This window comes from Bradyrhizobium sp. 1(2017) (genome assembly GCF_011602485.2).
In the GTDB taxonomy this organism is placed as follows: domain Bacteria; phylum Pseudomonadota; class Alphaproteobacteria; order Rhizobiales; family Xanthobacteraceae; genus Bradyrhizobium.
In genome coordinates, this window is sequence record NZ_CP050022.2 from 5,612,882 (window position 1) to 5,670,552 (window position 57,671).

Below are 57,671 nucleotides of genomic sequence, written 5' to 3' on the forward strand. Positions count from 1 at the left end.
GCAGGTGCCGGCCGCCGAATACAATCCGATGGAGTGCATCAAGACCAACGTCCATGGAGCGGAAAACGTCATCCAGGCGGCGCTGGAGGCGAACGTCGAGAAGGTGATCGCCTTGTCGACGGACAAGGCCGCACAGCCGATCAATCTCTACGGCGCAACCAAGCTCGCCTCGGACAAGCTCTTCATAGCGGCCAACAACATGGCTGGTGGCCATCGCACGTCCTTCGCGGTGGTGCGCTATGGCAATGTCGTCGGCTCGCGAGGCTCGATCGTGCCTCTGTTCAACAAACTGATCGCTAACGGTGCCGACCACCTGCCGATCACCGATCCGCGGATGACCCGGTTCTGGATCTCGCTCCAGCAGGGCGTTGACTTCGTCATCAAGAGCTTCGATCGCATGGCGGGCGGCGAGCTGTTCGTTCCCATGATCCCCTCGGTGCGGATTACCGATCTGGCGGCGGCGATGGCCCCTGGCCTGCCGACGCGAGTCATTGGCATCCGTCCAGGCGAGAAGTTGCACGAGGTCATGTGCCCGACCGACGATTCGCACCTGACGTTGAAATTTCACGATCACTTCGTGATCAAGCCGACCATCAAATTCTTCCGTTCCGACGTCGACTACCTGACCAATCAGATTGGCGAACGCGGCGAAGCCGTGTCTGACGGGTTTGAATATAATTCCGGCAAAAACGATCACTTCCTCGACGTGAACGAGATCAAGGAATTCAACATGCTCGCACTTCAATGATCCCCTACGGTCGCCAAGACATCTCCGCCGAGGACATCGACGCAGTCGCGCAGGTACTGCGGTCAGACTGGCTCACCCAAGGGCAAGCCGGCCCTCGCTTCGAGCAAGCAATGGCGGACTATTGCGGCGCCCGCAGCGCAGCTGCCGTCTCGAACGCAACCGCTGCGCTTCATATCGCCTGTCTCGCGCTCGATCTCGGTCCGGGTGACACCTTGTGGACGGTGCCGAACACGTTCGTCGCCTCGGCAAACTGCGCGCTTTATTGCGGAGCAAGCGTCGACTTCGTCGACATTGATCCCCGCACCTATAATATGAGCGTCGCCGCGCTCTCTGAGAGGCTCGCGCAGGCGAGCGCCCGGGGCAAGTTGCCGAAAATCGTCGTTCCCGTCCATTTCGCCGGCCAATCCTGCGAGATGACGGAGATTCGTGCCCTTGGGGATCGCTACGGATTTCGCGTCATCGAAGATGCGTCCCATGCGGTTGGCGGAGACTATCTGGGTCGGAAGATCGGCTCAGGCCATCTCAGCGACGTCGTGGTGTTCAGCTTTCACCCCGTTAAGATCATCACGACCGGTGAGGGAGGCATGACGCTAGCGAACGATCCCAAGCTCGCCGAGCGTCTCGCTTACCTGCGCACCCACGGCATTGTCCGGCCCGTTTGGTCCGATCCGGCCGATGCGCGGTACTCCAACGAAGACCGCTATGGTCCCTGGATGTACGAACAGATCGAGCTCGGGTTGAACTATCGGATGACGGACATTCAGGCGGCGCTCGGCGCCAGCCAACTTGGCCGGCTCGATGCTTTTGTCGCGCGCCGGCGTGAGCTCGCTGCGCGCTATGACGCGCTTCTGGCGAAGCTGCCGGTGACCTGCCCGTGGCAGCACCCGGACACGAATTCGGCTTGGCATCTCTACGTGATCCGGCTGCGGCGGAACGAGATGACGCTCACCCGGCGTCAGGTCTTCGAGGCGCTGCGCGCGGCAGGCATCGGCGTCAACGTTCACTACATCCCGGTGCACACCCAGCCCTATTATCAACGCCTCGGCTTCAGCATCGGCATGTTCCCGGAGGCTGAAAGCTACTATCAGGATGCCATCACGCTACCGCTATTCTCAAAGATGACGGACTCCGAGCAGGACGCTGTCGTCGCCGCGCTCACGAAGATTCTCTCGTGAAGATAGCGGTCATCCCGGCACGCGGTGGCAGCAAGCGGATCCCACGCAAGAACGTCCGCCTGTTCTGTGGCAAGCCGATTATCTCCTATTCGATCGATGCAGCACGCCAAAGCGGCCTGTTCGACGAGGTCATCGTGTCCACCGACGACGAAGAGATCGCCGCCGTGGCGCGCCAATTCGGTGCAACGACTCCCTTTGTCCGGCCGGAGGAAATTTCAGACGATTTCACCGGCACAAATGCGGTGGTCAAGCACGCCGTCGCGTGGTTCATCGAACGTGGCGCCCAAGTCAGCCACGCCTGCTGCATCTACGCCACCGCACCGCTGGTCCAATCGCGCTATCTACGCGAGGGGCACGATGCACTCAGCGGTTCGGACGCGGCCTTCGCGTTTTCAGTCACGAGCTACGCATTTCCGATCCAGCGGGCCGTCCGCATCACGACGGCGGGACGAGTGGATGCCATCCACCCTGAACACCGCCTGACCCGCTCTCAGGACCTCGAGCCGGCCTACCACGATGCGGGTCAGTTCTACTGGGGAACCGCCGCTGCGTTTCTCGAGGACTTGCCGCTTTTCTCTGACCGGTCGATCGGTATCGTTCTGCCCCGGATGTACGTGCAGGACATCGATACGCTCGAGGACTGGGAGCAAGCCGAATACATGTTCCGCGCGATCAATCACGGCTAGAACACCTCGTCAATCTCGATCAACACCGGCAGTTAGCCGGTAGGCGGGACTGCTTCCTCCAGATGGACGATCACGAGACCCGTCACATCGCTGACCATCACACGGCCAATATTGTCCATGAAGTTGATATCGAGCGGAACGCCCAGGGTTTCAATGCGATCGACCCTCGGATGCCCCCGATACTCCCCGGCATAGTCGCGGATCCACCTGTCACTGACGAACGAACTTCGCCAGTTCCGCCAATTGTACAGGTCGGCAGGACTCCATGCATTGAACTCGAGATGCACGATCGCCTTTTTGGCTAGCGATAGCGCCGCGTCCTTGGCCGCAGCAAAAATGGTGTCGTCGCAGTGCATTGCTGCTGCCGAACTGAGAACAACGTCGACTTCGCGGATACCTTGTTGCTGCATGAGCAGCTTCGCGTCGGCCATGGACCCCTGGATCAGCTGAGCATTGTTTCCGACGACGTTGTCAACTCCGTACTTGATTGCCCGGTCATTCAGCTCAATTCCATACAGATTGGCAGAAGGAGCCAGCGCATTTATTTCACGAAGATTGGCGCCCACATTGCACCCGAGTTCCAGAATCGAAGCGGGCTGAAGAGCGATGACCTGCCTTGCAAACCACTTCTTTAACGCCGTGGATGCTGCGTATCCGCCGAACTCGTTCGTATGTTGCTTCTCTTTCCAGTGCCTCTGCCAATAGCTCGAATCTCGCGCCTTGGCGAATATCGGAAACGGCGTTGCCCGCATGGCAGCACGCCAAATGTGATGCTTGAGATTTGAAGACAATCGCATATGCGCCAGCCGTGACCGGTTGTTTCCTCATCTGACGTAGCATTACACTCATCAACCGTGCAACCTCTGCGCCAATTCATCTGTTTCGCCTGACTACACCGTTAGGACGCGGCCGGGGCGCGGAGAAGCGGACGAAGGAATGCTGCCAAATTGCCGTTTCCGAACAAGTGCCCCGGTATTCCGGCGGCATGGGCAGCTTCGATGTCCCGGGCGTTGTCGCCGACGAGAAGGCTTCCTTCCTTTCTCACCGGCCAGGCCTTTAGACAATCCAGGATCATGCCGGGCGCAGGCTTACGCCGCTCACTGGCGCCCTTATAGGCCTCGACCGTGCCGTCCTCGTGGTAGGGACAGAACTGGTAATCATCGATATGCGCGCCGATTTCGGCAAACTCACCGGTCATCCAGTCGTGCAGTCGGCCAACGTCGTCAATGCCGTAATAGCCCCGCGCCACGCCCGACTGGTTGGTAACGATGAAAGTATAGTAGCCAAGGTCATTGCAAAGCTTGATCGCCTCGCGCGCACCCTCCACCCATTCGAAATCCTCGATCCGATAGACGTACGCCTTATCGATGTTCAGCACGCCGTCCCGGTCGAAGAATACGGCAGGCCGCCGTAGCCTATCGGGGAGCTCGTGCTGGACCCGCTCAAAATCCGAGGGAATGCCGATGTCGATGAAGAACCCGTCGTAAACATCGGCAGTGAGACGCCCCTCGGCGACCAGCATTGGAAACACTCGCTGTTCAAGCGAACATGGCATCCCATCAATGTACTGGAGCACTGCCCGGTCGACACAATAAACGCCCGTGTTGATGGGCCCGAGAGGCTGGGCGCCGGCTGCCAGAAAATTTCTGACGCGATTGTTCTCGAGCAGCACACGGCCATAGCGATCACCGGCATGATCCCGCTTTAGCGCCATATGAACAATTGCGGATGAGCTTTGCGCGCGCAGAGCGAGATCCAGCAAGTTGAAATTGAACCAGGAGTCGCCGTTCAGAAGAAAGAAGCGATCTTGCAGCGCTCCGGCAGCATACTTCAACGCGCCGCCAGTGCCGCAGGGCGTCGGCTCGCAAACTACGGTCACCCGTGCGCCCCGCCAACGCTTGCCATGGTAAGATTCAACGACAACATCGGCACGATGACCGGCGAGCAGCACGATCTCCTCGATCGGGTATCGCGTCAACTCGTCGAGCAGGTAGTCGAGGAACGGCCGGCCGCCAACTTCGAGCAGCGGCTTGGGAACAAGCCGCGTTCGCTCGCCGAGTCGTGTCCCGAGACCTCCGACCAGAATTACGGCCTGCCTCAACATAATTCGCGCTGCGCCCCTCCGCGCGGGGCCGGGCCCGGCATGCGGATCATGGCGTACAGGAGCAGAGCCAACAATGCAATTGCTCCGGCAAAGATCGCATGTCGGATCGGCCGCGGCGAGATCTGTACGATAATTACGTCGTCACTCAACGACGCAGGATAGGTGTTCGCAGGCCCCAGCCTGCTCGCCAGCCTGCGCCGCAGTGCATTTGCGGCAGCCAAACTTTCTTCGTTTTTCGTCGTGAGATCCAGCAGCCACAAGCGCCGCCACGCTAGCGCCAACGGGTCGCCGGCCGCTGATGGCGAGATCGAATCGCTCGTCGCCAGGGATTCTCGAATACGCGTCAGGCTCGCGATGTTTGCATCTACCAAAGCAAGTCGGGCCTCGATATCTGAGACCAGAGGAGCGCGGAGCTTCTCCTGTTCGTTGTTCAGCTGGCTTACCGCCGCCTCCAATGCATCGCCAGCTTGCTTCTCGCCTGCCGCCGTCACGACAAGCGTCAAAGTACCGGCTGTGTTAGGACGTGCATTGAAGCTATCCAAGATGAGTTTCCGGTCCCGGTCGTCAGGCCCCGCGGCCAGGCCCGCAGCATGGAGCGCGCGAACCTGGAAGGTTCGGAGATTCATCTGGGTGGCCGTCGCCTGTGGCGTCGTCAGATCGTCATCATCAACACGAGCCAGGCGAACGCTGGCCGTCGCGGTATAGCGCACCGGCATCACCTGACTCACTAGGAATACGGTGAGCATCACGGCCAGCGTACCCAACGCAATCGTGCTCAGCCGCTTCTGGACCGAGCGCCCGAGAAATGCGGACAGTCCGCCGACATACTCGGCGATAGATATCGGCCGCTGTACCTCACTCATACCACGGTCACCTCTGGTCGCGCTCGACGGGTTCACCGCGGACCGACGCCGCACCCGTGATCAAGCTCCAGCGCCATCTATCCTCCAGAACGTACGCGAAAACGGCCGCGGCGAGCTTTATCATAAATGTGAGCTGAATAAAGGAATTGACCATCCCGGATACCAGGAAGATCGAAAAAGGATAGAAGATCGGGGTCAGGAAGAAGCACGTAATGTAACGCTCCTCCACAATGCAGCGCGTCAGTAAGAACAAGAATTCAGAAAATAGCATGGCCGAGATGGCCACGAGACAGAAACCCTCGACTGGCCCTCCGAGCTCGAAAGCGACTTCGGGCCAGCCGCCGGTGTAAGCCGCCCCCTGCTGAAGAATGAAATGGGCACGTTCAAGCGGCAATCCAGTTTCCATCAAGAACGGCAGGGTCGTGTTGCGGCTCGGATCAAACGGGGCGACGAACAACTTGAAGATTGCACGAGCGCTATCCCAGTCATTGCGCAGGAAGACGCGCTCATAAGTCATCCACCACAGCTCGCCTTGCTGGACCAGGATACGCTGGACGAGCTTGGTTTCGAGGACGCCCAGGTCGCGGCCTCGAACAACAACGTACGAATAGATCAGCGCAAGTGCAATCAAAAGGACAAAGCCGAGCGCCGGCAGCCAGATGTTGCGCAACAATTTCGGCAGGGAGATTGGGCTGATGGACTGCCTGGCGAGCAGCACAACTCCCGATGGGATCACGAAGAACGAGACATAGAGATAAAACGACGAAAAGCGATGCCCGACTAAAAACAAGTATAACAACAGAGCCACAAACAGCGCTCCAAACCGCTTGTCCAGGGGCTGGCCGTGCAACACAGGCAAAGCCAGGAAAATACCTAGCTGGAACGCCAGCATCGGTCCCCATTCCAACAGCCGCTGGTGCAGGGGACCGCCATGTAACCGCGTATAGTCGAACCGCTCGAGGCCCGCGAACAGGGGAACGTGCCCGCGGACGAGCAGCTCCAACCAGAGCGCAAGAACAAACAAACCGACAACGCGAAAGGCCAGGTCGGGCAAGTTCCAATTGCCTGCCTTCAGCAAGGCAGAGACCCGGATGACGGATTTGTCCGAAAAAGAAAGCAGACGTTGCGGGCGAAAAGAGAAGAGCAATGCCGCTATGACGAGGCCTTGGGACGCCGCGAGCGGCAGCACAGCGAGACCCGGACCGATGTCCCTCTCCAGTTGCTCGGAGTAGACTGGGCCGAACACGCCAATGTAGAGAACGGAGAAAAGCCGCCAGGCAAATGCAAAGAAGAAGAAAAACAGAACAAGGAGAAGTCCGGGCCGGCTCGTTACAACACGTCCCATGGCAGCGAGCACGAAGGCCGCGGCGGTGATGCACAACATCGCCGGAAACAAATCCTCCAAGCTCCACCAAGAGACCAGCATCTCTTCCCCATCGCCCCTGACGGCTGCCCCATAGCTGGGGTAGGTTCCGGATCAGTCCGACGCGCCCAAAGGCTCCCAAGCATAGAGCATTCCGTCATTGTGCAACGTGGGCGCGAAATTCATCCGCTCCCTCGCCTTCACGCGGATGCGGCCCTTGTGATCCAGTTCGTCGAGCAGCGTCCACAGCCGGGTTTGATAGTCCATGGACCGAATGTAGATCCGACTGGCGATATCCCGCGGGTCGGAAAGGTCCAACATATCGACCGCGGGCTCGATGTTGATGACGCGCGCGGGTCGCATCTTCAGGATATGATCCACCACGGCGTCGACCGCGTGAGGAATCTGCTCGATGCAGAAATAGGTCAGGATCGTCGCGCCTGTGAGCTCTCTGAAGGAGGGGTCGGCGGGATCGGTCAGGTCAATACGCCCGACGCTGATCCGATCATCAAACCCAAAATGGCCGGCGATCTGCCGGCCGGCCTCGATCCCGTTCGGAGCGATGTCAAGACCGCGCAGCCTAGTCCATCGCGGATCGATGCAAAGTGAGAAAAGATTGTAGCCGAAACCCGCACCAAGCTCGATGAGCGAGGTCGCTTCGCCGGCGTGCCGCACGATCAATTCCGAGAGCGCGCCCAGCCGATACCGATAATAGTCCTTCGTGGAAATCCGGACGATCCGGCCATCGACCTTGGCGAGGCGCGGCGCCTCGTTATGACCAACCAGAAAGTCTTCGAGCGAATGCTCGCGAAGCCAGGCGCGCTCTGAAAGTATCCGGCCCCATTCCCCGGCATTGTATTCGGCATCAACAACGTCGCGCGTTCGCCTGATATTCTTGAATGTGATCCGACGAAGACTGCGCGCGATATCGACGGCATAGGCCCTCGACAGCTCCAACCGCGAGGCAGGCTTCAAATCGCGCCCAAACGTCACTGAACGTTCTTTCGAAGATCGATCATGAGATTCAGTGCCTACCCATCACAGGCCCAGGAGAAGCCTCTCGAATGCCGTCGTGTTCGGCGTCGCGAAGAATGGCCTATTCTTGGCACCAGGAAACATCCGCGGAAAGGAGAAGAATGTCGCGGTGTAAAGCAGCCGCCCATGCCCCGGTCCCATCCGGCTTCCCATGTGCAGGCATCTGGTCGTATCCACCATGAAGGACGCAAGCCGCGGCGCTTTCATCACCTTGATATCGCTGCGTGGAACCTTCTTGAACACCTGCTCATCAGGGAAATGGCTCCCGAGCAAAGGGTAGCCGAACCTGTCCGTCGATTGCTTCGGCAGGAAAGTGAACGGACCATCGGCGTCATCTTCGACGTCAGTCAGATAGCTGAAGAACTTGATCACCCGGACATCGTCATGATCACGATGCCAAAGTTGCGACGAGGCCAGACTCTCGCCGGTGTAGCGGGAGTAAGACAATAGCACGTAGTCTAGCCAGGGAATCTCGCCTAGGGCGGTCGCGACGACGTTGATGACCGAACTCTGCATCGCATAGCGAACGAAGATGTTGTCCGCGCCCAGCTGGCCATTCTGCATCTCCGCATCGAGCAGACGCACCCAGAACTTTTTCCAGGTCGAACTCTGCTTGTCTTCGAGCCCCTCGATGTCCTTCAGCCTCAACATTCCCGCACCCGCGAAGGTCTGCTGGATCGCGGGGTCCATCAGCTCGGTGACGACCGCATAGCCGTCCCGGTTCAAGTCCTTGGCCTTGGCCTTCTCCAATGCAGACGGAGTCAGGAGCTCAGCCTGACGCCGCCGCTCCTGTTTCTCGCTCAGGTGCCAGGTGCTAACGCCCGTCTTAACCGCCCAACGGAGCGGCGACCGGTTCACGTGCCAAAGCGTCCTGGACATCAATCCCATTTTGCCGCCCCTCGCCCTGCCGGATACAAAAATTCGCGCCGTTCCCAATGGGATTCAGTCAGCAGTTTGGCCTTAGCAAATCCATCAAATACGAGCAACCGCAGAGTGTTGGCCCGGAACTTCACGACGCCATGGGGTCGGACCCATCAGCGCTGCATCATCGCGCGGGCGAACTTGCCCACCATGGCCCGGTCGCTGCGCGACAGTATCAGGGTGATGCTCAGGCCCCACGCTGCAATACACGCGATTAACCCCACAACGAACAATCCCGGCAGGGTCGTCGGTGTGGCGTACATCTTGTAGCCGGCGGCCATCGTCGCGAGGATCGCCGCCACAAGCACTTGCCTGCCGAGCTGCTGCCAGAAGAGCGAATTGGGCAGGCTCATGAAAGACAGCATGCGCCAGGCAATGAGAGGCCCAAACAAGACGTAAGACACCGCCCAGCCGAGGATGAAGGCACGTTCGCGCAACCAGGCCACCGTGAGCGCGGTAATGATGTATTGCGTCAGCACCTGTAGATAGAGGAAGCGCGTGTTGATCCGGAGAAAATCCGATCGGACCATCAGCGCGGTCTGCCCCGCCCCCAACATGACGCTTACAGCAGGGACAAACAGCGCCGCGGCAAGCCATGGCCATTGATCAGCATGCTGCGGGCCGACCCATATCTTCAGTATCTCCTCGGAGAACAGCCCAATGACGACGAGGATCGGGACGATGATCGCGGCCGGCAGAACCAAACCGTTCCGTCCGAGCAATTGCAGCCGCCGAATGTCGGTTTTCTCATCGAGATGGGCGGAGATGGGAAGGATCGCCGAGTAAAGCGGACTCATCGCCGTTTTGAGAAACCGAGGCAGCCGCGTGAGCAGGTCGAAGGCTCCGACCTCGGCGGGACCGTACAATGCGCCGATCATCAACGGGATGATGGATAGCTGCAGAGTGCCCGCGATCCTGTTGTTGAACATGAGCCAGCAGAGATAGGCAACGTCGCGCCGGCTTGCAGGAGTCCAGGAGCTGAAACGCAGCGGGGTATCACGCGCCGCGATGTAGATCACCAGGGCCAGCACAAGGTACTTTGCAACCATGGCGCCAAGGTATGCATAGGCGATCCATTCATAGGCGACATTTTGCCAAAAGGCGAGATAGATCGAACCTACATAGAGAGCGCTGCTCCCCACTTCCGTCAGCCGAAGCCAGCTATATTCCTCGAAGCCCTTGAGCGCGCCCTCAATCAACAAACCGACGAAGGCGATTGGCAGAACAAGCGCGGTGATCCGGAGGATCGACACGAATGCCTTCGCATGTTCGGGTGCCACCTTGAAAACGAGCGCAAGGCTGGATGCGGCAAACCAGAGCGCAATGCCCGAGGCGACGCCGGCAACAACCGCGATCAGTGACAGGAGCGAGATCTTTTCAGAGGCCGGCGCCCAATCCCCGAGCCGCCCGCGAGCAATCGCCTGGGTCGCGATCTCAGACGCACCGAAATCTATCAGAACGAGAAAGCCGCTTGGGAGAAAGCCGCGCACCAGGACGATCAAGCCGAGAATGGCAAGGCCGTAGGACTTCGCGATCAACCCGACGGCAAACAGTCCCAGCACGCCGGCAAGGCCGTAGGCAACGGCCGAGATCGCGGTGTTATGCAGGAAGCGGCGCAGCACGGCTCAGGTCGCTTCTGCAAGCTGGAGGCTCGCGCCGCTGGTTCTTCGCGTTGCTCGCTCGTCCACAGCGGGTTGCGCAACAAATCTCCGGTGGTCAACTGACGCCTTATCGAGACGCTGCAATATTGCGTTCACCGTCTCGACATCAAACGTCTTGCCGGCGCGGCGGCGTTCACTTTCGGCGGAACCGTAAGTACGACGCAGCAGTGAACTTGCCCCATGGCCGAGCGTTCGGCGAACCGCATTGGCCGCCAGCCCGCGCAAGGTCGGCCGTGGTACAGTTTGAGTCGCAGCTCCGCCCCGCCTCGGGGCGGCAATCGCCGCAAGGACCACCTCCGAAACGCGGACAGAACTCGAGCCGTCCACGGCGGTGTAGAGGTCGCTGATAATCTCTCGTCGGAAGGCCGCGGTTTCGGCAGGCAACGGGGGCAGATGGTCTTCGAGACCTTGTCTGACCAGTTCGAACATGTCGGCTTCCCCGGCTGCGCTCCGACTGACCCGCGTCGCGGCGTCAAGACGCAGAGCCGGCGTGTTGAACCACTCCATGCTCAATGGCTCCACATTCAGCATGGTTGCTTCAATTGCTGTGGAGCAATTCTGATGAACGAGCAAACGCGCGCCGCTGATCCACTCAAGGGAAGTTCCGCTCTGAATCACTTTTGCGTTCGGCAACGCAGCGAACGCGTCATATGAATTGCTGTTCTCGAATGGGTGCGGCCTCAGAACGAACTCGACAGATGGAAAGTACCCGGCGAGTTTGATGGCCATGTCCAATACGCTGCGGTAGGCCTGCGCGGCATCGGCGATGAATCGGCGGGCGAATTCGCGCGAGAACCCGGCGTTGACCATGGCCTCCTCTTCCTGCGACGAGCCGGTAGAGAAGCGCGGATTCACGGTCGGAAAATTCGTGTTGATGAGCACGTAACCCCGCCTCACCGAGGGTGTCGGCAATGCTCCGCGCCATGGCGGCGCGCAGAAATCATAGCGTGGACAACCCGTGGCGTGCAGGAGCTCCTCTGCGACCGTGCTCTGCCGCAGAAACGCCGCGTATTGCGACTGTCCCCAGACGCAGTAGAGGTCGACTAGCTCGGGGCATCCCGCGCTCTTCACCATGTTCGCGAACTGGTCGGCATTCTTGCCGCCAATTCCCTCCGTGTCGAGCACGCCAACGAGGATTCCGGCTCGCTTGTAGGACTTGATCAGGTCGGCGTTGTTGGGCCGGGTGTAGTTCACTAGCACAAGATCAGGTCGCAAGGCGGGGACATCGAACCCCTGCTGGTACATGGGAACGAGTGTGGCGCGCGCACCGCGGGTCGCCAATTGTCGCGCGAGCAGCACCAGCCCTTCTAGGTCGCGAAGCGGATTGTCGACGACCAGACAGACATGCGGCTTATCGGCCACGAGCCCCCCTCGCCATCTGTTGCGATGCCGACTCAGCACCATCCTCGGACGAGAGCAGATCCCAGCTCATCGGCGTGCCACGAGTGATCGACCGTCCGACACGCTTGCCTAGCAAGACCTCGAAATATTTCGGCGCCAGGCCGAGACCGGGGCGGATGATCCGCAAATTCTTCTCCGTCAGCACGTCGCCGGGAGCGAGGTCTTCCGCCACATAGAGCGAGCGGCGGAACACCATTGACTTGCTCTCCCTTTCGGTCAGGCCATAGAACACCTGACCAAGAGCAAGCCAGGCGCGCTTGGTCTCGACCACGAGAGCGGCCATCTCATCGGGCTCCATCGAAAACGTGGAATCGACGCCGCCGTCGGCGCGCGCAAGCGTGAAATGTTTCTCGATCACGGTCGCGCCGAGCGCGACGCTCGCGACCGACGCCCCGATCCCGTGAGTATGGTCTGATAGCCCGACCTCGCAACCGAACAGCGACCGCATGTGGGGGATCGTCAGCAGATTCGTGTCGGCGGGCGTCGCCGGGTACGTGCTCGTGCATTTCAACAGGACGAGTTGCTCGCAGCCCGCCGCCCTCGCCGCCCGCACCGTCTCGTCGATATCGGCCACCGTCGCCATACCCGTCGAGATGATCATCGGCTTGCCGGTCGCCGCGACTTTGCGAATGAGCGGCAAATCCGTGTTCTCAAACGAAGCGATCTTGTAACAGGCGACACCGAGGCTCTCGAGAAAGTCGACGGCGGTGGCGTCGAAAGGCGTCGAAAACGGAATCATGCCGAGTGAAAGCGCGCGCTGGAAGATCGGAGCATGCCACTCCCACGGTGTGTAGGCCTGCTGATAAAGCTCGTGCAGCGAATGGCCTTTCCAAAGGCTCGCGGGATCGTCGATGAAGAACTCGTCGCGCGCGAGTTGGAGCGTCATCGTATCGGCCGTATAGGTCTGCAGCTTGAGGGCATGAGCGCCAGCCTTGGCCGCTGCATCGACGATGGCCAACGCCCGATCAAGCGACTGATTGTGATTGCCCGACATCTCCGCAATGATGAACGGCTCGGAGGACCTGCCGATCGAACGCCCGGAGATCATTATCGTGTCAGTCATCGTTTGCTCCAGCCTTTTCGATGCGCACCGTGTAGCGGTGACCGCGAAAATCGAAGAACGCGGGAAAGCGCTCGGGATCAGCCACGCGAAGGAGATCGAATTGCTCGCCGAGCGATCTGTCGGGATCAAGTCTCGAATCATCCGGCGAACGGCGAGGATAGTAGGTCGGCGGCCGGTCATCCTGAGGCGCAGGCACCCTCAGCCCGATGCTCGCCAGCGCCTCACCCATGAGATCGAGCTCGATCGCAAACAGCTTCGCGTTGATTTCATCGTACAATTCGTGGCCTTCGAGGATCATGTGGCGCTGCGCCCAGATGGCCCCGGTATCGACCTGGTCCTCGGCCTCCAAAAGTGAAACGACGATATCGCTCTTACCCTCGAGGATCTGCCAGATGTGGGGAGACCAGCCGCGTCCGTGCGGAAGGTCGCTCGCATGAATGACGAGACTCGTGCCGTATGACGCACGATCCTTTGCCGAGATGATCTCGTGACATGAGATCAAGAATAGGATGTCGCCGCCCGAAAGCTCGGCCTTCGTCTGCACAAGTTCGATTGTGTGGGCAGCGCCGTTCACCTGCCCCCAATGCCGAAGATGTGGGTAGATTGGATGCGCCGGGCTGGAACAGAGTATTGAGATCTTCATCTTCAACCGACGGACAAGACCGCGGAATTTCCCAAGTTGAGTCCAGCGTTTAGCACAAAAGTCCGGCCGCGCAGCAACTAGCTGCACCCACGCAGGAACCTAGACCTCCTCCAGCCCTTTCGGAGTCGGATGGATTTTTCCTATAAAATCAAAGACCTAGCGCATCGCGACTAAGACCCGGCTTCGTCCCTCCCCGTCGACAAGCGCAAAGGCGGCTTCCCCGAGCGCTCTCACCCGATCCGGATCGTGCAGAAGCGCGCGAACAGCGCTGGCAAGAGCCTCGACGGTCAGGGATGCAGCTGTTCCGAGATAGATCGCCGCTGCCCTGTCAGCCAGCGCGGTCAACGCGCCCACCTGATTGGCAGCAATATCGGCCACAACAGCCGGCAAGCCCAGACAGCAGCGCTCCCAACTCATGACGCCGCCGGCGCCGATCGAAAGATCGGCCTGGCGCATCAGCTCAGCAATGTTGTTTGCACCCCTGTGCACCACCGCCCTCGGCAATCCGCGGCAAAGGCGCGCAACCGATTCGACATGCGGGTTGCTCATACCGATCACAACGTCCACCGCGATCCACGGCACAGCGAGGCTTGTGAGCGCCTGCACGGCCTTGGCCGTCTCGTTGGTCGGATCGGATCCTCCGTAACAAACCACAATGCGGTGGATGTTGCCGGATCGGCCTGACAAAAGGCGACGCTGTGCGGCGAAATCCGGACGAAGCAGCGCATATCGCGGCCCGAGGAGCTGCTTACAATCCTCAGACAACCTGCCGCGGTAACGCGTATCCATCTGCCGAACGAGGTTCTGATCGAGAAGGACGTCGCAGTCATGCGCCCGATCGGCGAGATCGTCGATTGAGAGAATTCGCAGGCCCTCGCGGCGGCATGCGCTCTCCCAACGAGCATCAAGGGCATAGTGATCGACGATCAGCCAATCGAAAGGACCGCGCTCATCCATGGCCTTGGACGTCTGCTCCGCGTCTTCTTGCCATGTCGTCGGGAGCCAGTCAGCATGTGGTCCACCATCCCCGTCTGCCCCGGAACTCCACACGTCAGGATCGGGTAGAAGCTGCAGGTCATGTCCGTCGCGCTCCACAAGCCCGGCCAATCCGGCCGCGTGACCGCGCATCAAGAAGCACGACCTCGTCTCGCTCTCGCCGAGCGCGCCGGCCAGCGTGAGACAGCGTGTCAGATGGCCCATTCCCATCTCGACCGATCCGTCGACGCGAAAGACTACCCGGCCATTCTTCATCAAATCGAGCCACCATGTCGTGCGCGGCAGGAGCTTTCACCCCGATAGGCCTTCAGCTACCACAATTTCGGCGTCGGAACTTGCCCTAATCCAACTTGAGCTCTCGTAACGGGTTCTATATTGCGAAAGCAGCAACCGAGCCACCCGCCCCGAGAATGAGCTTCCGCAAGACGATCCTGATCACGACACTCGCCGAATACCAGACCCGATTCTGGATTCCGGTGGCCCAACGGCTGCGCGCAGCAGGCGATGAGGTCGAACTGCTCGCCTTTGACGATCGTAGCGCCGAGATGTCGGAAGCCGCGGGCGTGCAGGTCACTAACATGTATCGCGAGGGCCAGCGGACCGGCGCCGCAGCCGACGACGTCCGGGCCTTCGAGGCACGCATTGCAGGTTATGGTCTGGACGGCTCCAATTTCCTGTTCAGCCATGAGCGTTTCACATTCGGTATCAACGACACCGCCTTGCTGCGCCGCCGCTTCATGATCTACGCCAATGCCATGGAAGCCCTGCTCGACCGACTTGAAGCAGAAGGCAAACTTGCGGTGCTGGTTCAGGAGTTGGGCGGCTTCCTGTCGGTGATCTCGAGCTTCTACGTCGCAAAGCGGCGCGGCATCCGCAACTGGTTCATCGAGCCGTCGTTTTTCCGCGGACGAATGTATTTCACGCCGGACAGCCTTGCCGCACCGCAGGTGATGGCCAAGCCCGCCGAATTGGTCTCGCCGGAGGTGCGGGCCTATCTCGTCGAGACGCTCAAACAACAGGCCATCGTCATTCCGAAGAAAGACCAGCATCACTATTCGGCGGCCTTCAAGAAGGTCCTCAACCTGCGCAACGCGCGCCGGCTCGCCGAGAAGCTGTGGGACCAGTTCGCGCTCGGCAAACATCAGGAGTTCGGACACAATCTGCGCCACGCCCGCGTTCACGCCGCGATGGCCGTCAATGCGGCGCGGCTGAAGAGGCTCTACCGTCCGATTCCCGAGACGCGCTTCGTCTACTATCCGTTTCACGTGCCGGCCGATATGGCGCTGACGCTGCGATCGCCGGACTATCTGGACCAGGTCGCGACGGTCGATTTCCTGCTGCGGACGATTCCGGATTCGCATGTGCTGGTGGCGAAGGAACATCCCGCCCAGATCGGCGCGATCTCGGCCGACCGATTGTTCGAGCTTGCGCGCCGCTTCGACAACTTCATCCTGCTGCCGCCGCAGACCAACAATTACACCGTGCTGACCCGCTCCGACGCGGTCGTGTCCGTCAACAGCAAGTCCGGTGCTGAAGCGCTGCTGCTCGGCAAGCCGGTCGTGGTGATGGGCGACGCCTTTTACAGCTCCTGCCCTCTGATCACCACCGCCGACCGCCTGCGCGACGTGCCGGCGCGCTTGCGCGAGGCGCTCAAGGCCGGCGCTTTCGACCCGGCTGCAACGGCACCCTATTTCGAGGCGGCCTGGCAACGGTCTTTTCCGGGCGAACTCTATGTCAGCGATCCCAAGCTGCTGGACATATTCGCAGCCTCGCTGCGCGCCGCGGTCGTCGAGACCGCGGCTGCGGATTGACGGATCACCTAATGCCTCTCGTCTCCATCATCATGCCGTCCTGGAATGTCGAGCGCTTCATCGAGGAGACCATCCATTCGGTGCAGGCCCAGACTTTTGGCGACTGGGAGCTCCTCATTGCCGATGACTGCTCGACGGATCGCACGCCGGCGATCATCGCAGAGATCGGCGCGCGCGATCCTAAGGTCAAGCTGATCCGGATGCCGAAGAATGGCGGACCCGCGCTGGCGCGTCAGGCATCGATCGACCAGGCGCAGGGCCGTTATCTCGCTTTTCTCGACAGCGACGATCTCTGGCTTCCGACCAAGCTCGAGCGCCAGCTCGCCTTTGCCCGCGACAAGCGGGCCGCACTGAGCTACACCGCGTTCCGCCGCATCGACGAGGCCAACATGATGTCCGGCCGGCTGATCGAGGTGCCGGCGTCACTCAGCTACAATCAGCTCCTGAAGAACACGTCGATCGCGACCCTGACGGCGTTGGTCGACCGTGAGATTTCGGGGCCCGTCGCCATGACGAACGAGGGCTACGACGATTTCTGCCTGTGGCTTTCCATCCTCAAGCGGGGCCACGTCGCCCACGGCCTCAACGAGGATCTGGCGCGCTATCGCGTCAGAGGGTCCTCGGTTTCCAGCCGCCCAATGCGGTCTGCCAAATGGGTCTGGAATATCTACCGAAACGTCGAGAAGCTGCCGCTCGTCAAATCAGCCTGGTGCTTCGGCCATTGGGGCGCGCGCGCTTGGCTGAAACGGCGACATTTCTAGCAGCCACGACCCCCCAAGGGCTGCCCGCAACTTTGCGAAAACAATCCACGCACGGTGGCGGTATTTTAATACCCCAACCAAGTCAATTGTTGTTGGCGAGGCCGGCCGTTGCCGGTACCACTCAGCACGCACCGCCAGGCACAATCTGGAACCGATCATGCCGTTTGACAGCTATAAGACCAGCCGCATCCTTGTGACCGGAGGCGCCGGTTTCATCGGTTCGCATCTCTGCGAGCGGCTGCTCGCGACCGGCGCCGAAGTCGTGTCAGCGGACAATTATTTCACCGGCAGCCGGCGCAACATCGCTCATCTGATCGCCAATCCGCTATTCGAGGCGGTCAGGCACGATGTCACCTTCCCGCTCTACATCGAGGTCGACGCGATCTTCAACCTGGCCTGTCCGGCCTCCCCGATCCACTACCAGCGCGATCCCGTGCAGACCACCAAGACCTCGGTGCACGGCGCCATCAACATGCTGGGCCTCGCCAAGCGGCTGAAGGCGCGCATCTTCCAGGCCTCCACCAGCGAGGTCTATGGCGATCCGCTGATCCATCCCCAGACCGAGGACTATTGGGGCAACGTCAATCCGATCGGCATCCGCTCCTGCTACGACGAGGGCAAGCGCTGCGCCGAGACGCTGTTCTTCGACTACTGGCGCCAGCACGGCCTGCCGATCAAGGTCGCCCGCATCTTCAACACCTACGGTCCGCGCATGCAGCCCAATGACGGCCGCGTGGTGTCGTCCTTCATCGTTCAGGCGCTCAAGGACGAGCCGATCACGGTGTTCGGCGACGGCGGACAGACGCGCTCGTTCTGCTATGTCGACGATCTCGTCGAGGCCATCATGCGGCTAATGGTGACCGCCGAAGACGTCACCGGTCCGATCAACCTCGGCAACAATTCCGAATTCACGATCCGCGAGCTCGCCGAGAAGGTCATCGAGCTCACGGGCTCGCGCTCCAAGCTCGTATTCAAGCCGCTGCCGCAGGACGACCCGCGGCAACGCCAGCCCGACCTCGCCAAGGCGAAGGCGGTGCTGAACTGGGAGCCGAAGGTCGCGCTCGAGGACGGCCTGAAGGAGACGATCGCCTATTTCAAACGCTCGCTTGAGATCGCCTGATCCGGCTCGCAATCACCTCCGCAGCGAGCCCGTCCGCCATGAATGAACCGTCCGGCATCATCAAGGACCTGCGCTTCTGGCTGGATTCGAAGGCTGCGCTGACGCTGCTGGTGCTGCTGCACAGCGCCCTCACATGCCTGTCGCTGATCAAGGTCTCGACCTTCCAGGGCTACATCCACTTCAGCAGCGAGCGCGTCTGGATCGCAGCCGCCGTCGCAATCGCCTTCTCGCTCGTCTCCCTGCTGTTCGCAGCCGTCCGCTTCAGTTTCGGCTATTATGTCGGCTTCTATTTCTACACGATGATCCTGGGATTTCTGTGGATCGACGTCTTCTCCGAATACAGCTACCCGCGATTGCTCGCCGGGATTTCGGCAGCATTGTCGCTCGTGCTCTTCCTGTTGCCGGTGCTGTTCGTCCGGGCGCCTCTGCGCCAGCCCGTCGCGCTGACGGCTGCCTGGTTCAAGCATCTGCTCACGCTGATCCTGGTGATCTCGATCGCCACCATTGCCGTGGCCTCGACCTATAATTTCCGCCTGGTCGCGATTGCCAACATCTACGACTACCGCGACGCGCTGCAGTTTCCCGGAGCCATCCGCTATCTGGCGGGCTGGGTGTCGAGCACATTGCTGCCGTTTGCGTTCGCCTGCTACTGGCTGCTCGGCCAGCGCCTGCGCGCCGGCCTGGTGCTGGTCCTGCTGTTGTTTTTCTATCCCATCACGCTGACGAAATTCGCGTTCTTCACGCCGGCCTGGCTGATCACGCTGGTCGTCCTGTCGCGGCTTCTGGAGACCAGAGCATCGGTCATCGCTTCGATCTTCATTCCGATGCTGCTCGGCCTCGCCATGGTCGTCGTCACCGGTACCAACCTCTCCATCAAATATTTCGACCTCGTCAACATCCGCATGATGGCGACGGCATCGAGCGCGCTCGACATCTACAACCATTTCTTCGCGAGCCATCCGCTGACCTGGTTCTGCCAGATCTCCGTTCTCAAGCCGCTGATGCATTGCCCTTACGGGGAGCCGATCGCGGTGGTGATGCAGAACACCTACGGATTCGGCAATCTGAATGCGTCGCTGTTTGCGACCGAAGGCGTTGCTTCCGTCGGTCCCTGGCTCGCGCCGTTGACCGCGCTGGCATCGGGTCTCGTGCTGGCGCTCGGCAACCGCGCCTCCGCGGGCCTGCCGCCGCGCTTCGTGCTGGTGTCCGCCGGCGTGCTGCCGCACGTCCTGCTCAACGTGCCGCTCACTGTCGCCATGGTCACGCACGGCACCGCCATCCTGTTTCTGCTCTGGTACGTGACGCCTCGCGACCTGTTCGAACAAAAGCCGTGACACCGTGCGCATCCTGATCCTCAACGCCGACTATCCGCGCTTCCTGTCCTGGCTCTACCGCCGCCGGCCGGGTCTCGAGAACGAGTCTTACGCCGCGCAGATGGCGGCGCGAAACGCCAGCCTGTTTGGCGTCGCCGACTTCTACTCGCGCAATTTCGCCGGTCTCGGGCACGTCGCCGCTGACATCCATGTCAACAATCCCTGGATGCGGACCGCCTGGGCGCGCGAGCGCGGCCTTGCCGTCACCGAACCGCCGCCGCCCGGTGCGTCCGCCACGCGCGATGCCGTTCCCGGCTGGCTGCAACGCGCCGTCGCGCCGTTCAAGCCGATGCTGCGGCCGCTCGCGCGCAAGGTCGGGCTCAGCCCGCGACTCGATGCGGAAGCGGAAAAGATCCTGCTGGCGCAAATCGAGGACTTCAAGCCGGATCTCGTCCTCAACCAGGATCTGTTCCATGTCGACACGCGTCTGGCGCGCAGGATCAAGCAGATTGGCCGGCCCATCCTGATCGGCCAGGTCGGCATCTCGCCCTCGCGCGGCGAGGATTGGTCGGTCTACGACCTCATGATCTCGCAGATGGCGGCGGTCGTCGATTACTTCCGCCAGCACGGCGTGCGCGGCGAAGTGGTCCATCTCGCTTTCGAGACAGGCATCCGCGACATCCTGCCTCCGCCGCCCCAGGACAATTTCGATGTCACTTTCGTCGGCGCGGTGTCGGCGGATCATCAGCTCCGCGTCGCGCAACTCGAGGCGGTGGCGCGGCGCTACGATCTCAAGCTGTTCGGCAGCGGCCTGCAATCCCTCCCCTCCTCCTCGCCGCTGCATCGCTGCTACCAGGGCGAGGTGTGGGGCGTGGAGATGTACCAGGCCCTGCGCGCCTCGCGCATCACGCTCAATTCGCACATCGACATGGCCGGGCGCGAGGCCGGCAACGCACGCCTGTTCGAGGCGACCGGCGTCGGTGCATTCCTGCTCACCGACTTCAAGGACAATCTGCACACGCTGTTCGCTCCCGACCGCGAAGTCGTTGCATGGCGCGACGTTGACGATTGCCTTGCCCTGATCGACCGGTATCTCGCCGACGATGCGGCGCGCCTGTCGATTGCGAAAGCGGGACAGGCCAGGACATTTGCCGCCCACACCTACCGCCGGCGTGTCGAGGAGATCCTCACGCACATTGGGTGAATTCCCGTTGGGGGGGCGCAACAAACGACATGATCCGTGCGCCCTTGACGGTCCCGGCCAAAATGGCCAAAGTGCGCAGCAGGATAGCTATCTCACTCTAATCACAGCGTTTTTGTCGAGGCCCCACGATGGAACACGTCGAACATGTTCGATTCGGCGACCAGCTCTACGCGATCATCGTGCGCGCCTCGTTCCGCGAGCCGGGCATCCACTTCTTTTCGACGCCGGAGCTGTCGCAGCAGCTCGCCTTCATGAGCCATCCAAAAGGCAAGACCATCGAGCCGCACCGTCACAACAAGGTGACGCGTGAGGTGCACTACACCCAGGAGGCCCTCCTGATCCAGAAGGGCAAGCTCCAGGTCGACTTCTACACCGTCGAGGAAGAGTATCTCGAAAGCCGGGTGCTCGGTGCGGGCGACATCATCCTGTTGTGCAGCGGCGCGCACGGCTTCCACGTGCTCGAACCGCTCGAGATGTTCGAGATCAAGCAGGGTCCGTATTCCGGCGAGAACGACAAGACCCGGTTCGACCAAGCCTCCCCGTCGCAAATCCGGATCAAAGGCCCAGGCCTGTGACCGCACCGTTCATTCCCGTCAACACGCCGCTGCTCGACGGCAACGAGGCCGGCTATCTCGCCGAATGCATTCGGACCGGATGGATCTCCTCGGAAGGACCGTTCATCAAACGCTTCGAGCAGGCGATGGCCGAAGCTGCGGGACGACGGCACGGCATCGCCGTCACCAACGGTTCGGTCGCGCTCGAGATCGCCGTCCATGCGCTCGGTCTCGCGGAAGGCTCCGAGGTCATCATCCCGACTTTCACGATCATCAGCTGCGCCGCCGCCGTGGTGCGCGCCGGCCTCGTGCCTGTTGGCGTCGACTGCGATCCCGCGACCTGGAATATGACCGTCGAGGGCGTGGAAGCCGCCATCACGCCGCGCACGCGCGCGATCATGCTGGTGCATATCTACGGGCTGCCGGTCGATCTCGATCCGATCCTGGCGCTCGCCCGCAAGCACGATCTGAAGGTGATCGAGGATGCCGCCGAGATGCACGGCCAGACCTATCGCGGCGCGCCCTGCGGCGGCTTCGGTGACGTCTCGACCTTCAGCTTCTACCCCAACAAGCACGTCACGACCGGCGAAGGCGGCATGATCCTCACCGACGACGACGCGCTCGCCGATCGCCTGCAAGGCTATCGCAATCTCTGCTTCCAGCCGCAGCAGCGCTTCGTCCACGAGGAGTTCGGCTGGAACGCGCGCATGACCAACCTCCAGGCCGCGCTCGGCATCGCTCAGGTGGAGCGCCTGCCGCGCACCGTCGAGACGAAGCGCCGGATCGGCCAGCTCTATGACGAACATCTCGGAGGGCTCAACCGCATCCGCCGCCCGGTCGCCCGCACCTCGTATGCCGACAACATCTACTGGGTCTATGGCATCGTGCTGAACGACGACGTCCCGTTCGACGCCAAGGAGGCGATGCGCCGCCTCGGTGAAAAGGGCATCGGAACGCGGCCGTTCTTCTGGTGCATGCACGAGCAGCCGGTGCTGCGCCGGATGGGCCTGATGCTCGACGAGAGCCATCCGAACGCGGAATACATCGCGCGGCGCGGTTTTTACCTGCCGAGCGGACTTGCCCTGACCGACGGCGAGATCGCCCGCTCGGCGGAGGCGCTGAAGGAGATTTTGGCGTGACGGTGTTCGCCGACTACGCGCCCTGGTATGATCTCCTCTATCAGGACAAGGATTACGCGGCGGAGACGGAATTCGTCGAGGCGCGCTTGCGCGACCACGGCGTCACCTCGGGTCGGCTGCTCGATCTCGGCTGCGGCACCGGGCTGCACGCGCTCGCCTTCGCCCGCCAGGGGTGGAAGGTTGCCGGCATCGATCTCAGCCATGAGATGATCGCCAGCGCCAAGGCGCGCGCCGAGCAGGCCGGACTGTCCATTCCGTTCCGGCAAGGCGATGCCCGCGAAGCGGGTCCCGAGCGCGGCTTCGACGCGGTCGTGTCGCTGTTTCACGTCGCCAGCTACCAGACCAGCCGCGATGCGCTGGCGGCGATGTTCCGCACCGCGCATGCCGCATTGAAGCCGGGCGGGGTGTTCTTCTTCGACTATTGGTATGGCGGGGCCGTGCTGGCGCAGGGCGTCGAGACCCGGGTCAAGGTGATCGAGCAGAAGCCGCTGCGCCTCACCCGCATCGCGCAATCCGACCATGACGAGCAGGCCGCGACCGTCACGGTGAACTACACGCTGTTCTGCGAGGATATGGATCGCGCCACGATCCAGCGCGTCGATGAAGCGCACCACTTGCGCTACTGGTTTCCGTTCGAAATCGACGCCGCGCTCATCGCGAACGGCTTTCAGCCCGCCGCTCACGCCGCGTGGCTGACTCAGGATCCGCCGCACTCCAAGAGCTGGGCGGCCTACGCGATCGCCAGAAAGAGCGTCACGCCGTGAGACCGCTGCGGCTCGCCGTCATGTTGGAACAGGCCCTCGAGGTCGGCGGCGGTTTTCAGCAGCCGCTGAGCGACCTGCTCTGGCTGCGCGACTGGGCGTCCAAATCGGGCAACGAGATCGTGGTGTACTCACCCTATCCGAAGACGCTCGAGATCCTGAAGGAGTTCGATGTCGCGGCCCGCCTCCTCAAATTCGGCCCGCTCGACCATGTCTTCCTGTTCCTGAAATATTGCGGGCCGTTCGATCTCGTCCAGATCGCATCGAAGCTGAAATCGCCGTTCGAGCGCACGCTGATCCGCGACGGCATCGACGTCGTGCATTTCACCTCCACATCGAAGCGGCATTTGCTGCTCTACGAGCTGCCCTTCATCATCACCATCTTCGACGGCTGCCATCGCGACGCGCCGGAGTTTCCCGAAGTGAGGACCTTCGGCGAATTCGAGCGCCGCGAGATCCTGTTCGGCCTCGCCAGCACCAAGGCGGCGGTCGTGATCGTCAACGCGCCCGAGCTGACCGACGATCTGTGCCGGCGCTACGCCATGGAAAGAGAGCGCGCGGTCTGCATCCCGTTCTCGCCCTCCACCTATGTCAGCCAATCCCTGCCCGATGCTGAGGCCGACGCGGCGGTGCTGACAAAATACCGGCTCGAACCCGGCTATCTGTTCTATCCGGCGCAGTTCTGGCCGCACAAGAACCACATGACGCTGCTCTCCGCACTCGCGCTCCTGCGCGAGCGGGGCATCACCGAACGGCTGGTGCTGTGCGGTTCGGATCGTGGCGGCCGTGACAAGATCGATGCGGCCATTCGCGCCTACGGATTGTCCGATCAGATCTCCATCATCGGATTCGTCGAGTCGGCCGAACTCGGCGCGCTCTATCGCGGCGCCGCCGCGCTGGTGATGCCGAGCTATTTCGGCCCGACCAATCTTCCCCCCTTGGAAGCCTGGGCGGTCGGCACGCCGGTGATCTATCCTGAAGCTTTCAAGGCGCAGGCCGGCGATGCCGCGATCCTGTTCGACTATGACGATCCGCGCTCGCTGGCGGACGCAATCATCGCCTTGCGCACCGACGGCACGCGCGATCGGTTGCGCGCGGCCGGCCGTCTCCGCCTCGCACAATTTGCGGCGGAGACCGAAGCGGGCCGTCTTCAATTCGCCCGCCACCTGGAACGGCTGAAGCACCGGCTGGCTTTGACCGCGCGTTGAACAGCAAAAGCTAAGCCGGAATCAGCGCCCGCAAGCGCTGGCGCAGCGCCGTGCTCAGCAGCGGACTTGCGAGCAGGCCGACCACGGCCAGCCAGATCGCGCATTCCACGACGAAGGGCACGAGTCCGCTCCCCGGCACCAGCGCCATGATCGCCTGCCCGATCAGCCAGCCCGACGCAATGATGCCACCGCCCATCAGCATCAGGACAGCGATGTGCCTGAACGGATGATGCAGGGTCTGCCGCATCACTATCAGTGCGAGCAATCCGAACTGCACCAGGATGTCGCTCGCGACCAATGCGAGCGCGGCGCCGAGCGGCCCGAGCCGCGGGATCAGGACGACCGACGCCGCCAGGAAGACGACGAGTTGAAGTCCCTTGGTCCGGATCAGGAGGTCGCCGCGATTGCTGTGATTGGCAAAGACGAACGCCAGCAGCGAGGGTGCAACGGCTGCCGAGCCGAGCAGCAGCGTCACCGTGAGCGGCGCGTCATAAGGGATGCTGCCGTGGGTCCAGAGCGCGAAGAAGTCGGGCCAGAACGGCAGCAAGCCCGCGACCGTCAGACAGGCAAGGCCCGTCACGAACACCGAGCCATGGGCGTAGAGGCGGCGTAGCCGCTCCCTGTCGCCGATCGCATGATCGTGGCCGAGTTCGGCGGCGAGCGGCAGCGTCACCTGCAGGCACAGGCTGCGCAGCAAGCTCGCGATTACGCGCGTCAGGCCCCATTGCGCTACCGCGACGCGATTCGTGACCAGCGCTGAGACCAGCAACACCGGAACGTTGACGAGCGCGAGTTCGGTGATATTGGCGACAGCGAAGGGCAAGGCGCGGCCGAACTGCCCGATGCTCCAACGCAGGGACGGCGACACGAATGGCGGTTTGCCGGCACGGCGCAGAAAGGGAAATAGTCGCGGGGCGTCGAACGCCGTGAGAAAGACCGCGAGCAGGACCTGCGTCGACACGAAGGCGATCGCGACTGCAAACAGGCTGCCGAACCTCGCGAGCGCAGCCAGCTGCGCGATTTGCCCGAGCAGCAAGGCGGCGTTCTGCAGCCAGACCGTCCGGCCATACTTGCCGCGCACGCGATAGAGGCCGGAGACGAGGTTGGAGGGCAAGGTCAGAAGCATGCCCAGGATCATCGCCAGCATCGCGGCATCGAAGGTCGGCGTCGCGTGAAAGCCGAGCACCTCCGACGGCCGCGCCAGGACGACGGCCGCGCACAAAAGGACACCGAGCCCCGCGACAATCGCAAGATAGATCCGAAGCAGAGCTGAATAGAAATTGGCCGTGCGCCCGTCGCAATCGGCGCAGGACTTGAAAGCGAGAAAGCGGTTGATCGCACGCAGCTGCAATCCCGCATCCGCCACCACGACGAGGCTGCCGGCCGCAAAAATCGTGAACCAGCCCGCGAGCATATCCCCGGTCCACACATGCAGGAAAGCTGGAACCAGCAGCAGCTGCTGGGTCAGCCCCAAGACGATCTGCACCAGGTTCGCCGACCAGCCGTCAATGAGCCGGCGGGCGCGCCCGGCAACGCCGATACCACTCGGACCATCGGCCTCGCCGGGCGCATCAGTCTGCGTATCGGTCAAGCCGCATCCTTCCCGGCGATTAGGACGTTAAAGCAGCGTCTTAAGGCGGTTGAACGGCTTAGGCAATGGCGTCCGAATTCGTCGCCGCCTCGCCAGCTGACGCGGCGCTCAAGGGCCGTCCGGTTCGCCCGTGCGGCCGCGTGGCACGAAGGACACCAACGAGATGCTGGCCGGCTTGGGCACCAGAGTCGGACGGCTACTTTGCCACAATTGCAAAAAGCTTGCTTCCGTGCGTCACGCGAGCAGCTCATGACCAACGAGGCCGACGAGATGATTGAAGTTGACCGAAAGAAGATCTGCAAAACTGTCGTCGGCGTGTGTCAGGGCCTCCAGGATCAGAGAGGCTTCGGATGAGGCACGATCCGACGAGACAAGCGTTTCAGGAAAGTGGTCATGGTGGTTGGATTCGGAAACGTCGGAATTGAATACGAAGGAGTCGTTTGTGGTCGTCACAATTGTCGAACCAGCAGCAGAGGCGCCAATTGCTGATGCCGAAACGACTCCATTGCTATTCAGATCCTGATGGAACGCGCTCTCATACGATTGTAGCGCCGTGCTCGTCCCGGAAACGAAACTGAGGACGTTCGTGATGTAATTGCCATTGGAGTCGGCGCTCCACATGTTGTATTGGCCCGTGCTTACATTCTTCCAGGCCACATTGTAGCCACTGCCGGTCTGCTCTGCCCCGATCGGCGCCCAGCCGGTCCACATGTCGACCGTGACCGGCGCGCCCGAAAACATGAGTTGGGGCCCGGTTCCGCCTGCCACGGGATTCAGAAAATAGTTATTTCCAACCTGGACCAAGCTCGTCGAGCCGGCCGTCTCGATCGCAATAGAAGGTGCACCAATCACGCCATCGCCGTTGAGATCCTGATGGAACGTGCTCTCATACGATCGTAGTGCCGTGCTCGTGCCGGAAACGAAAGTGAGGAGGTTTGTGGTGTAGTTGCCATTGGAGTCGGTGCTCCAGATGTTGTATTGGCCCGTGCTTACATTCTTCCAAGCCACATTGTAGCCACTGCCGGTTTGCTCTGCCCCGATCGGCGCCCAGCCGGTCCACATGCCGACCGTGACCGGCGCGCCCGAAAACATGAGTTCGGGTCCGCTTCCGCCTGCCACCGGATTCAGAAAATAGTCGTTTCCAACCTGGACCAGGCTCGTTGAGCCGACGGTTTCGATCGCTATCGACGGCGCGCCAATCAGGCCATTGCCATTGAGATCCTGATGGAACGTTGTCTCATGCGATTGTAGCAGCGTGCTCGTCCCGGCTGCGAAGCTGAGAAGGTTCGTGACGTAATTGCCATTCGAATCGGTGCTCCAGATATTGTATTGGCCCGTCCCCGCATTCTTCCACGCCACGACGTAGCCGCTACCGGTCTGCTCTGCCCCGATCGGTGCCCAGCCCGTCCACATGCCGACCGTGACCGACGCGCCCGAAAACATGAGCTCGGGCCCGCTTCCGCCTGCCACGGGGTTCAGAAAATAGTTACTCCCAACCTGCGCCAAGATCGTTGAACCGGCTGACTCAATCGCTATCGTCGGCGCACCAATTGCCCCATCGCCATTTAGGTCCTGGTGGAACAATGGTTCATACGATTGCAGCCCGACGTTGGCACCCGGGGCAAAACTCAATAGATTCGTGATGTAGTTGCCATTCGAGTCGGTGCTCCAAATATTATACTGCCCCGTACTCGTATTTTTCCAGGCCACATCGTAACCACCAGCCGTTTGCTCCGCTCCTATCGGGGCCCAACCCGCCCACATGTCGACCGCGACCGGCGCGCCGCTAAATTTCAGCTGCGGTCCCGTTGCGTTGGGAATAGGGTTCATGGAGTAAGTGTTTCCGACCTGCACCAAACTCGTCGTCCCGAGCGCCTCGATCACTATTGGCGTCAAGAACGTGGGGCTTGCGATCGTTCCGTTCGCGAATTTGAAGTACTCTACTCCTGTAACGGTATCTGCACCGTCAGCAGGACCGACGCGCTGATCGACTACGGTGAAGGTCTGCGTGTTCGCGTCGTACGAGATCGCATAGTTGGCTTGGTTGCCCGAATACACGACGATATCGCTACCGGCGCCGCCTATGATCGTGTCGTTGCCGCCGCCGCCAGTGATCGTATCGTTGCCCGAACCGCCGCTCAACGTGTTGGCGATCGCGTTACCCACCAGCGTGTCGTTGCCGCTGCCGCCGCTGGCGTTGTCGATGTAGGAGCGTGCGTCGCCGTTATAGAGATAGGCATTGTAGACGTTGCCCGATGCGTAATGGCCGTTGCCGAGATTGGCCAACTGCACCGACGAGAGCAGCGACGCCGCACCAGGATTGAGGTTGATGCTCAAACTCGTCGTGTAGTTCGACAGGTCATAGGTATCGACGCCGCCGCCGTCCCAGACCGTCTCGTAAATGCGATTGGCCGAGCCACCGACGCCGCCGCCCGGCGCGAGCTGCGCGATGCCGTTGATGAATTGCTGCCCGGTGGTCGGATTCCAAGTATAGACCGTATTGCTGCTCTGGGTCGTGTAGTCCGCGCCGTACATGGTCTGGAGCGCGAGGATATCGTTCGCCATATAGGTCTGCGAAAATCCGTAGGCCTCGTTGGTGTAGCCACCCGTGGTCGAGGCCCCGACATAGCTGCGATAGCTCATGACGGTATATTCGCTGCTGTCGTGCGCGCTCGGCACAGCGACGTTGCCGGGGCCGCCGGCCTCCTGACTGTGTTTGAGGCCGAGAGCGTGGCCGAGCTCGTGCAGCGCGGTCGTGAAATAATAATTGCCGAGCTTGGCGAGCGAGAAATTGTACTGGGTCCCGAACCAGACGTCGCCGCCGGAGGCATAGTTGCCGGGATAGTAGGCGTAGGCGGTCGGGTTGGCGGCCGGGGACTGCGCGACCATGATGTCGGCGCCGTTCGTGCCCGTGTACTGGATGTCCGCGTTGGTGTAGCCGAGGATCAATCCGATCGCGTAGTTGATCGCCGCCTGGATCTGGGTTGGTGCCGCGGCAAAGCCCGAGATGGTCGGTTCGCCGCTGCCCCCGTAATAGGGATTGGAGTAGTCGCTCGCCGCATCGGGAAAGCTGTAATTGATCGTGCCGGTCCATTTGTATCCGGACAGCAGGCCGTCGATCTCGGCGTTGTTGGTGGCACTGACGTTAACAGCGGTGGCCAATGGACTCTCCGGAGCAACCCCATCGCGCGATTCGGGCGAGGCGCGTGATTCTAGCTTCAGAGGTAAACGTTTGACTTAAGTTTGGCGGCTGCGTGCACGCCCCTTCCACAATGTTGTGCTAGCCATCAAATTCCGTAGTCGTACGGCCTGGCCCTTTCCGTAGACATACGGGGCCCGAACCGGAGATGCAAGCTTGCGCCTGCGCGATCATCCCTCGAGGAAAAAACCTGGCTCCCTCGCGGCCGGTCTCATCTGCGCCCTCGCGGTGGTCGCCGGGCCCGATCGCCTATCCATCGGAGAACAGCCTGTCATGGTCGGGAAAGCCAAAGCGGACGGCGGCAAGGAGAGCGGCAAGGCCGGCCGCGCGCCCTCCATGCCGATGGCTCGCGATCCCTCCGTTGCCGTGGCGGAGGAATACGAAGCCGCGCGCCGGAAGGGTACGCGGGAGGCGCTCGAGCTCTTCATTGCGCGCCACAGCGATGACCCGCTGGCCGAGCAGGCACGTGCGGAACTGAAGCGCCTGTCGCGCTGATCCATTCACGCAGCGCGGCAAACCTGCATCAGCCATCGCATTTCGACAGGCGGCATCCGCGCCGGGCCAGACTTGTCGCATGGCCGTTGGGCACTATGCTAGGCCTGCAATCTGTCCCGGAGCCTTTCACGATGCCCTTTCCGCATGCCTCGGAAGCCCTGTCGCGCTTCACCGTGCTCGATCTGACCCGCGTCCGCTCCGGGCCCACCTGCGTGCGGCAGCTCGCGGACTGGGGCGCCAACGTGATCAAGATCGACGCGCTGACAGAGGATGCCGGCGGCGAGCAGCCGGGCGGACCGCGGCGCGGCTCCGACTTCCAGAATTTGCACCGCAACAAGCGGGCGATGACGCTGAACCTGAAGGACGAACGCGGGCTGGCGGTATTCAAGCGCCTTGCCGCCAAGGCCGATGTCGTGGTCGAGAATTTTCGGCCCGATGTGAAGAAGAAGCTCGGCATCGACTACGACAGCCTCGCTGCCATCAATCCGCGCATCGTCTATGGCAGCATCTCGGGCTTCGGCCAGGATGGCCCCTACCACAAGCGGCCCGGCTTCGATCAGATCGCGCAAGGCATGGGTGGGCTGATGTCGATCACCGGCGCACCGGGTGAAGGTCCAATGCGGGTCGGCATCCCCGTCGCCGACCTCACCGCGGGCCTGTTCTGCGCCATGGGGATCCTCACCGCGCTGCTCGAGCGCGAGGTCTCGGGCAAGGGCCAATGGGTGCAGACGTCGCTGCTGCAGGCCCAGATCTTCATGCTCGACTTCCAGGCCGCGCGCTGGCTGATGGAGAAAGAGGTCGCCAAGCAGGCCGGCAACAACCACCCGACCAGCATCCCGACCGGCGTGTTCAAGACCTCGGACGGCTACATCAACATCGCCACCACGGGAGGCCGTATCTGGGAGCGCTGTGCCCAGGCGATCGGCGCCCCGGAGCTCTATGCCCATCCCGACTACGCGACGGCCCCTGCCCGCTCCAGGAACCGCGACGCGCTCAACGCCGAGATCGAGAAGCGCACCGTGACGAAGTCGACGGAGACCTGGGTCCGCGAGCTCAACGAGGCCGGCGTGCCCTGCGGGCCGATCTATGCCATCGACCAGATGTTCGAGGACGCGCAGGTCAAGCATCTCGGCATCGCGCAGGACGTGCCGAACGACGATGATCGCCACATCCGCCTGGTCGGCCAGCCGGTGACGCTGTCGCGCACGCCGACCAGGATGGTGGCGCGGCCGCCGGAATTCGGCGAGCAGACCGACGAGGTGCTCGCTGAATTTGGCTTCAACAAGGAAGAAATCGCTCGCTTAAGAGAGGCCAAAGTCGTCTAAACTTGGCTGCTCGATACGAAGTGAAAGATCAACGCGGCGCAATAGGCGATAGGAATTGCCCTTACTTGGACCCTCGTTCCCTTTTCTAGGGTGTTATTTGAGCAAACGGTAACATGACCAGTCGAAATATCTTTCATCCGATCTGCCTGGTTTGCCAGTCCGTTTACCAACGTCCCATACGAGCCGTAGTAAGAGAGGGGTAGGATATTAGCCGATGCATAAGGTGCGGCGAGATCATCGCAACCGTACTTTCGAGGGCTGTTCAGCCGGTTTGTAACACGAAGTTCAATTTTGCGAGGGCTAAAGCGAATGAATCCGCGAACCGAGTCCGACGGGCATTTCTCAGCAAGTCATGGTGGCACGTCTGGCCTCTCAGAAAACTTAGCAAGCCAACCACGAAGATCTTGTTGTTACTCGATGCTTCATCAAGAAGCAGAACTCCTTACATCATCTAAGAGTGGTGATTGATGCCTCGTCTGGTCTACATCAACGAGAGGTTTGGCCACGATGCAACGATCGTCCTAGACAGTGGAGACGCATGTTGGATATCCGTCGGTAAGAAGGGCGTCTTAGTCCGCTCTCACAGGGACAACTTCTGGGGCGGATTGCTGGGCAGCCTGTTTGGTACGAAACTCTACCAGGAACGGGACGTCTACCGAGCGCTAAGCGTTGCTCAAGCGCTGGCTGCAACTTTTCGGCCGGTTCCTCAAATTGGGTGCAAGGACGTCATATTGAAATCGTTCTGCACGGCAGTCTGGCACTGCTCATCACCTGAGCAAGTCAAGAATGCTTTGAATGAGCCCGCTTGGCTCGAGGAGCAACGTTCTGTCGGTCAGCCCCGATGAAGCCACTTCCCAGAATCCCCTTTTAACGAATGAGAACGCTGCGTAGCTGTATGCGGGGGTACCCGGGCCCTCTTGCAAATTTCTATTCCGACCATATTTTCTGAAATTATGAATACGCGTAGTAGAGTTGGTGTGGATCACGATCCCACGCGCAGGCGGACGCGATGGCGAGTGAAGTGGGGAATGCCAGCCCGCGCCGCTGGCGGATTCGCCAGAGCAGTTGCCCTATCTCGCGACGAGCGAAGCGAGATTGCTCGCGAAGCCGCTAAGGCCCGCTGGGCAAGAAACTTGCCGCATGCCACGCATGAAGGTGTCGTCCGACTTGGCGACGTTGAAATTGAGGTTATGGTCCTCAACAATGGGCAGCGCGTGGTCACTCAAAGTGGCCTCCTGACCGCGCTGGGTTGTGATCAACGCTCCAAAGGACGTCAGTCCCACAGAAGCATCGCGAAGCTGCCTGCCTTTTTGGGAGTACAGAATCTAAAGCCCTTTATCTCCAGAGAATTGATCGTAACGGCCAGCCGCATTGAATTCCGCACCGCACAAGGCATGAAGGCGTTCGGCTACGTCGCGAATTTCCTCCCGGAGGTCTGTGATATGTTTGCGCGCGCCCAGCTGGCCGGAGTTCTGAAGGTCCCCCAGCGCTGCATGGCGGACCGCGCTAAAACCGTCGCAGAGCAGCTCCGACGCTTTGGTACGATTCGCCTCATTGATGAAGCTACAGGGTTCCAAAACGTTCGCGAAGAGTAGAACAAACTTTCTAAAACGAGAATTTGCCTCACCCACGATGCGAATGAAATCTACGGACCCAGGACCGAATTGACACGACACAAGCCGGTTTTTCGCTAACCACGAAGTTTAGCCACTGCCGTAGAAGGAAACATTTGGGGCGCGTAGGACCACGACGGAACTAACCCCAAGTACCTACAAGTTTGAGGAGTTTTCCCTAGCGCGGCGCCGGCTTGCCCGCCTGCGTCAATCCGACACGGGCGAGCAAACCGTCGATCACCGGCCAGAACAGCAGCACGATCGCCAGCGTCGTGATCGAGCCGACCAGTCCGTTCGACCAGAACACCTTGAGGTTGCCGCCCGAGCCGATCATCGACAGGCGGAAGGCATCTTCGGCGCGGTTGCCGAGCACGAGCGCCAGCGTGAACGGCGCCAGGGGAATGCCGATCTTCTTGAAGACATAACCGACGACGCCGAAGCCCAGCATCAGCCAGATGTCGAACATCGCGTTCTGGATCGCATAGGCGCCGATAGCGCAGGACACCACGATCATGGGCGCGACCGCAGCGAAGGGTACGCGCAGGATCGAGGCGAAGATCGGCACCGTGGTCAGCACCAGCACGAGGCCGACGACGTTGCCGAGATACATCGAGGCGATCAGGCCCCAGACGAAGTCCTTGTGCTCGACGAACAGCAGCGGGCCTGGATTGAGGCCCCAGACCATCAGGCCGCCGAGCAGGATCGCGGCGGTACCGGAGCCGGGAATGCCGAGCGCCAGCATCGGCAGCAGGGCCGAGGTGCCGGAGGCATGCGCCGCCGTCTCGGGCGCGAATACGCCTTCGATGCGGCCCTTGCCGAAGCTCTCGGGCTCCTTGGCGAAGCGCTTTGCCAGATTGTAGCCCATGAAGGAGGCTGCGATCGCGCCGCCCGGCGTGATGCCGAGCCAGCAGCCGATGAAAGAGGAGCGCAGCAGCGTCACCCAATATTTCGGCAGGTCCCTCCAGACGCCGAGCACGACGCGGAGCGAGATGCTCGCCGCGTGTCCGCGCAGCGCCAGCCGCTCCTCCATCGTCAGCAGGATCTCGCTGATGCCGAACAGGCCGATGACGGCGACCAGGAAGTTGATGCCGCGCAACAGCTCGGCCGAGCCGAAGGTCATACGCAACTGGCCCGAGACCGTGTCCATGCCGACGCCGGCGAGCAGCAGGCCGAGCGACATCGAGATGACGGTCTTGTGCTTGGCCTCGCGTCCGAGGCCGACGAAGGAGCAGAAGGTCAGCAGATAGACCGCGAAGAACTCGGGCGGTCCGAATTTCAGCGCGAAGGACGAGATCATCGGCGCGAGGAAGGTGATCAGCATCACCGCGACCAGCGAGCCGATGAAGGAGGACGTGAACGCCGCGGTCAGCGCCTCCGCCGCCCTGCCCTGCTGCGCCATCGGATAGCCGTCGAACGTGGTCGCGACCGACCAGGCCTCCCCGGGGATGTTGAACAGGATCGAGGTGATCGCGCCGCCGAACAGCGCGCCCCAATAGATACAGGAGAGCATCACGATCGCCGAGGTCGGATCCATCGTGAAGGTGAGCGGCAACAGGATCGCAACGCCGTTGGGGCCGCCGAGCCCCGGCAGCACGCCGACGAAGATGCCGAGCACCAGCCCGACCATCATCAGCACGAGCGTCTTCCACGTCAGCAGGACGGCGAAGCCGTGAAGCAGGAGACCGAGAGCTTCCATCGCGGACCCGTCCTAGCGCCCGAAGGCCGCTTCGAGCGGCCCTTTCGGCATGATGACGTCGAAGGCGACATCGAAGGTGACGAACATGATTGCCGTGAACACGAGAGCGGTGAGCAGCGACTTCCACAGCGCGATCTTGCCGACGAAGCGCATGAAGCCGGAGATCAGCAGGAAGCTCGCGACATAGAGGCCGAGGAACTGCGTCACCAGGCAGAACAGCAGCGTCGGCACGAACACCGCCATCACGCGGCGGGCTTGCGCGCGCGTGACGAAGGTCTCGCGCGCCGCGCGGTGCGCGACGAGCGCCACGATCAGGCCGTAGAGGCTGCCGCCGCCGAGGATGATGCAGAGGTAGAAGGGGAAATAGCCGGGCTCGGGCCCGGTCGCATCCCAGGACGCGCCGGTGCGCCAATTGTCGTAGCCAAGCGTGACGGCAAGGGCCAGCAGCAGGAGACAGACGATGATCTCGATCGTGCCGGACGAGACGACGGAGGGCGAGTCGTCCTCGGGCGCGGTCGGATCGTCGACGACGATTTCAAGATCGGTTTGGGACATGCTGTGTCAGGGACGGAGTGCGTTCAATTCCCCTCTCCCCGCTTGCAGGGAGAGGGTCGAGGTGGAGGGAGAGGCGCCGCGGGACCGGTGAGAACTGGACTCGCGGAGAGCCCCTCACCCGCATTGCATCCGACGATGCGATGTGACCTCTCCCCGCAGGCGGGGAGAGGTGAAGACCGCTACTTCGCGACGAAGCCGGCTTCCGTCATCAGCGACTTGTTGACGGCGTCGTCCTCCTCGAGGAATTGCACCATGTCCTTGCCGGTGAGGAAGATCGGCTTCAGCGCCTGCTTCTCCATGTAGTCCTTGTACTCGGCGGTCTGCGTCACCTTGTGGAACAGATCGACATAGAACGCCTGCTGCTCAGCCGTGACCTTGCCGGGCAGGAACATCGCGCGCAGCATCAGATACTGGACGTCGACGCCCTCCTCCTTGCAGGTCGGAATGTCGGCCCAGGACTGCGTCTCCGTCACCTTGGTGGTGTAGGCGATGCGTTCCTTGTCGAACACGCAGAGCGCCCGCACCTGGCCGGCGCGCCAGACCTCGAGATTCTCGGAAGGGTTGTTGACGTTGGATTCGGTGTGGTTGCCGACGAGCTGGGTCGCGGCCTCGCCGCCGGACTTGTAGGGCAGATAGGAGAACTTCGCGCCGGTCTTCTGCTCCAGGAAGACGGTCAGCACGTGATCCTCGCGCTTGGAGCCGGTGCCGCCCATCTTGAAGGGCGAGCTCGCCGCCTTCGCGGCCGCGACGAACTCCTTCACCGTCTTGGGGCCTGCGCTGTTGTCCCACAGCACGAACTGATCGAGCGCGATCACCGAGACGGGGGTGAGCTCACGCCAGTTGAACGGGATCTTCGCCGACAGCGGCAGCATGTAGATCAGCGAATAGGCGATCAGCACCTTGTTCGGATCGCCTTCGCTGGACTTCATGTACATCAGCGCTTCGGCGCCCGATGCGCCGCCCTTGAGCGAGACGACCATCGGCTGCTTCATCAGATTGTTCTTCTGGATCGCGGCCTGCATCATCCGCGCCATCTGGTCGGAGGCGCCGCCCGCGCCTGCCGCCACCACGATCTCGACGGGTTTTGCCGGTTCCCAGCCGGCAAACGCCGGCGTGCTCAACAACAGCGCCGTCGCAGCGCCGACAGCCTTCACTGGAATTCGCACGAGTTTCGTCCCCTGATGTTTTTCGAGTTTGTAGTGCGGAAACTTCTATCCCTGCATAGTGCGGACTAATACTGACGAGTTCAAGCAGACGGGCAGTTCAACGCATATGACTTTCGACTGACGAAGCCGAAAGCCCGTGAGACTTACCTGCCCTTCCAGTTCGGTGTGCGCTTGTTGAGGAAGGCATCCATGCCTTCGCGGAAATCTTCGCTCATATAGGCCTTCAGGATCAGGTCCTCGCCCTCTTCGCGCGACAGCGTGCGGCGGATGCGGCGCACCGCTTCCTTGGTCGCTTCCAGCGTCAGCGGCGCGTGGCTGGCGACGAGCCTTGCGGTCTCGTCGGCGCGACGCTGCAGCGTCTCCACATCAGGCACGACCTCGTTGAGCAGGCCGAGGGCGAGCGCTTCCGGCGCCTCGACGAGGCGCGCCTTGAAGATCAGATCCTTGGTGCGGGCGGGACCAACCAGCGCGACGACGCGGCTGATGTTCGACATCGACAGGCAATTGCCGAGCGTGCGCGCGATCGGGAAGCCCATCCGCGTCGTCTCGGTGCCGATGCGCAGGTCGCAGCACGCCGCGATGCCGGCGCCGCCGCCGGTGCAGGCGCCGGCGATGGCCGCGATCACGGGCACGCGGCACAGCTCGAGCGTGCCGAGCACGCGGTCGATGCGGGCCTCGTAGTCGAGCGCATCCTGCGCGGTCTTGAAGGCGCGGAATTGCGAGATGTCGGTGCCGGAGGCGAACGCCTTGTCGCCGGCCCCGGTGAGGATCAGCGCCTTGATCGAGCGATCGGCATTGATCTCCTGGCAGATCTCCGCCATGCGGTCATACATGGCGAAGGTCATCGCGTTGCGTGCCTGCGGGCGGTTGAAGGTGATCCGCGCGATGCCGTCCTGGACGGAGTAGAGCAGGTCTTCGTTGGCGGTCGCAGGTAAGTTCATCGCGCGTCTCTTCTTCTCGTTAGGTCAGTTTCAGGTCGGCTGAACTGAGGCGACCTGAAACTCTAAGCCACCTGAGCTTGGGCCATCGGCACCACGTCGCGCCCCTTCAGGACGTCCATGGCCGCCAAAACGCCGCCGCTCCGGTGCGGGATCTTCGCGAGATCGAGGCCCATCTCGACGCCCGCAAGCGTACCCATCAGCATCAGATCGTTGAAATGGCCGATATGGCCGATGCGGAACACCTTGCCCTTGACCTTGTTCAGGCCGGTGCCGAGCGACATGTCGAAGTTCTCCAGCACCACCTTGCGGAAGGCGTCGGCGTCGTGGCCATCAGGCACGCGCACACCGGTCAGCGCCGGCGAATGTGCGGCGGGATCGGCGCATTGCGTCTCCAGGCCCCAGACCTTGGCGGCGGCACGCGTCGCCGCGCTGTGGCGCTTGTGGCGGGACCAGACGTTCTCCAGCCCCTCCTCTTCCAGCATCTTGACCGCCTCGCGCAGGCCATAGAGCAAATTGGTCGCGGGCGTGTAGGGGAAGGTGCCGAGCTGGTTGAAGCTGATGACCTCCTGCCAGTCCCAGTAAGAGCGCATGCCCGGATTGACCTTGGCAACGGCGAGCGCCTTCTCCGAGACGGCGTTGAAGCCGAGGCCGGGCGGCAGCATCAGGCCCTTCTGCGAGCCTGCGACCGAGACGTCGATGCCCCAGGCGTCGTGCTCGTATTCCATCGAGCCGAGGCCGGAGATGGTGTCCACCATCAAGAGCGCCGGGTGCTTGACGCGGTCGAGCAGCTTGCGCACCTCGAGCGGCGGCGTCACGCAGCCGGTTGAGGTCTCGTTGTGGACGACGCAGACCGCCTTGATGGCGTGCTGCTTGTCGGCGGCAAGGCGCTTCTCGATCTCGGCGAGGTCGGCGCCACGGCGCCAGTCGCTCGGGATGAAGTCGACGTCGAGCTTGAACTTGTCGGCGATGCCGCGCCACAGCACCGCGAACTGGCCGGTCTCGCACATCAGGACCTTGTCGCCGGGCGCGAACACGTTGACCATCGCCGCTTCCCAGGCGCCGGTGCCGGACGAGGGGAAGATGATCACGGGCTGCTTGGTGCGGAACACCCGCTGCATCGAGGCAAGGACGGCGAAACCGAGCTCGGCGAACTCCGGACCGCGATGGTCCAGCGTCGGCATGTCCATCGCCCGCAGCACGCGGTCGGGCACGTTGGTCGGTCCTGGAATCTGTAAGAAATGCCTTCCAGTATGCACGGTCATCGGCGTCCTTCCCGGTCTAGCCTTGGTTTGATGGGCGCCGAATAGCACCATTTGACCGGCTTGTCCCCTCTCGAAAGGGGCTGTCCGAGTATAACAGGCGGGACCGCTGTCCACCCCTTCCATCGCGACCACCCTTAAGTGCCGACGATCTTCAGATGCGGCGAGGCATTGCCCTGAGGACGCTGCTCCAGGAGCTTCATCGCCACGTCGACGCCGCCGGCGCGGTGCGGCACGCCGGCGACCGACAAGCCCATCTCCACGCCGGTGAGCGCGCCAAGCAGCGTCAGCGCGTTGCATTCGCCGAGATGGCCGATGCGGAAGACCTTGCCGGCGACCTTCGACAGGCCCGAGCCGAGCGACATGTTGTAATTGTCGAGCACCACTTTCCGGAACTGGTCGGCGTCATGTCCCGGTGGCATCAGCACCGCAGTCAGCACCGGCGAGTACTCGGCCGGCTCCTGGCAGAGAATCTCGAGACCCCAATGATCGACGGCAGCGCGCGTCGCGGCCGCGAGCCGCTGATGCCTTGCGAAGACGTTGTCGAGCCCCTCCTCGAGCAGCATCGCGACCGCCTCGCGCAGGCCGTACAGCAGATTGGTCGCGGGCGTGTAGGGGAAGAAGCCTTTGGCGTTGGGCTTGAGCATTTCCTCCCAGTCGAAATAGGAGCGCGGCATCCGGTTGGTTTTGGACGCAGCCAGCGCCTTCTCCGAGATCGCATTGAAGCCGAGGCCGGGCGGCAGCATGAAGCCCTTCTGCGAGCAGCTGACGCTGACGTCGACCTTCCACTCGTCGTGGCGATAGTCGACCGAGCCGAGGGAGGAGATGGTGTCCACCATCAGGAGTGCGGGGTGACCCGTGCGGTCGATCGCGGCGCGGATCCCGGCGATGCGGCTGGTCGCACCGGTCGAGGTCTCGTTGTGAACGACCATGACGGCCTTGATCGCGCGCGCGGTGTCGTCCGCAAGCTTCGCCTCGATCAATGCGGGATCGGCACCGCGGCGCCAGTCGCCCGGGACGAAGTCGACCTCGATGCCGAAGCGCCCGGCCATCTGCCGCCACAGCGTGGCGAAATGGCCGGTCTCGACCATCAGCACCTTGTCGCCCGGCGATAGCGTGTTGACGATCGCAGCCTCCCAGGCGCCGGTCCCCGATGAGGGAAAGATCACGACCGGACCCCTGGTCTGGAAGATCTTCTGGCTGCCTTCGAGCACGGTCCGGCCGAGCTCGCCAAACTCCGCGCTGCGGTGGTCGATGACAGGCATGTCCATAGCGCGCAGGACGCGCTCAGGGACCGGGCTCGGGCCCGGGATCTGAAGGAAATGGCGTCCCTGATGCATGAAAACCTCCCAGTCGGTGGCTTTTGACCGGCTTCCGAACCCATTTTGCATTCATTTTTTGTCATTTCAATCGAATTTTGGTATTCGATTGCAATCGTCGACGCGCCCCAATGGGCAAACTATTGTGCTGCAAATGAAATCCACGATTCCCGACACCGGGGTTCCGATTGCCCCGCCTGTCGTAAATGGCGGCGACCGCCAGGAGGCCTCGCTTCATGGCGAGATCCTGCTGCGGCTGCGCGACTACGTCGTCGAAGGCAACATCCCGGAAGGGGCGCGCGTTCCCGAACGGCAGCTTTGCGAGATGCTCGGCATCTCGCGCACGCCGCTGCGCGAGGCCCTGAAAGTCCTGGCCGCCGAAGGCCTGATCGAGCTGTTGCCCAACCGCGGCGCGCGGGTGCGCCAGCTCAGCCAGCGCGACCTCGAGGAGTTGTTCGACGTGATGGCGGGGCTGGAGAGCCTGGCCGGGCGCCTCGCCTGCGAAGCCATCACGGATGCGGAAATCACCGCAATCGAGCAGCTGCATTACGAAATGTACGGCCACTATCTGCATCGCGACATGCACGGTTATTTCCAGGCCAATCAGCGCATCCATGAGAGCATCGTCGCGGCCGCGCGCAACGAGACGCTGATGACGGCCTACGCCAATTTCGCAGGCCGGATCCGCCGCGTCCGCTACTCCGCCAATTTCGCCCGCAAGCGGCAGCGCTGGGCGGAGGCGATGCGCGAGCACGAGGCCATCCTCGATGCGCTGCGCCGCCGGGCCGCGAGCGAGCTCAGCGACATCCTGTTCCAGCATTTGCGCAACAAGCGGACGGCCGCGATCGAGCATCTGACCGAGCCCCTGGAGGATACGCCGACCTCGCCCTGAGGCCGGTCAGCTTGCTCATTTTGCATTCACAATATATTCGAACGCGAACCACAATGAATAACTCGGCAAGGCGGAGCCGCCTCGCTGGATCAGGCTGGAATCAGGGATGACAGACCCCTCCTCGCTCGAACGGCGCCTGCGCGCGGAAACGACCGGCGACGTCCTGTTCGACGGCTTCAGCCGCGGCCGCTATGCCACCGATGCCTCGTTCTACCAGATCGTTCCGGCGGGCGTGGTGGTGCCCAAGACCATGGATGAGGCGCTCCGGGCCCTGGCGATTGCCCGCGACGAGGGGCTGAAGGTCACCCCCCGTGGCGGCGGCACCTCGCAATGCGGCCAGACCGTCAATGACGGCCTCGTGGTCGATCTCTCCAAGCACCTCAACCGGATCCTGTCGCTCGACGTCGAGAACCGGACCTGTATGGTCGAGCCCGGCATCGTGCTCGACGACCTCAACCGCCAGCTCAGGAAACACGGCCTGTGGTTTCCGGTGGACGTCTCCACGGCCTCGCGCGCCACCATCGGCGGCATGGCCGGCAACAATTCCTGCGGCGGCCGCAGCTTGCGCTACGGCACCATGCGCGACAACACGCTGTCGCTGGAGGCCTCGCTTGCCGACGGTACGCTGAGCCGTTTTGGCGAGGTCTCGCGCGATCTTTCCGACCTCGATGCCGGCGACAGCATGCGCCCCCTGTTCCGCGACATGCTCGATCTCGGCGCCCGCGAGGCCGACGAGATCGCGGCGCGCTTTCCGAAAGTGCAGCGCCGCGTCGGCGGTTACAATCTCGATGCGCTGGTGCCGCGCAATGCGCCGAACAACATGGCGCATCTGCTGGTCGGCTCCGAGGGCACGCTGGCTTTCACCACCAAGGTCGAGCTGAAGCTGTGGCCTGTCATCCGGAACAAGGCGCTCGGCGTCTGCCACTTCGGCAGCTTCTACGAGGCGATGGACGCGGCCCAGCATCTGGTCAAGCTGAAGCCGATCGCAGTCGAGCTGGTCGACCGCACCATGATTGCGCTTGGCCGCGACATCGCGATGTTCAAACCGATCATCTCCGCCGCGATCAAGGGCGATCCCGACGCTGTGCTGGTGGTCGAGTTCGCGGAAGAAGACCAGGCGGATAACCTCGTACGTCTGAAGCAGCTCGGCGAGCTGATGGGCGATCTCGGTTTCGGCTGGAACAACGACACGCGCAAATGGGGCGGCGTGGTGGAGATTACCGAGCCGGCGCTGCAGAGCGGCATCGCCGATTTTCGTGCCGCCGGCCTCAACGTCATGATGTCGATGAAGCAGGAGGGCAAGCCGGTCTCCTTCGTCGAGGACTGCGCCGTGCCGCTGCCGCACCTCGCCGACTACACCGCGCGGCTGAACGAGGTGTTTGCCAAACACGGCACCAGCGGCACGATGTATGCACACGCCTCCGAGGGCTGCCTGCACGTGCGCCCCGTGCTGAATTTGAAGCTGGAGAAGGACGTCAAGGCGATGCGTGCCATCGCCGAAGAGGCGTTTGCGCTGGTGCGCGAATACAAGGGCTCGCATTCCGGCGAGCACGGCGACGGCCTGGTGCGTTCGGAGTTCCACGAGACGATGTTCGGCGAGCGTCTCGTCGCCGATTTCAGGGAAGTGAAGCAGCGCTTCGATCCCGAGGGCGTGCTCAATCCCGGCAAGATCGTCGATGCGCCCCGGATGGACGACCGCTCGCTGTTCCGCTTCAAGCCCGACTATCGCGTCGGCGAGCTGAAGACCAAGCTCGACTGGTCCGCCTATCCCGGCGCCGGCGGCGGCTTCCAGGGCGCGGTCGAGATGTGCAACAACAACGGCGCCTGCCGCAAGCTCGAAGGCGGGGTGATGTGCCCGTCCTACCGCGCGACACGCAACGAGAAGGACGTCACGCGAGGGCGCGCGAACACTTTGCGGCTCGCGATTTCCGGCCAGCTCGGCCCCGCAGCGCTCTCCTCCGACGAGATGATGGAAACGCTGAAGCTCTGCGTTTCGTGCAAGGCCTGCCGTCATGAGTGCCCGACCGGCGTCGACATGGCCAAGATGAAGATCGAGGTGCTCGCCGCGCGCGTCGGCTCTCACGGCCTGACGCTGCGCGACCGGCTGGTCGGCTATCTCCCGCGCTATGCCGGCCTCGCTTCGCGCCTCGCGCCGCTGGTGAATTTGCGCAACCATAGCCCGCTGCTGCGAAGGCTGGTGGAGCGCTTTGCCGGCATCAGCGCACGCCGGGCGCTGCCCGCCTTCCGCAGCGACGTGTTCGCGCCGCCGGCTGACAGCATCGGCCCCGAGACGGGACGCGAGGTCGTTCTTTTCGCGGATACGTTCAACCGGATCTATGAGCGCGAGAATCTCGACGCCGCGCTGCACGTCCTCGCGGCCGGTGGCTATCGCGTGCATCTGCCCAAGGCCGCAAGCGGCAGCCGCCCGCTCTGCTGCGGCCGGACCTTCCTGTCGGCTGGTCTCGTCGATGAAGCGAGGTCCGAGCTCGATCGTCTCGTGACCGCCTTCGCGCCCTTTGCCGCGCGCGGCGTGCCGATCGTGGGCCTTGAGCCGAGCTGCCTGCTGACGCTGCGCGACGAGCTTTCTTCGCTGCGCAAGGACAATGACGCCAAGGCGGTCGGGGCCCACGCGCTGACGTTCGAAGAGTTCCTGGTGCGGGAGGCCGAGGCGGGCCGGCTGCAACTACCGCTCGGCAACGTCGCCAGCAAAGCCATTGTGCACGGCCATTGCCACCAGAAATCGTTTGGTGCGTTCAAGCCGGTCCAACAGGTGCTGCGTCTCGTCCCCGGCCTTGAGGTCGAGACCATCGAGTCCAGCTGCTGCGGCATGGCCGGCGCCTTCGGCTATGGCGCCGACACTTACGATGCCTCGATCGAGATGGCCGAGCTGTCGCTGTTGCCGGCCGTGCGGCGCGCGGAGCAGACCACGCTTGTCGTCGCCGACGGCACCTCCTGCCGACACCAGATCCACGATGGCGCCCAGCGCGAGGCGCTTCACGTCGCGCGCGTGCTGGCGATGAGCCTCGATCGCGCCAAGACCAATTCCACGTCCCTCGCTGAAAAGGAAACCAGCCATGGCTGAACTCACCCTCGACGTCGCCCGCAAGATCCTCGACGCCGCCTTCGCAAAATCCACCGAACTGAAGCTGAAGCCGCTGGTCGTCACCATCCTCGACGCGCGCGGCGTGCTCAAGATCGCCGCCGCGCAGGACGGCACCAGCCTGATGCGCGCCGAGATCGCGCACGGCAAGGCCTATGGCGCGCTCGCCATGGGCATGGGCTCGCGCGCCCTGTTCCAGCGCGCGCAGGAGCAGGCCTATTTCATCGATGCCGTGAACACGATTGCCAAGGGCGCGCTGGTGCCGGTGCCCGGCGGCGTGCTGATCATGGACGGCCCGACCTTGCTCGGCGCCGTCGGCGTCTCCGGGGACACCTCCGACAATGACGAGGCTTGCGCGGTCGCGGGTATCCAGGCCGCGGGTCTGAAGGCCAACGCGGGGTGAAATGCTGTCGAGGGTTCTGGACTGCTCGCTATGCTCGCAGCAATGACCTTCGTGTAGTATTGACGCTGCTCTCTCGCCTAGGTCGTCCCGGCGAAGGCCGGGACCCATAACCACAGGCGAGAATTTGGCGAATACTTTTCGTGATGCGGCATTCCCGCGGTACTGAGGCCGCCCATACAGTTGGATCACGCGGTATGGGTCCCGGCCTTCGCCGGGACGACGCTGACCGAGAGCTCCGCCCTCACCTTCCCGTCCAGACTGGCTTCCTCTTCTCGCTGAACGCCTTCAGCCCTTCCTTGGCGTCCTCGGTCATCGCGAGCAGCGCGATCTGGCTTTCGGTGTAGGCGATGCTCTCGTCGAACGACATCGAGGCGATCGCGCGCATGGCGTATTTGCCGCGGCGGATCGCGGTCGGCGATTTATCGACGATGCGGCCGATCAGCCAGTCGACCTTGGCATCGAGCTCGGCCGTGGGCACGACGTAGTTCAGAAGACCCGCGGCCTGCGCGGCCCTGGCGTCGAACGGCTCGCCCGTGAGCGCCCATTCGTTGACCAGCCGCGGCGGCGCGATGCGCTGGAGCAGGCTCAGCACCTGCATCGGGAACACCCCGACCTTCACCTCCGGCAGGCCGAAGACGACATGGTCGGCCGCAACCGCCATGTCGGTCATGCACAGAAGGCCCATGCCGCCGGCCATGCAGACGCCGCCGACCCGCGCAATCGCCGGTTTGGTGGCGTTCTGTGACAAACGTAACAGATCGGCATAGTCGACATTTGGTTTGGAATGATCCATCGCGAAAGCCGCGCCGGAATTCTGCAGATCGGCGCCCGCGCAGAACGCCTTGTCGCCCGCGCCCGTCAGCACGATGACGCGGACGTCCTTGTCGTCATGCGCGTCGCGATAGCCTTTGGTGATGCCGGCGATCACGTCGCCGTTCAACGCGTTGCGTTTCTCCGGCCGGTTGATGGTGATCCAGAATGCCTGCCCGCGCTTCTCGGTGATGACGCCTGTGGTGTTGGTCATGACACGCTCGCTTCCTTGCTCCCGTTTGCAGCCATTTGCGGCAGGTCGGGCAGCGCGCGCAAGGGCAATCTGCACGCGCCGTCACCATAGCGTGTGCGCGCAACTTCGCTTGTCGATTGAATTGCGGGTCGCGGCCGCTATCCTGACTGGAGATTTTGATCACCGATGAGCCATTTCATGCGCGCCGCATTCATGTTGTTGCTGGCAGGCCTGGTCGTGTTGAGCGGCGGCACCGCGGGCCGTGCAGCCGATGCCGCGAAGATCGCGCTCGTGATCGGCAATGCCAGATATCCGGACAATGAGTTCGTGCTCAGCGACGTCGCCAACGATGCACAGGATGTCGCCGAGGAATTGAAGCGCGCCGGTTTCGTCGTCGACAGCCAGAGCAACGTCACGGGCGATGCCATGCGACGAGCGCTGGATTGCTTTTATGCCCGCATCGAACGCGGCGCGGTGGCGCTGATCTTCTTCGACGGTTTCGGCATCCAGTCCAACCGGCAGACCTACCTGTTGCCGGTCGACGCGCAGGTCTGGACCGAGCCCGATGTCTCGCGTGACGGCTTCAGCCTCGACACCATCCTCGCCGAGATGAACACGCGCGGCGCCGCGATCAAGATCGCGCTGATCGACGCCTCCCGCCGCAACCCGTTCGAGCGGCGCTTCCGCCGCTATTCGGCGGGTCTTGCGCCGGCGATCGTGCCGAACAATTCGCTGGTGCTCTACTCCGCCGCGCTCGGCGCGGTCACGGCTAGCGGCAAGACCGATCGCAGCCTGTTCGTCGCCGAGCTGCTGCGCGAGATGCGCGCGCCGAACATCAGCGCCGAGCAGGCCCTCACCAACACCAAGAACGGCGTGGTTGCCGCCACCAAACGCGAGCAGGTGCCCTGGCTGTCGTCCTCGCTGACGACGGAATTTTCGTTCGCCAGCCCCGTGACGCGACCGCCGGGTGACAAGGCCGCCGATCCGTTGCCAACCAAGCCCGAACCTCAGGTGCAGGAGCCGCAGAAGCAGGTCTGCGAGGCACCGCAAGCAGAGCCCGCTCCGATCGCGGACGAGCTTGCGAGAGACCCTGTCGTCGCCGATCTCAGCCGCAAGGTTGCGGCCAACACCAACGACGTCGCCTCGCGCTACAAGCGCGGCCAAGTCTACGCGATCAAGCGCGCCTACGCGCTCGCCATGCTGGATTTCGACGCCGTGATCCGGCGCGCGCCCAGGGATGCCGAAGCGCTGAACAACCGCTGCTGGACCCGGGCTGCGACCGGCGACCTGCAAGGCGCGCTCGCCGACTGTAATCTCGCGCTCCAGATCAACCCGGGACTGAGCGATGCACTCGACAGCCGCGGGCTCGTCAACCTCAGGCTCGGACGCACCGCCGAGGCGATCAAGGACTACACCGACGCGATCCAGCGCAACCCGCGCTCCTCATCCTCGCTGTTCGGCCGCGGCATCGCAACCCGCAAGAGCGGCGGCGACGGCGCCACCGACATCGCGCTGGCGAAGTCGATGAACCCTGATATCGCCAAGGAGTTCGCAGGGTACGGCGTGACGGAGTGCGTGCCCTAGGCTGAGGCCGCCTTCCTGATCCAAACCTTGTTGTCGTGGAACGCGGCGCCGCCGATCGGTGCGATGGTGTCTGCGCCCGTCAGCATGTTGATGCCGCGGCCGCCCACATGATTCTTGTTCGGGTGAACGGATTCGGCGATCAGCACGCCGCGCCGCACGCCCTCGAACAGCGCAGCGATCAGCGTGGTCTCGCCACGTGTGTTGCCGAGCGTCACCGCATCGCCGTCGGCGATGCCCAGCGCGGCCGCATCCAGGGGATGGATCATCACGCAGGCCCTCCCCTCGCGCGCCTGCGAGGACGGCGTCTCGTTGAACGTGGTGTTGAGGAAGCTGCGCGAGGGACTGGTCGCGAGCCGGAACGGGTGAACCTGATCGGTGTGCTCGATCACCGCCCAATGATCCGGCAGCGCCGGCATCTTGTCGAAATCGCCCATGGTCTGGCCGAACGGCGGATGCGCCCAGTCGGCCTTGAAGTGGAATTTCTTGTCGGCATGGGCAAAGCCGTCGAGATAATGCGAGGTGCGGAAATCCGGCTGCAGGTCGCGCCAGATATCGGCTTCGAGGCCGGCAATGTCACCGTGATCGCTCAGCTTGAGCGTCGCGTCGATCAATTCGCGCGGCGTCAGCTCGAAACCCGGATGCTTCGCGCCCAGCCGCGGCGCCAGCGCCTGCAGCACCTCGTGGTTGGAGCGGCATTCGCCAGGCGGGTCGATCAGCTTCGGCCCCACCGAGATGTGCTGATGGCCGCCGCCGTAATAGAGGTCGTCATGCTCCATGAACATGGTCGCCGGCAGCACGATGTCCGCCATCTCGGCGGTCTCGGTCATGAACTGCTCGTGCACCACGACGAACAGATCCTCGCGGGCAAAGCCCTGTCGCACCAGCGCCTGCTCCGGAGCCACCGTCATTGGGTTGGTGTTCTGGATCAGCATCGCCTTGACCGGACCCTTGCCGTGCAGGGCCTCGGCGTCGCCGGTGAGGATGCGGCCGATCTGCGACTGGTCGAGCGCGCGCGTGGTCTTGTCGATCGCGTCGTGGCCTTCGATGATGGATTCGTTGAAGTGCCACAGCGCGTAATTGTTGAAGAACGCGCCGCCGCCTTCATATTGCCAGGCGCCCGTCACCGCTGGAATGCACAGCGCGGCGTGCATCTGCGTCGCGCCGTTGCGCGAGCGGGTGAAACCGTAGCCGAGCCGGAAGAAGGTCCGCTTGGTCTCGCCAACCGCCTTGGCAAAGGCTTCAATCTCCGCCACCGGCACGCCTGAGATGGCGGACGCCCATTCCGGTGTGCGCGTCTTCAGATGCGCCTCGAGCTCGGCGGGGCAGTCGGTGTACTTGTCCATATAGGCGCGATCGGCATAGCCGTCGCGGAACAGGACATGCATCACGCCGCAGGCAAACGCGCCGTCGGTGCCGGGTCGCAGGATGATCCTGATGTCGGCCTGCTTCATGGTGTCGTTGTCGTAGATGTCCACCGCGGCGATCTTCGCACCACGCTCCTTGCGCGCGCGGGCGGCGTGCGTCATCACGTTGACCTGGGTGTTGACGGGATTGGTGCCCCAGATCACCACGAGGTCGGATAGCGCCATCTCGCGCGGATCGACGCCCGCGATCCTGCCGGTGCCGATCGCAAAGCCGATGCGCGCGACATTGGCGCAGATGGTCTGATAGAAGCGCGAATATTTTTTCACATGGGTGAGACGGTTGAGGCCGTCGCGCATCACGAGGCCCATGGTGCCGGCGTAGTAATAGGGCCAGATCGATTCCGCACCGAACTCGCGCTCGGCCTGGTTGAAACGATCCGCGATCTCGTCCAGCGCCTCGTCCCAGGAGATCCGCGCGAATTGCCCGGAGCCCTTCGCACCGATGCGGCGCATTGGAAACGTCACCCGCTCGGGGTGGTGGATGCGCTCGGCGTAGCGGGCGACCTTGGCGCAAACGACGCCAGCCGTGTAGGTCTGCTTTTTCGAACCGCGGACGCGGCCGATGCTGCGGCCTTCGACCACCTCGACATCGAGGGCGCAGGCCGAGGGGCAGTCATGCGGACAGGTCGAATGGCGGATTTCGATCTTGGCGTGCTGGTTCATGGCAAATTCGTAACACCAAACCACCTGCCAGCCGAGGGCATTTATCCGGCAATGCCCATGCGATTTGCTCAGATCGCGTGCGCTGCCGGTTCCTGCCGCGACTGCGAAGAGCGCGCGGTCGCACCGAAACCCTCCCGATATTCCCGAAATGATCGGCCAGTCAGCCGTCGACAGCCCGCATTTCCTGCCGTTACAGTGCGGCCAACAAAAACGACATCGGGGAGGTGGGCATGAAGGCCCGACAATTGATGCTGGTGGTCGCGGTCGGCTCGATCGGCGCCCTCTCCGCAGCCCCCTCATCGGCGCAGGATTATCCCAACCGCGCGGTCCGGATCGTGGTGCCGTTTGGGGCCGGCGGACCGGCCGACGTCGCGGCACGGCTGATCGGCAACGTCCTCCAGGAGAGCTTCGGCCAGCCCTTCGTGATCGAGAACCGCACCGGCGCAGGCGGCGTCATCGGCACGATCGAAGCGGCCAAGGCGCCCGCCGACGGCTATACGCTGCTCATGATGTCCAACACCCAGACCGCGAATGAATCGCTGCTGACGGCGGACAAGCGCAAGTACGAGCTGATGCGCGACCTCGCGCCGATCGCGCCGGTGAACTATTCCGATCTCGTCATCGTGGTGAACCCGCAGGTTCCGGCGAAGACGCTGCAGGAGTTCGTTGCACTGGCCAAGGCGCAGCCGGGTAAGCTGAATTACGCTTCCTCGGGCCAGGGCACGCCCTATCACATGGCCGGCGAGCTGTTCAAAGCCATGGCCGGCATCGACGTGGTGCACGTGCCCTATCGCAACAGCGGCGAGGCGCGCAGCGGCGTCATCGGCGGACAGGTGCAGATGATGATCGACGCAGTGCCGGCAATGGCCCCGAACATCGGCGAGAACCAGGTCCGCGCGCTCGCAACCACCGGCAAGCAGCGCTCAGCGGTGCTGCCGAACGTGCCGACCGCGATCGAGGCCGGGGTGCCCGGCTATGAGGCCACGATCTGGCTCGGCCTGATGGCGCCCGCTGGGACGCCGAAGCCCGTCATCGACAAGCTCAATGCGGCCGTCAACGCAATGGTGAAGCGACCCGACATCGTCAAGCTCTGGACCGAGCAGGGGGCCATCCCCATGTCGATGACACCGGAGGAATTCGAAAAATTCCTGCGCGGCGACATCGAGAAATGGGCCGACGTCGTCAAGAAGTTCGACAAGTCGTAAGGCTTTGGCACGAGAATGCCCACCATTCAATTCCAGCTCAACGGCGCGGCGACGGCCGTGGATACCGATCCCGACCGGACGCTGCTCGACCTGCTGCGCAGCCGGCTCGGCATCACCGGTGCGCATTTCGGCTGCGGCGCCGGTGAATGCGGTGCCTGTTACGTCATGGTCGACGGCCGCGCGATGGCGTCCTGCGACATGCCGATGTGGTCGGTCGCGGGCAAGGACGTCGTCACGGTGGAAGGTCTCGGAACGATGGAACAACCGCATGCGCTGCAGCGCGCCTTCATCTCCGAACAGGCGATGCAATGCGGCTACTGCGTCCCGGGAATTCTGGTCAGTGCGGCGGCGCTGCTGAAGCGCAACAAGTCGCCGACGGAGGCGGAGGTCAGAGCCGCACTGGACCGCAACCTGTGCCGCTGCGGATCGCACAACCGCATGGTCCGCGCGGTGATGCGGGCCGCATCGGAGATGGCGACGTCATGAGTGTGCCGTCCCCTGCCCAAAAGCTGCCCGTCAGCCTCGCAGCCAATCCAAGACTGTCGTCCTGGGTAAGGTTCACCGGCGAAGGCCGGGTGGCGATCTCGCCCGGCAAGGTCGAAATCGGACAGGGCATCGTCACGGCGCTCGCCCAGATCGCCGCAGACGAGCTCGACATCGATATCGCCCGCGTCGAGATGATCCGCGCCTCGACGGCGGCCAGCCCGAACGAAGGCGTCACCTCCGGCAGCCTGTCGATCCAGCAATCCGGCCGCGCGCTGCGCCACGCCTGTGCCGAAGTGCGCCAGCGCTTCCTCACTGCTGCATCGGAACGGCTGGGCGTCGATGCAATGCTGCTCGATGTCGACGACGGCACGATCTCCGGTCCGGGCAATGTCAGGACCAGCTATTGGGAGCTGGCTGACGAGGTCTCTCTCGACCAAGACGCCACCGCGGGTGCGGCAGCGAAGAGCGCTGCGACGCGCGCTCTCGCGGGACATTCGGTCCAGAGGATCGACATTCCCGACAAGGTGTTTGCGCGGCCGCGCTTCATCCACGATCGCACGCTGCCGGGCCTGGTGCACGGACGCGTGCTGCGGCCCGATGTCTCGGGTGCCAAATTGACCAAGCTCGATGAGGAGGCAGCGCGCAGCGTTCCCGGCCTCGTCGCCATCGTTTGCGACGGCGGCTTTGCCGGCGTCGTTGCCGACAGTGAGACAGCGGCGGAAGCCGCTCTCAAGATCTTGCGCAAGGGCGCGACGTGGTCGGCCGGCGCGGCACTGCCCGACGAAGACGATCTCGCAGGCTTCCTGCGGAGCCAGCCGGTCGAGACCGATATCATCGACACCAGGACGGCGGCGACGCCCGGGCCGGCCCAAACCCTGCGCCGGCAATACACCCGCCCCTACATCGCACACGGCTCGATCGCACCATCCTGCGCCATGGCGCAATGGGATGGCGATCGCGTCCATGTCTGGACCCACAGCCAGGGCGTCTATCTGCTGCGCGCCGATCTCGCGATCGTGCTCAAGTTGCCGGCTGACAACATCGTCGTCGAGCATATGGAGGGCGCGGGCTGCTACGGACACAACGCGGCCGATGACGTCGCACTCGATGCGGTGCTGCTGGCGAAGGCGGCCGGCGGCCGTCCGGTGCGGGTGCAGTGGTCGCGCCACGACGAAATGTCCCATGCGCCGTTCGGTGCGGCCATGGCCATCGAGATCGAGGCCGATCTCGATGCGGACAACGAGATCGTCGGCTGGCGGCACGCGATCTGGAGCAACGGCCATGCGGCACGGCCGGGACGCGCGGCCCAGCCGGCGCTGCTTGCGGCGACCGAGATTGCAAATCCCTACCCGCGCATGATCTCGACGAATCCACCGGCTGCGAATGGCGGCGGCGGCGACCGGAACTCCGTGCCGCTTTACGATCTTCCAGCCTGGACGATCACGAGCCACCGGCTGCTGACGATGCCGGTGCGCACCTCGGCGCTGCGGACGCTCGGCGCGCAAGGCAATGTGTTCGCGATCGAATCCCTGCTCGACGAGATCGCCGCGCTGCGCGGCGAGGACCCGATCGCGTTCCGCCTGCGGCATCTGCGCGACGAACGCGCCAAGGACGTCATCCGCGCCGCAGCGCGACGCGCCGAGTGGAAACCGCAGAAGCAGTCCGGCACCGGCCATGGCGTCGGCTTTGCCCGCTACAAGAACATGGGGGCCTATTGCGCGGCGATTGCCGAGATCGAAGGCACTGACGACATCCGCGTGAAGCGGCTGACGCTTGCGGTCGACGTTGGCGAGGCCATCAATCCGGACGGCGTCATCAACCAGATCGAGGGCGGCGCGATCCAGGCGACGAGCTGGGTGCTGAAGGAGCGCGTTCGCTTCGACCGCACGCGGATCATTTCGACGTCCTGGACAGACTATCCGATCCTGACCTTCAGCGAGGTGCCGGACATCGATGTCGAGATCATCCAGCGGCCGGAGATCGAGCCCGTCGGTGCCGGCGAGGCTGCGCACGGCCCGGTGACGGCGGCGATCGCCAACGCTGTGTTCGATTGCCTCGGCGTGCGCGTGCGCGACCTGCCGATCACGCGCGACAGGATCATTGCAGCGGCGGAGTTGGCATCGTGACGACAGTGAACATCCTGAGCGGCGGCGCCGCGCAAGGCCTGGTGCGCGGCCTCACCGAGGTCTTCAAGGCGCAGGCTGGCTTCGGCATCGACGGCGAGTTCGGCGCGGTCGGTATCATGGCCGACAGACTGCGCGCGGGAACGCAGGCGGATCTCCTGATCCTGACGCAGGCGCTTCTTGCCAAGCTCGCCGGGGAGAAGCTCGTCACCCCCTCCTCGCTCGCCGATGTCGGCCGGGTCGAGACTGCGCTGGCGGTCCGCAGCCGCGATCCCAGGGTGACGGTGAAGACCGAAGCCGATCTGCGCGAGGTCCTTCGCAGTGCCGACGCCATCTACGTTCCGGACACGAAGGCATCCACGGCGGGGCAGCACATCGCAAAAGTGCTGGACCAGCTCGGCATCGCCTTTGAGGTCGCCTCGCGCCTCAAGATATTTCCGAACGGCGCAACCGCGATGCGGGAGCTTGCGGCGTCCACCGCGCAACGGCCAATCGGTTGCACGCAGGCAACCGAGATCATCGCGACCGACGGCATCGCGCTGTCGGGGTCGCTGCCGCCCGGCTGCGAGCTCGTGACGATGTACACGGCCGGTGTGACCACGCGAGCCGCCCATCCAAAGGAGGCGGCCGCACTGATCGCGCTATTGACCGGCGCAGATAACAGGGAGCTGCGCCAGCGCGCCGGCTTTATCGGATAAGGGCCGATGCTGCCCTATTTGTGCAGCTGGGTGAGGCCGGTCGGCGGGCCATCGACTGCGGTCCAGCCGCCATCGACGAACATCGTGCTGCCGCTGACATAGCTCGCGGCATCCGAGGCGAGATAGGCCACGGCGGTGGCGACCTCGTCGGCGCTGCTCCAGCGGTTGAACACGGTGTGGCCGGCGTAGAGATTGTAGATGTCGGGCCGCTGCTTGAACGGGCCGGTCAGCGCGGTCTCGGCGATGCTCGGCGCGATCGCATTCACGCGCACGCCGGCGTGGCCGACCTCGGAGGCAAAGCCCTTCACCAGGAGGCCGATCGCCGCCTTGGTCGAGCCGTACACGCCGAGGCCGGGCTCGATGGTGACCGCGCGCACCGAGGAGCAGGCGATGATGCTGCCGCCCTTCTGCTCGACCATGATGCGGCCAAAGGCCTGGAAGAACCAGACCGTGCCCTTGACATTGAGGTTGAGGACGCGATCGAGATCCTCTTCGGTATAATCGAGGATGGTCTTGCGGATGTTGAGCCCGGGCGTCGTCACAGCGATGTCGAGCCGCGAAAACTTCTGCATCGCGGTCTTGGCGAGCGCGTTGACGTCCGCAGCGCTTGCGGCGTCGCACGCGGCTGCCTCAGCCCAGCCACCCTTGTCGCGAATGCCGGCGGCAGTCGCCTCCGCGGCGTCGAGCGCGCGATCGGCGCAGACGATTCGGGCGCCAAGTCCGGCCAAGGCCTCGGCCGACGACTTGCCGATGCCGGATGCGGCGCCGAGGACGACGGCGGTCTTGCCGGTGAGATCGAAGAGCTTGCGATAGTCCGTCACTGATACTGTCTCCCTGGTGCTGCTAGCCCTTGTAGCCCATCAGCAGGCGGGGCAGCCACAGCGAGAATGCAGGGACGTAGGTCACGAACATCAGTGCTGCGATCAGTGCGGCATAGAACGGCAGGATGGTGCGCATCACCGCGCCGACCGAGATGCCGCCGATGGCGCAGCCTACGAACTGCGTCGTTCCGACCGGCGGGGTGTTGAGCCCGAGGGCGCAATTGATCAGCATCAGCATGCCGAACTGCACCGGATCCATCCCCGCCTTCATCGCGATCGGCAGGAAGATCGGGGTGCAAATCAGGATCGTCGCGGCCATGTCCATGAACGTGCCGAGCACGAACAGGATGATGTTGATGAGCAGGAAGATCATCCAGGGCTGCGTCGAGACCTTGCTCATCATTTCGCCGGCGAGGTCGGCCACCTCGTAGAGTCCCATCAGATACTGGAACATGGTGGAGACGCCGATCAGCAGCAGCACGACGCCCGTCGTCTTCACCGCCTTGGCGGCCGCGCGCAGGAAGTTGCGCCAGGTCATGGTGCGGTAGATGAAGAAGGTCAGCAGGATCGTGTAGGTGACCGCGACCGCAGCGGATTCGGTGGCCGTGAAGACGCCGGAGAGGATGCCGGTCAGGATGATACCGACGATCAGAAGGCCCGGCAGCGCGGCCGCGAGCGAGCGGAACACCTCCGCCCAGCCCGGGAACTTGCCGGCCGGATAGCCGCGCTTGACCGCGACCGCGTAAGCGGCGACCAGCATGCAGACCATCAGCACCATCGCCGGCAGGAGGCCGGCGGCGATCAGCGCGCCGATCGAGACCTTGCCGCCGGCAGCCAGAGCATAGATGATCATGTTGTGGCTGGTCGGCATCAAGGCTCCGACCAGCGAGGCATGGGTGGTGACGTTGACGGCGTAGTCGGTGTCGAAACCCTCTTTCTTCATCATCGGGATCATCACCGCGCCCATCGCCGACACGTCGGCCACGGGCGAGCCGGAGACGCCGCCGAACAGCGTGCAGGCGACCACGTTCGACATGCCGAGCCCGCCGCGGATGTGTCCGACGAGATTCTTGGCGAGCTGCACGATCTTGTCGGCGACACCGCCATGCAGCATCAGCTCACCGCTGAACACGAAGAACGGAATGGCGAGGAACGAGAAGATGTTCATCCCCGACATCATCTGCTGGAAGATGACCGCGACCGGCAGGCCTTCGTAGAAGATCGTGCAGATCGCCGAGAGGCCGATCGCGAAGGCGACCGGAACGCCGAGGATCAGGAAGCCGAAGAAGGTGGCGCCGAGGATGATCAGTTCCATGAGGGGACGACCTCTTCGCCGCGCAGGAGAGCAATGATGTGCTCGATGGAGAACGAGACGATCAGGAGACCGGAGGCGATCAACGGCACGTAGCGGATCACCTCGGGCAGGCCGAGATTGGGGATCTTCACGGTGCCGACCGATGCCCCGAGGATCCAGCCGTTATAGGCCATCGCAATGCCGAACACCGCCACCAGGACGTGGATCACGAGCTCGATCTTCTCCCGCATGTGATCCGGCAGCATCACCAGCAGGCTGTCCATCCCGATGTGCCCGGCATCGCGCACGCCGACGGCGGCGCCGATCAGCGTGACGTACAGGATGAGGACCAGCGCGAGGTTTTCCGTCCAGGTCGGGCTGGAGTTGAGCACGTAACGTCCGAACACCTGATAGAACACGATGATGACGATAACGAGCAGGCCGGTCACGGACAGATACATGCCCGCGCGCGCAACGGGCGCATTGATCCGCGACAGCAAGCCAGTTGAGGGCCGGCCGGTGACCGCGTCGTGCTCGTGATCTGCGACGTGTGGGTCTGTCATCCCGCCCCTCCCCGCCAGGGTCCGGTGCCGCGGGTCGGCGACTCCGGACCCGATGCCGTTGTACCTACTTCGTGTCCTGGATGCGCTTGACGAGGCTCTGGAGCTTCTCGTCGCCGGCGAACTTCTGGTACACCGGCTTCATCGCATCGACGAACTCCGCCTTGTTGGCGATCGTGACGACCTGAACGCCGGCCGCCTCGACGGTCTTGCGGGAGGCCTGTTCGCGCTCGTCCCAGAGCTTGCGCATGAAGGGCACCGATTCCTTGGCCGCCTTGCGGACCATCGCCTGGTCCTCCTTGCTCAGCGTGTCCCAGACCTTCTTCGACATCACGAGAACTTCGGGCGCCAGCGAGTGCTCGGTGATGTTGTAGAACTTGGCGGCCTCGAAGTGACGCGAGGACTCGTAGGAAGGCCAGTTGTTCTCGGCAGCGTCCACGAGGCCGGTCTTGAGCGCGGTATAGACCTCGCCATACGGCATCGGCGTCGGGTTGGCCCCGAGACTCTGGATCATGCCGACCCACAAATCGGATTGCTGAACGCGGATCTTGAGACCCTTGAGGTCGGCGAGCGACTTGACGGGCGCCTTGACGGTGTAGATGGACCGGGCGCCGCTGTCGTAATAGGCGAGGCCGACCAGGCCCGCAGGCTCCATTGCCGCCAGGATCTCATCGCCGATCGGCCCGTCGAGAACGGTGCGCATGTGCTGCGTGTCCCGGAAGACGAAAGGCAGGCACAGCGCGATGGTCTCAGGCACGAAGTTGTTGAGCGGCGATGCGTTGATCCGCATCATGTCGAGCGCGCCGATCTTGAGCTGCTCGATGGTGTCCTTCTCGGAGCCCAGGGCGCCGTTCGGAAACACCTTTACGCCGAACTTGCCGCCGCTCGCCGCCGCGAGCTGCTTGCCCATGAACTTGACGGCCTCGACGGTCGGGTAGTCGGCGGGATGGATGTCGGCGGAGCGGAAGTCGCGCGCAGTCGCCAGGGGCACTGAGACCGCCAGTGCAACGGCTGTGATGATACCGGTGAGCGTCTTCATCTGGGCTTTCCTCCTGGTTGATTGCATTGATTATCGTTGTCGGGCCGGCTGCGGGCCGCCTTGGGTCGCTCCACTTCAGGTGGGAAGTCAAGCGCCAAGTCGTCCCTAGGGCGGGCGGCATTCTCTGTCCAAGCCAAATCCAGCATCGATCAATGCAAGAGTTGCATCGATCAATTTCCCGCGCAATTCGCAGTATGGCAGGTCGGCAGGACGACTGAGGTCGCCGCCACGTTACTTGACGCCCGCAATGCAGGCCCCTCAAGATATTCGAAACAGCGGACCATTGCTGAAGGAATGCCCATGCCGCGGAAGCTGATCGATATCTCGGTGCCTCTCAAAAACGACGTGACAGCCGATCCGCCAGGCAACCATCCGACGATCCAGTACATCGATCACCAGCAGGGCCTGCCGCGCATGTTGCAGTTCTTCGATGGTCTGAAGGCGCAGGATCTGCCGGACGGCCAGGGCTGGGCCGTCGAGCAGGTCTCGCTGTCGACGCATAACGGAACACATCTCGATGCGCCCTGGCACTTTCATCCGACCATGAACCGCGGCGAACGATCATGGACGATCGACGAGGTGCCGCTGGAATGGTGCTTGCAACCCGGCGTGAAGCTCGACTTCCGGCATCTACCCGACGGCTACGTGGCCGGCGCCGGCGATGTCGAGAAGGAGCTGAAGCGCATC

The 57,671-nt window shown here is 63.0% G+C and carries 49 protein-coding genes (2 of these 49 running past the window's edge); 24 read left to right on the top strand and 25 right to left on the bottom strand.

Annotated features, from left to right (window positions below; translation table 11 throughout):
- The 3 genes in view from pseB to pseF are tightly spaced (each overlapping or abutting the next) and all read left to right on the top strand, a layout consistent with a single transcriptional unit that may run on beyond the window.
- A protein-coding gene (pseB, locus tag HAP40_RS26680) for a UDP-N-acetylglucosamine 4,6-dehydratase (inverting) (protein ID WP_166814943.1) crosses the window boundary here: on the top strand, nucleotides 1-748 show its 3' portion. Its footprint begins 254 nt before the window's first position; the window shows 748 of its 1,002 coding nt (coding positions 255-1,002); the start codon falls outside the window, past its left edge; its stop codon occupies nucleotides 746-748.
- Nucleotides 745-1,923, top strand: coding sequence for a UDP-4-amino-4,6-dideoxy-N-acetyl-beta-L-altrosamine transaminase (pseC, locus tag HAP40_RS26685; protein ID WP_166814942.1), 1,179 nt, complete (start codon nucleotides 745-747; stop codon nucleotides 1,921-1,923). Before pseB ends, pseC begins: the two co-directional genes overlap by 4 nt.
- The gene (gene pseF, locus HAP40_RS26690; RefSeq protein WP_166814941.1) at nucleotides 1,920-2,609 is read left to right on the top strand and encodes a pseudaminic acid cytidylyltransferase; all 690 of its coding nucleotides are present in this window, start codon (nucleotides 1,920-1,922) and stop codon (nucleotides 2,607-2,609) included. The genes pseC and pseF overlap by 4 nt, the downstream gene beginning before the upstream one ends.
- Before the next feature lie 32 nt (nucleotides 2,610-2,641).
- On the opposite strand, the gene HAP40_RS26695 is transcribed toward pseF, so the two are convergent.
- The 11 genes from HAP40_RS26695 to pseG all read right to left on the bottom strand — a co-directional run bounded on the left by HAP40_RS26695 (nucleotide 2,642) and on the right by pseG (nucleotide 14,863).
- The gene (locus HAP40_RS26695) at nucleotides 2,642-3,361 is read right to left on the bottom strand and encodes a class I SAM-dependent methyltransferase (RefSeq protein ID WP_166814940.1); all 720 of its coding nucleotides are present in this window, start codon (nucleotides 3,359-3,361) and stop codon (nucleotides 2,642-2,644) included.
- 146 nt (nucleotides 3,362-3,507) lie between these two features.
- Nucleotides 3,508-4,713, bottom strand: a complete 1,206-nt coding sequence (locus HAP40_RS26700; protein ID WP_166814939.1) for an HAD-IIIA family hydrolase — start codon at nucleotides 4,711-4,713, stop codon at nucleotides 3,508-3,510.
- A complete protein-coding gene (locus HAP40_RS26705; protein WP_166814938.1) occupies nucleotides 4,707-5,576 on the bottom strand; it encodes a hypothetical protein in 870 nt (289 codons plus the stop codon). The genes HAP40_RS26700 and HAP40_RS26705 overlap by 7 nt, the downstream gene beginning before the upstream one ends.
- Nucleotides 5,577-5,583: 7 nt before the next feature.
- Nucleotides 5,584-7,002 (bottom strand): DUF6418 domain-containing protein, encoded by a 1,419-nt coding sequence (locus tag HAP40_RS26710; protein ID WP_166814937.1) that lies wholly within the window; start codon nucleotides 7,000-7,002, stop codon nucleotides 5,584-5,586.
- A 51-nt stretch (nucleotides 7,003-7,053) separates the two neighbouring features.
- A complete protein-coding gene (locus tag HAP40_RS26715; RefSeq protein ID WP_166814936.1) occupies nucleotides 7,054-7,932 on the bottom strand; it encodes a class I SAM-dependent methyltransferase in 879 nt (292 codons plus the stop codon).
- 45 nt (nucleotides 7,933-7,977) lie between these two features.
- Nucleotides 7,978-8,862, bottom strand: a complete 885-nt coding sequence (locus tag HAP40_RS26720) for a hypothetical protein (RefSeq protein ID WP_166814935.1) — start codon at nucleotides 8,860-8,862, stop codon at nucleotides 7,978-7,980.
- A 146-nt stretch (nucleotides 8,863-9,008) separates the two neighbouring features.
- Entirely contained in the window at nucleotides 9,009-10,517 is a 1,509-nt protein-coding gene (locus tag HAP40_RS26725) for a lipopolysaccharide biosynthesis protein (protein ID WP_166814934.1), read from the bottom strand.
- Between the two features lie 3 nt (nucleotides 10,518-10,520).
- Nucleotides 10,521-11,918, bottom strand: a complete 1,398-nt coding sequence (locus tag HAP40_RS26730) for a surface carbohydrate biosynthesis protein (protein ID WP_166814933.1) — start codon at nucleotides 11,916-11,918, stop codon at nucleotides 10,521-10,523.
- On the bottom strand, nucleotides 11,908-13,020 hold the full coding sequence (gene pseI, locus HAP40_RS26735) for a pseudaminic acid synthase (RefSeq protein ID WP_166819352.1): 1,113 nt from the start codon (nucleotides 13,018-13,020) through the stop codon (nucleotides 11,908-11,910). The genes HAP40_RS26730 and pseI overlap by 11 nt, the downstream gene beginning before the upstream one ends.
- Nucleotides 13,013-13,594: a formyltransferase family protein gene (locus tag HAP40_RS26740; protein ID WP_246741312.1), complete on the bottom strand. Its 582-nt coding sequence runs from the start codon at nucleotides 13,592-13,594 to the stop codon at nucleotides 13,013-13,015. Before HAP40_RS26740 ends, pseI begins: the two co-directional genes overlap by 8 nt.
- A gap of 225 nt (nucleotides 13,595-13,819) precedes the next feature.
- Entirely contained in the window at nucleotides 13,820-14,863 is a 1,044-nt protein-coding gene (gene pseG / locus HAP40_RS26745) for a UDP-2,4-diacetamido-2,4,6-trideoxy-beta-L-altropyranose hydrolase (protein ID WP_166814932.1), read from the bottom strand.
- A gap of 206 nt (nucleotides 14,864-15,069) precedes the next feature.
- On the opposite strand from pseG, the gene HAP40_RS26750 reads away from it, so the two are divergent.
- The 9 genes from HAP40_RS26750 (at nucleotide 15,070) to HAP40_RS26790 (ending at nucleotide 24,530) form a co-directional block, all read left to right on the top strand.
- Entirely contained in the window at nucleotides 15,070-16,470 is a 1,401-nt protein-coding gene (locus tag HAP40_RS26750) for a capsule biosynthesis protein (RefSeq protein WP_166814931.1), read from the top strand.
- Nucleotides 16,471-16,481: 11 nt separating this feature from the next.
- Nucleotides 16,482-17,231 carry a glycosyltransferase family 2 protein gene (locus tag HAP40_RS26755; protein WP_166814930.1) on the top strand — a complete coding sequence of 250 codons (750 nt, stop codon included), beginning with the start codon at nucleotides 16,482-16,484 and terminating at the stop codon, nucleotides 17,229-17,231.
- Between the two features lie 157 nt (nucleotides 17,232-17,388).
- On the top strand, nucleotides 17,389-18,351 hold the full coding sequence (locus tag HAP40_RS26760) for a UDP-glucuronic acid decarboxylase family protein (protein ID WP_166814929.1): 963 nt from the start codon (nucleotides 17,389-17,391) through the stop codon (nucleotides 18,349-18,351).
- Between the two features lie 38 nt (nucleotides 18,352-18,389).
- Nucleotides 18,390-19,685 (top strand): hypothetical protein, encoded by a 1,296-nt coding sequence (locus tag HAP40_RS26765; RefSeq protein WP_166814928.1) that lies wholly within the window; start codon nucleotides 18,390-18,392, stop codon nucleotides 19,683-19,685.
- A gap of 4 nt (nucleotides 19,686-19,689) precedes the next feature.
- Nucleotides 19,690-20,868: a CgeB family protein gene (locus HAP40_RS26770; RefSeq protein ID WP_166814927.1), complete on the top strand. Its 1,179-nt coding sequence runs from the start codon at nucleotides 19,690-19,692 to the stop codon at nucleotides 20,866-20,868.
- Between the two features lie 128 nt (nucleotides 20,869-20,996).
- Entirely contained in the window at nucleotides 20,997-21,443 is a 447-nt protein-coding gene (locus HAP40_RS26775; protein ID WP_166814926.1) for a hypothetical protein, read from the top strand.
- On the top strand, nucleotides 21,440-22,561 hold the full coding sequence (locus tag HAP40_RS26780; RefSeq protein ID WP_166814925.1) for a DegT/DnrJ/EryC1/StrS family aminotransferase: 1,122 nt from the start codon (nucleotides 21,440-21,442) through the stop codon (nucleotides 22,559-22,561). The genes HAP40_RS26775 and HAP40_RS26780 overlap by 4 nt, the downstream gene beginning before the upstream one ends.
- Nucleotides 22,558-23,325: a class I SAM-dependent DNA methyltransferase gene (locus HAP40_RS26785; RefSeq protein WP_166814924.1), complete on the top strand. Its 768-nt coding sequence runs from the start codon at nucleotides 22,558-22,560 to the stop codon at nucleotides 23,323-23,325. The genes HAP40_RS26780 and HAP40_RS26785 overlap by 4 nt, the downstream gene beginning before the upstream one ends.
- A gap of 20 nt (nucleotides 23,326-23,345) precedes the next feature.
- Nucleotides 23,346-24,530 carry a glycosyltransferase family 4 protein gene (locus HAP40_RS26790; RefSeq protein ID WP_246741311.1) on the top strand — a complete coding sequence of 395 codons (1,185 nt, stop codon included), beginning with the start codon at nucleotides 23,346-23,348 and terminating at the stop codon, nucleotides 24,528-24,530.
- 10 nt (nucleotides 24,531-24,540) lie between these two features.
- Here the strand turns inward: HAP40_RS26790 and HAP40_RS26795 are convergent, their stop codons facing one another.
- Nucleotides 24,541-26,121: a lipopolysaccharide biosynthesis protein gene (locus HAP40_RS26795; RefSeq protein WP_166814922.1), complete on the bottom strand. Its 1,581-nt coding sequence runs from the start codon at nucleotides 26,119-26,121 to the stop codon at nucleotides 24,541-24,543.
- Nucleotides 26,122-26,355: 234 nt separating this feature from the next.
- Entirely contained in the window at nucleotides 26,356-29,283 is a 2,928-nt protein-coding gene (locus HAP40_RS26800) for a M10 family metallopeptidase C-terminal domain-containing protein (protein WP_166814921.1), read from the bottom strand.
- Nucleotides 29,284-29,482: 199 nt separating this feature from the next.
- Here HAP40_RS26800 and HAP40_RS26805 point away from each other — a divergent pair, with 199 nt between their 5' ends.
- The 3 genes from HAP40_RS26805 (at nucleotide 29,483) to HAP40_RS26815 (ending at nucleotide 32,735) form a co-directional block, all read left to right on the top strand.
- The gene (locus HAP40_RS26805) at nucleotides 29,483-29,815 is read left to right on the top strand and encodes a hypothetical protein (RefSeq protein ID WP_166819351.1); all 333 of its coding nucleotides are present in this window, start codon (nucleotides 29,483-29,485) and stop codon (nucleotides 29,813-29,815) included.
- Nucleotides 29,816-29,946: 131 nt separating this feature from the next.
- Complete coding sequence (locus tag HAP40_RS26810; protein ID WP_166814920.1) at nucleotides 29,947-31,140, top strand: CaiB/BaiF CoA transferase family protein; 1,194 nt, start codon at nucleotides 29,947-29,949, stop codon at nucleotides 31,138-31,140.
- Between the two features lie 1,028 nt (nucleotides 31,141-32,168).
- Nucleotides 32,169-32,735, top strand: a complete 567-nt coding sequence (locus HAP40_RS26815) for a hypothetical protein (RefSeq protein WP_166814919.1) — start codon at nucleotides 32,169-32,171, stop codon at nucleotides 32,733-32,735.
- A gap of 196 nt (nucleotides 32,736-32,931) precedes the next feature.
- Here HAP40_RS26815 and HAP40_RS26820 read toward each other — a convergent pair whose 3' ends face one another.
- The 6 genes from HAP40_RS26820 to HAP40_RS26845 all read right to left on the bottom strand — a co-directional run bounded on the left by HAP40_RS26820 (nucleotide 32,932) and on the right by HAP40_RS26845 (nucleotide 39,710).
- Nucleotides 32,932-34,449: a tripartite tricarboxylate transporter permease gene (locus HAP40_RS26820; protein ID WP_166814918.1), complete on the bottom strand. Its 1,518-nt coding sequence runs from the start codon at nucleotides 34,447-34,449 to the stop codon at nucleotides 32,932-32,934.
- A gap of 12 nt (nucleotides 34,450-34,461) precedes the next feature.
- Entirely contained in the window at nucleotides 34,462-35,004 is a 543-nt protein-coding gene (locus HAP40_RS26825; protein WP_166814917.1) for a tripartite tricarboxylate transporter TctB family protein, read from the bottom strand.
- 179 nt (nucleotides 35,005-35,183) lie between these two features.
- Nucleotides 35,184-36,170: a Bug family tripartite tricarboxylate transporter substrate binding protein gene (locus HAP40_RS26830; protein ID WP_166814916.1), complete on the bottom strand. Its 987-nt coding sequence runs from the start codon at nucleotides 36,168-36,170 to the stop codon at nucleotides 35,184-35,186.
- Between the two features lie 143 nt (nucleotides 36,171-36,313).
- Entirely contained in the window at nucleotides 36,314-37,111 is a 798-nt protein-coding gene (locus HAP40_RS26835) for an enoyl-CoA hydratase/isomerase family protein (RefSeq protein ID WP_166814915.1), read from the bottom strand.
- A gap of 62 nt (nucleotides 37,112-37,173) precedes the next feature.
- Nucleotides 37,174-38,373 carry a pyridoxal-phosphate-dependent aminotransferase family protein gene (locus tag HAP40_RS26840; protein WP_166814914.1) on the bottom strand — a complete coding sequence of 400 codons (1,200 nt, stop codon included), beginning with the start codon at nucleotides 38,371-38,373 and terminating at the stop codon, nucleotides 37,174-37,176.
- 134 nt (nucleotides 38,374-38,507) lie between these two features.
- Nucleotides 38,508-39,710: a pyridoxal-phosphate-dependent aminotransferase family protein gene (locus HAP40_RS26845; protein ID WP_208024885.1), complete on the bottom strand. Its 1,203-nt coding sequence runs from the start codon at nucleotides 39,708-39,710 to the stop codon at nucleotides 38,508-38,510.
- A gap of 133 nt (nucleotides 39,711-39,843) precedes the next feature.
- Between HAP40_RS26845 and HAP40_RS26850 the strand changes: the two genes are divergently transcribed.
- The 3 genes from HAP40_RS26850 to HAP40_RS26860 all read left to right on the top strand — a co-directional run bounded on the left by HAP40_RS26850 (nucleotide 39,844) and on the right by HAP40_RS26860 (nucleotide 44,084).
- Nucleotides 39,844-40,581 (top strand): GntR family transcriptional regulator, encoded by a 738-nt coding sequence (locus tag HAP40_RS26850; RefSeq protein ID WP_166814912.1) that lies wholly within the window; start codon nucleotides 39,844-39,846, stop codon nucleotides 40,579-40,581.
- Nucleotides 40,582-40,687: 106 nt separating this feature from the next.
- Entirely contained in the window at nucleotides 40,688-43,663 is a 2,976-nt protein-coding gene (locus HAP40_RS26855) for an FAD-binding and (Fe-S)-binding domain-containing protein (RefSeq protein WP_166814911.1), read from the top strand.
- The gene (locus HAP40_RS26860) at nucleotides 43,656-44,084 is read left to right on the top strand and encodes a GlcG/HbpS family heme-binding protein (RefSeq protein WP_166814910.1); all 429 of its coding nucleotides are present in this window, start codon (nucleotides 43,656-43,658) and stop codon (nucleotides 44,082-44,084) included. The genes HAP40_RS26855 and HAP40_RS26860 overlap by 8 nt, the downstream gene beginning before the upstream one ends.
- Before the next feature lie 241 nt (nucleotides 44,085-44,325).
- Here the strand turns inward: HAP40_RS26860 and HAP40_RS26865 are convergent, their stop codons facing one another.
- Complete coding sequence (locus tag HAP40_RS26865; RefSeq protein WP_166814909.1) at nucleotides 44,326-45,108, bottom strand: enoyl-CoA hydratase/isomerase family protein; 783 nt, start codon at nucleotides 45,106-45,108, stop codon at nucleotides 44,326-44,328.
- 177 nt (nucleotides 45,109-45,285) lie between these two features.
- Between HAP40_RS26865 and HAP40_RS26870 the strand changes: the two genes are divergently transcribed.
- Entirely contained in the window at nucleotides 45,286-46,671 is a 1,386-nt protein-coding gene (locus tag HAP40_RS26870) for a caspase family protein (RefSeq protein WP_166814908.1), read from the top strand.
- Here HAP40_RS26870 and HAP40_RS26875 read toward each other — a convergent pair.
- Complete coding sequence (locus HAP40_RS26875) at nucleotides 46,668-48,758, bottom strand: molybdopterin oxidoreductase family protein (protein WP_166814907.1); 2,091 nt, start codon at nucleotides 48,756-48,758, stop codon at nucleotides 46,668-46,670. The two genes, HAP40_RS26870 and HAP40_RS26875, sit on opposite strands and share 4 nt — an antisense overlap.
- Before the next feature lie 230 nt (nucleotides 48,759-48,988).
- Between HAP40_RS26875 and HAP40_RS26880 the strand changes: the two genes are divergently transcribed.
- From HAP40_RS26880 to HAP40_RS26895, 4 genes are read left to right on the top strand one after another with little or no spacing between them, the layout of a single operon-like run.
- Nucleotides 48,989-49,963, top strand: coding sequence for a Bug family tripartite tricarboxylate transporter substrate binding protein (locus tag HAP40_RS26880; RefSeq protein WP_166814906.1), 975 nt, complete (start codon nucleotides 48,989-48,991; stop codon nucleotides 49,961-49,963).
- A gap of 15 nt (nucleotides 49,964-49,978) precedes the next feature.
- Nucleotides 49,979-50,449 (top strand): (2Fe-2S)-binding protein, encoded by a 471-nt coding sequence (locus HAP40_RS26885; protein ID WP_166814905.1) that lies wholly within the window; start codon nucleotides 49,979-49,981, stop codon nucleotides 50,447-50,449.
- Nucleotides 50,446-52,575, top strand: a complete 2,130-nt coding sequence (locus HAP40_RS26890; RefSeq protein WP_166814904.1) for a xanthine dehydrogenase family protein molybdopterin-binding subunit — start codon at nucleotides 50,446-50,448, stop codon at nucleotides 52,573-52,575. Before HAP40_RS26885 ends, HAP40_RS26890 begins: the two co-directional genes overlap by 4 nt.
- Nucleotides 52,572-53,270, top strand: coding sequence for a molybdate ABC transporter substrate-binding protein (locus HAP40_RS26895; protein WP_166814903.1), 699 nt, complete (start codon nucleotides 52,572-52,574; stop codon nucleotides 53,268-53,270). Before HAP40_RS26890 ends, HAP40_RS26895 begins: the two co-directional genes overlap by 4 nt.
- Before the next feature lie 14 nt (nucleotides 53,271-53,284).
- Here HAP40_RS26895 and HAP40_RS26900 read toward each other — a convergent pair whose 3' ends face one another.
- The 4 genes from HAP40_RS26900 to HAP40_RS26915 form a co-directional block, all read right to left on the bottom strand.
- A complete protein-coding gene (locus HAP40_RS26900; RefSeq protein ID WP_166814902.1) occupies nucleotides 53,285-54,091 on the bottom strand; it encodes an SDR family NAD(P)-dependent oxidoreductase in 807 nt (268 codons plus the stop codon).
- 22 nt (nucleotides 54,092-54,113) lie between these two features.
- Nucleotides 54,114-55,406 carry a TRAP transporter large permease gene (locus HAP40_RS26905; RefSeq protein WP_166814901.1) on the bottom strand — a complete coding sequence of 431 codons (1,293 nt, stop codon included), beginning with the start codon at nucleotides 55,404-55,406 and terminating at the stop codon, nucleotides 54,114-54,116.
- A complete protein-coding gene (locus HAP40_RS26910) occupies nucleotides 55,397-55,948 on the bottom strand; it encodes a TRAP transporter small permease (RefSeq protein WP_166814900.1) in 552 nt (183 codons plus the stop codon). Before HAP40_RS26910 ends, HAP40_RS26905 begins: the two co-directional genes overlap by 10 nt.
- Before the next feature lie 64 nt (nucleotides 55,949-56,012).
- A complete protein-coding gene (locus tag HAP40_RS26915) occupies nucleotides 56,013-56,984 on the bottom strand; it encodes a TRAP transporter substrate-binding protein (protein ID WP_166814899.1) in 972 nt (323 codons plus the stop codon).
- Between the two features lie 300 nt (nucleotides 56,985-57,284).
- On the opposite strand from HAP40_RS26915, the gene HAP40_RS26920 reads away from it, so the two are divergent.
- On the top strand, nucleotides 57,285-57,671 hold the beginning of the coding sequence (locus HAP40_RS26920) for a cyclase family protein (protein WP_166814898.1). The gene runs 390 nt beyond the window's last position; only the first 387 of its 777 coding nucleotides appear in the window; the start codon lies at nucleotides 57,285-57,287; its stop codon lies beyond the right edge, outside the window.

Coding starts and splice junctions, on each gene's coding strand:
- HAP40_RS26910 (WP_166814900.1), bottom strand. CDS start 55,948: ATGACAGACCCACACGTCGCAGATCACGAGCACGACGCGGTCACCGGC.
- HAP40_RS26750 (WP_166814931.1), top strand. CDS start 15,070: ATGAGCTTCCGCAAGACGATCCTGATCACGACACTCGCCGAATACCAG.
- HAP40_RS26720 (WP_166814935.1), bottom strand. CDS start 8,862: ATGGGATTGATGTCCAGGACGCTTTGGCACGTGAACCGGTCGCCGCTC.
- pseI (WP_166819352.1), bottom strand. CDS start 13,020: ATGACTGACACGATAATGATCTCCGGGCGTTCGATCGGCAGGTCCTCC.
- HAP40_RS26810 (WP_166814920.1), top strand. CDS start 29,947: ATGCCCTTTCCGCATGCCTCGGAAGCCCTGTCGCGCTTCACCGTGCTC.
- HAP40_RS26705 (WP_166814938.1), bottom strand. CDS start 5,576: ATGAGTGAGGTACAGCGGCCGATATCTATCGCCGAGTATGTCGGCGGA.
- HAP40_RS26700 (WP_166814939.1), bottom strand. CDS start 4,713: ATGTTGAGGCAGGCCGTAATTCTGGTCGGAGGTCTCGGGACACGACTC.
- HAP40_RS26820 (WP_166814918.1), bottom strand. CDS start 34,449: ATGGAAGCTCTCGGTCTCCTGCTTCACGGCTTCGCCGTCCTGCTGACG.
- HAP40_RS26695 (WP_166814940.1), bottom strand. CDS start 3,361: ATGCGGGCAACGCCGTTTCCGATATTCGCCAAGGCGCGAGATTCGAGC.
- HAP40_RS26840 (WP_166814914.1), bottom strand. CDS start 38,373: ATGACCGTGCATACTGGAAGGCATTTCTTACAGATTCCAGGACCGACC.
- HAP40_RS26870 (WP_166814908.1), top strand. CDS start 45,286: ATGCGCGCCGCATTCATGTTGTTGCTGGCAGGCCTGGTCGTGTTGAGC.
- HAP40_RS26775 (WP_166814926.1), top strand. CDS start 20,997: ATGGAACACGTCGAACATGTTCGATTCGGCGACCAGCTCTACGCGATC.
- HAP40_RS26860 (WP_166814910.1), top strand. CDS start 43,656: ATGGCTGAACTCACCCTCGACGTCGCCCGCAAGATCCTCGACGCCGCC.
- HAP40_RS26885 (WP_166814905.1), top strand. CDS start 49,979: ATGCCCACCATTCAATTCCAGCTCAACGGCGCGGCGACGGCCGTGGAT.
- HAP40_RS26825 (WP_166814917.1), bottom strand. CDS start 35,004: ATGTCCCAAACCGATCTTGAAATCGTCGTCGACGATCCGACCGCGCCC.
- HAP40_RS26765 (WP_166814928.1), top strand. CDS start 18,390: ATGAATGAACCGTCCGGCATCATCAAGGACCTGCGCTTCTGGCTGGAT.
- HAP40_RS26880 (WP_166814906.1), top strand. CDS start 48,989: ATGAAGGCCCGACAATTGATGCTGGTGGTCGCGGTCGGCTCGATCGGC.
- HAP40_RS26850 (WP_166814912.1), top strand. CDS start 39,844: ATGAAATCCACGATTCCCGACACCGGGGTTCCGATTGCCCCGCCTGTC.
- HAP40_RS26755 (WP_166814930.1), top strand. CDS start 16,482: ATGCCTCTCGTCTCCATCATCATGCCGTCCTGGAATGTCGAGCGCTTC.
- pseG (WP_166814932.1), bottom strand. CDS start 14,863: ATGGGCCATCTGACACGCTGTCTCACGCTGGCCGGCGCGCTCGGCGAG.
- HAP40_RS26890 (WP_166814904.1), top strand. CDS start 50,446: ATGAGTGTGCCGTCCCCTGCCCAAAAGCTGCCCGTCAGCCTCGCAGCC.
- HAP40_RS26845 (WP_208024885.1), bottom strand. CDS start 39,710: ATGCATCAGGGACGCCATTTCCTTCAGATCCCGGGCCCGAGCCCGGTC.
- HAP40_RS26855 (WP_166814911.1), top strand. CDS start 40,688: ATGACAGACCCCTCCTCGCTCGAACGGCGCCTGCGCGCGGAAACGACC.
- pseC (WP_166814942.1), top strand. CDS start 745: ATGATCCCCTACGGTCGCCAAGACATCTCCGCCGAGGACATCGACGCA.
- HAP40_RS26865 (WP_166814909.1), bottom strand. CDS start 45,108: ATGACCAACACCACAGGCGTCATCACCGAGAAGCGCGGGCAGGCATTC.
- HAP40_RS26790 (WP_246741311.1), top strand. CDS start 23,346: ATGTTGGAACAGGCCCTCGAGGTCGGCGGCGGTTTTCAGCAGCCGCTG.
- HAP40_RS26915 (WP_166814899.1), bottom strand. CDS start 56,984: ATGAAGACGCTCACCGGTATCATCACAGCCGTTGCACTGGCGGTCTCA.
- HAP40_RS26710 (WP_166814937.1), bottom strand. CDS start 7,002: ATGCTGGTCTCTTGGTGGAGCTTGGAGGATTTGTTTCCGGCGATGTTG.
- HAP40_RS26815 (WP_166814919.1), top strand. CDS start 32,169: ATGCCAGCCCGCGCCGCTGGCGGATTCGCCAGAGCAGTTGCCCTATCT.
- HAP40_RS26760 (WP_166814929.1), top strand. CDS start 17,389: ATGCCGTTTGACAGCTATAAGACCAGCCGCATCCTTGTGACCGGAGGC.
- HAP40_RS26875 (WP_166814907.1), bottom strand. CDS start 48,758: ATGAACCAGCACGCCAAGATCGAAATCCGCCATTCGACCTGTCCGCAT.
- HAP40_RS26905 (WP_166814901.1), bottom strand. CDS start 55,406: ATGGAACTGATCATCCTCGGCGCCACCTTCTTCGGCTTCCTGATCCTC.
- HAP40_RS26835 (WP_166814915.1), bottom strand. CDS start 37,111: ATGAACTTACCTGCGACCGCCAACGAAGACCTGCTCTACTCCGTCCAG.